At 71.9% G+C, this 55,869-nt stretch carries 55 protein-coding genes, 1 rRNA gene and 1 riboswitch; of the genes, 19 read left to right on the top strand and 37 right to left on the bottom strand.

Annotation, left to right across the window (positions count from 1 at the left end; genetic code table 11):
* Positions 1-946 precede the first annotated feature (946 nt).
* From ACH4DX_RS33850 to ACH4DX_RS33835, 4 genes are all read right to left on the bottom strand, one after another.
* Positions 947-1,315: a peptidase inhibitor family I36 protein gene (locus tag ACH4DX_RS33850; RefSeq protein WP_398157904.1), complete on the bottom strand. Its 369-nt coding sequence runs from the start codon at positions 1,313-1,315 to the stop codon at positions 947-949.
* A 302-nt stretch (positions 1,316-1,617) separates the two neighbouring features.
* Positions 1,618-2,085: a pyridoxamine 5'-phosphate oxidase family protein gene (locus tag ACH4DX_RS33845; protein ID WP_398123705.1), complete on the bottom strand. Its 468-nt coding sequence runs from the start codon at positions 2,083-2,085 to the stop codon at positions 1,618-1,620.
* Positions 2,086-2,180: 95 nt separating this feature from the next.
* Positions 2,181-2,630: a RimK family alpha-L-glutamate ligase gene (locus tag ACH4DX_RS33840; RefSeq protein ID WP_398157903.1), complete on the bottom strand. Its 450-nt coding sequence runs from the start codon at positions 2,628-2,630 to the stop codon at positions 2,181-2,183.
* A gap of 30 nt (positions 2,631-2,660) precedes the next feature.
* Positions 2,661-3,209: a GNAT family N-acetyltransferase gene (locus ACH4DX_RS33835; RefSeq protein WP_398157879.1), complete on the bottom strand. Its 549-nt coding sequence runs from the start codon at positions 3,207-3,209 to the stop codon at positions 2,661-2,663.
* A 176-nt stretch (positions 3,210-3,385) separates the two neighbouring features.
* Between ACH4DX_RS33835 and ACH4DX_RS33830 the strand changes: the two genes are divergently transcribed.
* A complete protein-coding gene (locus ACH4DX_RS33830; RefSeq protein ID WP_398157878.1) occupies positions 3,386-6,223 on the top strand; it encodes a hypothetical protein in 2,838 nt (945 codons plus the stop codon).
* Here the strand turns inward: ACH4DX_RS33830 and ACH4DX_RS33825 are convergent.
* Positions 6,195-6,752, bottom strand: a complete 558-nt coding sequence (locus ACH4DX_RS33825) for a cupin domain-containing protein (RefSeq protein WP_398157877.1) — start codon at positions 6,750-6,752, stop codon at positions 6,195-6,197. The two genes, ACH4DX_RS33830 and ACH4DX_RS33825, sit on opposite strands and share 29 nt — an antisense overlap.
* Before the next feature lie 196 nt (positions 6,753-6,948).
* Between ACH4DX_RS33825 and ACH4DX_RS33820 the strand changes: the two genes are divergently transcribed.
* The 5 genes from ACH4DX_RS33820 to lnt all read left to right on the top strand — a co-directional run bounded on the left by ACH4DX_RS33820 (position 6,949) and on the right by lnt (position 11,262).
* Entirely contained in the window at positions 6,949-7,860 is a 912-nt protein-coding gene (locus ACH4DX_RS33820; protein ID WP_398157876.1) for a LysR family transcriptional regulator, read from the top strand.
* A 106-nt stretch (positions 7,861-7,966) separates the two neighbouring features.
* On the top strand, positions 7,967-8,560 hold the full coding sequence (locus ACH4DX_RS33815; RefSeq protein WP_398123710.1) for a DUF2165 domain-containing protein: 594 nt from the start codon (positions 7,967-7,969) through the stop codon (positions 8,558-8,560).
* 183 nt (positions 8,561-8,743) lie between these two features.
* Entirely contained in the window at positions 8,744-8,923 is a 180-nt protein-coding gene (locus ACH4DX_RS33810; protein WP_398123711.1) for a hypothetical protein, read from the top strand.
* 72 nt (positions 8,924-8,995) lie between these two features.
* Positions 8,996-9,496, top strand: coding sequence for a nuclear transport factor 2 family protein (locus ACH4DX_RS33805; RefSeq protein ID WP_398157875.1), 501 nt, complete (start codon positions 8,996-8,998; stop codon positions 9,494-9,496).
* 104 nt (positions 9,497-9,600) lie between these two features.
* Positions 9,601-11,262: an apolipoprotein N-acyltransferase gene (gene lnt / locus ACH4DX_RS33800; protein ID WP_398157874.1), complete on the top strand. Its 1,662-nt coding sequence runs from the start codon at positions 9,601-9,603 to the stop codon at positions 11,260-11,262.
* Here the strand turns inward: lnt and ACH4DX_RS33795 are convergent.
* Positions 11,186-12,091 (bottom strand): Gfo/Idh/MocA family protein, encoded by a 906-nt coding sequence (locus ACH4DX_RS33795; RefSeq protein ID WP_398157873.1) that lies wholly within the window; start codon positions 12,089-12,091, stop codon positions 11,186-11,188. The two genes, lnt and ACH4DX_RS33795, sit on opposite strands and share 77 nt — an antisense overlap.
* 10 nt (positions 12,092-12,101) lie before the next feature.
* Positions 12,102-13,340 carry an FAD-dependent monooxygenase gene (locus tag ACH4DX_RS33790; protein ID WP_398157902.1) on the bottom strand — a complete coding sequence of 413 codons (1,239 nt, stop codon included), beginning with the start codon at positions 13,338-13,340 and terminating at the stop codon, positions 12,102-12,104.
* Positions 13,341-13,502: 162 nt separating this feature from the next.
* Here ACH4DX_RS33790 and ACH4DX_RS33785 point away from each other — a divergent pair, with 162 nt between their 5' ends.
* A complete protein-coding gene (locus tag ACH4DX_RS33785; RefSeq protein WP_398157872.1) occupies positions 13,503-14,156 on the top strand; it encodes a TetR/AcrR family transcriptional regulator in 654 nt (217 codons plus the stop codon).
* Between the two features lie 362 nt (positions 14,157-14,518).
* Positions 14,519-15,052, top strand: a complete 534-nt coding sequence (locus ACH4DX_RS33780; protein ID WP_398157871.1) for a hypothetical protein — start codon at positions 14,519-14,521, stop codon at positions 15,050-15,052.
* 11 nt (positions 15,053-15,063) lie between these two features.
* Here ACH4DX_RS33780 and ACH4DX_RS33775 read toward each other — a convergent pair whose 3' ends face one another.
* The 7 genes from ACH4DX_RS33775 to ACH4DX_RS33745 all read right to left on the bottom strand — a co-directional run bounded on the left by ACH4DX_RS33775 (position 15,064) and on the right by ACH4DX_RS33745 (position 21,303).
* Positions 15,064-15,561: a hypothetical protein gene (locus tag ACH4DX_RS33775; protein ID WP_030571398.1), complete on the bottom strand. Its 498-nt coding sequence runs from the start codon at positions 15,559-15,561 to the stop codon at positions 15,064-15,066.
* Between the two features lie 244 nt (positions 15,562-15,805).
* Complete coding sequence (gene ung, locus ACH4DX_RS33770) at positions 15,806-16,489, bottom strand: uracil-DNA glycosylase (RefSeq protein ID WP_398157870.1); 684 nt, start codon at positions 16,487-16,489, stop codon at positions 15,806-15,808.
* 89 nt (positions 16,490-16,578) lie between these two features.
* Positions 16,579-18,165 (bottom strand): ABC transporter substrate-binding protein, encoded by a 1,587-nt coding sequence (locus ACH4DX_RS33765; RefSeq protein WP_398157869.1) that lies wholly within the window; start codon positions 18,163-18,165, stop codon positions 16,579-16,581.
* 151 nt (positions 18,166-18,316) lie between these two features.
* Positions 18,317-19,072, bottom strand: a complete 756-nt coding sequence (locus tag ACH4DX_RS33760; RefSeq protein ID WP_398157868.1) for an SDR family oxidoreductase — start codon at positions 19,070-19,072, stop codon at positions 18,317-18,319.
* 49 nt (positions 19,073-19,121) lie between these two features.
* Positions 19,122-19,883, bottom strand: coding sequence for a 3-oxoacyl-ACP reductase FabG (gene fabG, locus ACH4DX_RS33755; protein WP_398157867.1), 762 nt, complete (start codon positions 19,881-19,883; stop codon positions 19,122-19,124).
* Between the two features lie 242 nt (positions 19,884-20,125).
* A complete protein-coding gene (locus ACH4DX_RS33750) occupies positions 20,126-20,530 on the bottom strand; it encodes a DUF3037 domain-containing protein (RefSeq protein ID WP_398123722.1) in 405 nt (134 codons plus the stop codon).
* Positions 20,527-21,303, bottom strand: coding sequence for a HipA family kinase (locus ACH4DX_RS33745; RefSeq protein WP_398157866.1), 777 nt, complete (start codon positions 21,301-21,303; stop codon positions 20,527-20,529). Before ACH4DX_RS33745 ends, ACH4DX_RS33750 begins: the two co-directional genes overlap by 4 nt.
* A gap of 285 nt (positions 21,304-21,588) precedes the next feature.
* Here ACH4DX_RS33745 and ACH4DX_RS33740 point away from each other — a divergent pair, with 285 nt between their 5' ends.
* Positions 21,589-22,017, top strand: coding sequence for a Rieske (2Fe-2S) protein (locus ACH4DX_RS33740; RefSeq protein WP_398157901.1), 429 nt, complete (start codon positions 21,589-21,591; stop codon positions 22,015-22,017).
* A 111-nt stretch (positions 22,018-22,128) separates the two neighbouring features.
* Here ACH4DX_RS33740 and ACH4DX_RS33735 read toward each other — a convergent pair whose 3' ends face one another.
* Positions 22,129-22,773 carry a cysteine hydrolase gene (locus tag ACH4DX_RS33735; protein WP_398157865.1) on the bottom strand — a complete coding sequence of 215 codons (645 nt, stop codon included), beginning with the start codon at positions 22,771-22,773 and terminating at the stop codon, positions 22,129-22,131.
* 138 nt (positions 22,774-22,911) lie between these two features.
* Between ACH4DX_RS33735 and ACH4DX_RS33730 the strand changes: the two genes are divergently transcribed.
* Positions 22,912-23,379: a pyridoxamine 5'-phosphate oxidase family protein gene (locus tag ACH4DX_RS33730; protein WP_398157864.1), complete on the top strand. Its 468-nt coding sequence runs from the start codon at positions 22,912-22,914 to the stop codon at positions 23,377-23,379.
* Positions 23,380-23,562: 183 nt separating this feature from the next.
* Here ACH4DX_RS33730 and ACH4DX_RS33725 read toward each other — a convergent pair whose 3' ends face one another.
* A complete protein-coding gene (locus ACH4DX_RS33725; protein WP_398123726.1) occupies positions 23,563-24,465 on the bottom strand; it encodes a LysR family transcriptional regulator in 903 nt (300 codons plus the stop codon).
* A gap of 74 nt (positions 24,466-24,539) precedes the next feature.
* Between ACH4DX_RS33725 and ACH4DX_RS33720 the strand changes: the two genes are divergently transcribed.
* Positions 24,540-25,589, top strand: a complete 1,050-nt coding sequence (locus tag ACH4DX_RS33720) for a DMT family transporter (protein ID WP_398157863.1) — start codon at positions 24,540-24,542, stop codon at positions 25,587-25,589.
* 22 nt (positions 25,590-25,611) lie between these two features.
* On the opposite strand, the gene ACH4DX_RS33715 is transcribed toward ACH4DX_RS33720, so the two are convergent.
* Positions 25,612-26,943 carry an aminotransferase class I/II-fold pyridoxal phosphate-dependent enzyme gene (locus ACH4DX_RS33715; protein WP_398157862.1) on the bottom strand — a complete coding sequence of 444 codons (1,332 nt, stop codon included), beginning with the start codon at positions 26,941-26,943 and terminating at the stop codon, positions 25,612-25,614.
* 81 nt (positions 26,944-27,024) lie between these two features.
* Here ACH4DX_RS33715 and ACH4DX_RS33710 point away from each other — a divergent pair, with 81 nt between their 5' ends.
* Positions 27,025-27,846 (top strand): pyridoxamine 5'-phosphate oxidase family protein, encoded by an 822-nt coding sequence (locus ACH4DX_RS33710; RefSeq protein ID WP_398123729.1) that lies wholly within the window; start codon positions 27,025-27,027, stop codon positions 27,844-27,846.
* 62 nt (positions 27,847-27,908) lie between these two features.
* Here the strand turns inward: ACH4DX_RS33710 and ACH4DX_RS33705 are convergent, their stop codons facing one another.
* The gene (locus ACH4DX_RS33705; protein WP_398157861.1) at positions 27,909-28,394 is read right to left on the bottom strand and encodes a carboxymuconolactone decarboxylase family protein; all 486 of its coding nucleotides are present in this window, start codon (positions 28,392-28,394) and stop codon (positions 27,909-27,911) included.
* A 177-nt stretch (positions 28,395-28,571) separates the two neighbouring features.
* Here ACH4DX_RS33705 and ACH4DX_RS33700 point away from each other — a divergent pair, with 177 nt between their 5' ends.
* On the top strand, positions 28,572-29,471 hold the full coding sequence (locus ACH4DX_RS33700) for an RNA polymerase sigma-70 factor (RefSeq protein ID WP_398157860.1): 900 nt from the start codon (positions 28,572-28,574) through the stop codon (positions 29,469-29,471).
* A 104-nt stretch (positions 29,472-29,575) separates the two neighbouring features.
* Here the strand turns inward: ACH4DX_RS33700 and ACH4DX_RS33695 are convergent, their stop codons facing one another.
* The 3 genes from ACH4DX_RS33695 to ACH4DX_RS33685 all read right to left on the bottom strand — a co-directional run bounded on the left by ACH4DX_RS33695 (position 29,576) and on the right by ACH4DX_RS33685 (position 32,895).
* Positions 29,576-30,676 (bottom strand): DMT family transporter, encoded by a 1,101-nt coding sequence (locus ACH4DX_RS33695; protein ID WP_398157859.1) that lies wholly within the window; start codon positions 30,674-30,676, stop codon positions 29,576-29,578.
* 344 nt (positions 30,677-31,020) lie between these two features.
* On the bottom strand, positions 31,021-32,040 hold the full coding sequence (locus tag ACH4DX_RS33690; protein ID WP_398157858.1) for an EamA family transporter: 1,020 nt from the start codon (positions 32,038-32,040) through the stop codon (positions 31,021-31,023).
* A gap of 300 nt (positions 32,041-32,340) precedes the next feature.
* Positions 32,341-32,895, bottom strand: coding sequence for a Clp protease N-terminal domain-containing protein (locus tag ACH4DX_RS33685; RefSeq protein ID WP_398157857.1), 555 nt, complete (start codon positions 32,893-32,895; stop codon positions 32,341-32,343).
* 198 nt (positions 32,896-33,093) lie between these two features.
* On the opposite strand from ACH4DX_RS33685, the gene ACH4DX_RS33680 reads away from it, so the two are divergent.
* Positions 33,094-33,282 (top strand): hypothetical protein, encoded by a 189-nt coding sequence (locus ACH4DX_RS33680; RefSeq protein ID WP_398123735.1) that lies wholly within the window; start codon positions 33,094-33,096, stop codon positions 33,280-33,282.
* A 188-nt stretch (positions 33,283-33,470) separates the two neighbouring features.
* Here ACH4DX_RS33680 and ACH4DX_RS33675 read toward each other — a convergent pair whose 3' ends face one another.
* Entirely contained in the window at positions 33,471-34,256 is a 786-nt protein-coding gene (locus tag ACH4DX_RS33675) for a putative protein N(5)-glutamine methyltransferase (RefSeq protein ID WP_398157856.1), read from the bottom strand.
* A 187-nt stretch (positions 34,257-34,443) separates the two neighbouring features.
* Between ACH4DX_RS33675 and ACH4DX_RS33670 the strand changes: the two genes are divergently transcribed.
* Positions 34,444-34,872: an SRPBCC family protein gene (locus ACH4DX_RS33670; protein WP_398157855.1), complete on the top strand. Its 429-nt coding sequence runs from the start codon at positions 34,444-34,446 to the stop codon at positions 34,870-34,872.
* A gap of 172 nt (positions 34,873-35,044) precedes the next feature.
* On the opposite strand, the gene ACH4DX_RS33665 is transcribed toward ACH4DX_RS33670, so the two are convergent.
* Positions 35,045-35,677, bottom strand: a complete 633-nt coding sequence (locus tag ACH4DX_RS33665; RefSeq protein WP_398157900.1) for a PadR family transcriptional regulator — start codon at positions 35,675-35,677, stop codon at positions 35,045-35,047.
* Positions 35,678-35,896: 219 nt separating this feature from the next.
* On the opposite strand from ACH4DX_RS33665, the gene ACH4DX_RS33660 reads away from it, so the two are divergent.
* On the top strand, positions 35,897-36,736 hold the full coding sequence (locus ACH4DX_RS33660) for a PhzF family phenazine biosynthesis protein (RefSeq protein ID WP_398157854.1): 840 nt from the start codon (positions 35,897-35,899) through the stop codon (positions 36,734-36,736).
* 13 nt (positions 36,737-36,749) lie between these two features.
* Here ACH4DX_RS33660 and ACH4DX_RS33655 read toward each other — a convergent pair whose 3' ends face one another.
* The gene (locus ACH4DX_RS33655; RefSeq protein ID WP_398157853.1) at positions 36,750-37,550 is read right to left on the bottom strand and encodes a CPBP family intramembrane glutamic endopeptidase; all 801 of its coding nucleotides are present in this window, start codon (positions 37,548-37,550) and stop codon (positions 36,750-36,752) included.
* A gap of 423 nt (positions 37,551-37,973) precedes the next feature.
* Positions 37,974-39,494 (bottom strand): glutamate--cysteine ligase, encoded by a 1,521-nt coding sequence (locus ACH4DX_RS33650; protein ID WP_398157852.1) that lies wholly within the window; start codon positions 39,492-39,494, stop codon positions 37,974-37,976.
* 497 nt (positions 39,495-39,991) lie between these two features.
* Between ACH4DX_RS33650 and ACH4DX_RS33645 the strand changes: the two genes are divergently transcribed.
* Positions 39,992-40,576: a hypothetical protein gene (locus ACH4DX_RS33645; RefSeq protein ID WP_398157851.1), complete on the top strand. Its 585-nt coding sequence runs from the start codon at positions 39,992-39,994 to the stop codon at positions 40,574-40,576.
* 379 nt (positions 40,577-40,955) lie between these two features.
* The gene (locus ACH4DX_RS33640) at positions 40,956-41,162 is read left to right on the top strand and encodes a DUF5999 family protein (RefSeq protein ID WP_030571484.1); all 207 of its coding nucleotides are present in this window, start codon (positions 40,956-40,958) and stop codon (positions 41,160-41,162) included.
* A 112-nt stretch (positions 41,163-41,274) separates the two neighbouring features.
* Here ACH4DX_RS33640 and gcvP read toward each other — a convergent pair whose 3' ends face one another.
* Positions 41,275-44,163 (bottom strand): aminomethyl-transferring glycine dehydrogenase, encoded by a 2,889-nt coding sequence (gene gcvP / locus ACH4DX_RS33635; protein ID WP_398157850.1) that lies wholly within the window; start codon positions 44,161-44,163, stop codon positions 41,275-41,277.
* A 188-nt stretch (positions 44,164-44,351) separates the two neighbouring features.
* Positions 44,352-44,449: riboswitch (glycine riboswitch) on the bottom strand.
* A gap of 167 nt (positions 44,450-44,616) precedes the next feature.
* On the opposite strand from gcvP, the gene ACH4DX_RS33630 reads away from it, so the two are divergent.
* A complete protein-coding gene (locus ACH4DX_RS33630) occupies positions 44,617-44,991 on the top strand; it encodes a PRC-barrel domain-containing protein (RefSeq protein ID WP_398157849.1) in 375 nt (124 codons plus the stop codon).
* Positions 44,992-45,204: 213 nt separating this feature from the next.
* Here ACH4DX_RS33630 and ACH4DX_RS33625 read toward each other — a convergent pair whose 3' ends face one another.
* The 11 genes from ACH4DX_RS33625 to rrf all read right to left on the bottom strand — a co-directional run.
* A complete protein-coding gene (locus tag ACH4DX_RS33625) occupies positions 45,205-46,719 on the bottom strand; it encodes a DNA polymerase IV (RefSeq protein WP_398157848.1) in 1,515 nt (504 codons plus the stop codon).
* A gap of 226 nt (positions 46,720-46,945) precedes the next feature.
* The gene (locus ACH4DX_RS33620) at positions 46,946-47,578 is read right to left on the bottom strand and encodes a MerR family transcriptional regulator (protein ID WP_398123745.1); all 633 of its coding nucleotides are present in this window, start codon (positions 47,576-47,578) and stop codon (positions 46,946-46,948) included.
* Positions 47,579-47,805: 227 nt separating this feature from the next.
* Positions 47,806-48,279, bottom strand: a complete 474-nt coding sequence (locus ACH4DX_RS33615; RefSeq protein ID WP_005475662.1) for a bifunctional nuclease family protein — start codon at positions 48,277-48,279, stop codon at positions 47,806-47,808.
* Positions 48,280-48,332: 53 nt separating this feature from the next.
* On the bottom strand, positions 48,333-49,076 hold the full coding sequence (locus ACH4DX_RS33610; protein WP_398157847.1) for a MerR family transcriptional regulator: 744 nt from the start codon (positions 49,074-49,076) through the stop codon (positions 48,333-48,335).
* 43 nt (positions 49,077-49,119) lie between these two features.
* Positions 49,120-50,061, bottom strand: a complete 942-nt coding sequence (locus tag ACH4DX_RS33605) for an FHA domain-containing protein (protein WP_398123756.1) — start codon at positions 50,059-50,061, stop codon at positions 49,120-49,122.
* A gap of 82 nt (positions 50,062-50,143) precedes the next feature.
* Positions 50,144-51,025 carry a DUF881 domain-containing protein gene (locus ACH4DX_RS33600; protein ID WP_398157846.1) on the bottom strand — a complete coding sequence of 294 codons (882 nt, stop codon included), beginning with the start codon at positions 51,023-51,025 and terminating at the stop codon, positions 50,144-50,146.
* 14 nt (positions 51,026-51,039) lie between these two features.
* A complete protein-coding gene (locus ACH4DX_RS33595) occupies positions 51,040-51,372 on the bottom strand; it encodes a small basic family protein (RefSeq protein WP_003988855.1) in 333 nt (110 codons plus the stop codon).
* Positions 51,369-52,268, bottom strand: coding sequence for a DUF881 domain-containing protein (locus ACH4DX_RS33590; RefSeq protein WP_398123748.1), 900 nt, complete (start codon positions 52,266-52,268; stop codon positions 51,369-51,371). Before ACH4DX_RS33590 ends, ACH4DX_RS33595 begins: the two co-directional genes overlap by 4 nt.
* Positions 52,269-52,357: 89 nt before the next feature.
* Complete coding sequence (locus tag ACH4DX_RS33585; protein ID WP_398123749.1) at positions 52,358-54,853, bottom strand: sugar phosphate nucleotidyltransferase; 2,496 nt, start codon at positions 54,851-54,853, stop codon at positions 52,358-52,360.
* Positions 54,854-54,963: 110 nt separating this feature from the next.
* A complete protein-coding gene (locus ACH4DX_RS33580; RefSeq protein ID WP_030571517.1) occupies positions 54,964-55,572 on the bottom strand; it encodes a CDP-alcohol phosphatidyltransferase family protein in 609 nt (202 codons plus the stop codon).
* A gap of 204 nt (positions 55,573-55,776) precedes the next feature.
* Positions 55,777-55,869 (bottom strand): 5S ribosomal RNA (gene rrf / locus ACH4DX_RS33575); the annotation flags it as partial.

The following is a 55,869-nucleotide window of genomic DNA, read 5'->3' as shown; positions in this document are numbered from 1 at the left end:
TCTCGCCCCATGTGCCCCTGTGTTACCTACTTTGGCTTTCTCGGTACGTTGTGTAGGCAAGGGTGGAGCTTTTTCCGCCCGACGGGTGCACGCTGGTGAGACGGGCGTACCCCCCGGGCGGTCGCCGCCGTTCGTCGGCGGGGGCGGCGGCCGCAGGTGCGAGGACGTGGCGGCTCCCCCTCCGCCGGGCGTCCTCGCACCGCTGCCCTCTCCTCGGGGGTGGGCGGGAGCCGCTCCCGAGGAGAGAAGAGCCGGGACCGCGGCCTCGCTGCCCTGAAGCGCGATCCCGGCCGTATCTTCAGGCGCCGCCTTCTCGCGGCGCCGTTCTCCGAGGAAGAGGGTGTCCGGTGCGACGTCCGGACCGCGAGCGGTGGTCGCGCGGCGGCACTCCCCCACCTCGTCGGTCGCCACGAGCCAGCGGGGACGGCCGAGCGCCGTGACCGCCCGGACCTCCCGCTGGGCGCGGCCCACGACGCCCGGGGTGGGCCACCGCGAGCCGTCCCGCCCATGCCTTGGCCAGTACCTCACGGCACTCCGCCTGCGTCATACGGCGCATGCTCCGCACGAGCGACCTCCTCATGCCGCCGGCCCGCGTCGGGCGCGGGTGGGCGGGACTCGCACTCCCGGGCAGGGGGCGCGCGCCGGGGTCCGGGGCGTCGGTGCGCCGTCGGTCGACCGGAGCGGGCCGCGACGTCCTACTCGCCCGTCATGGCCGAAAGCACAGTCCCGCGGCCATTCACCCTCCACCGCGCTCTGACATCACCGACATACGCGGTTCCGCGCCGTTCATGCCCTACAGGACCGGCCTATGTCCGACAGCCTCGCGTAACCCGAACAAGCCGCCGCACGAGGCTTCCTGACGCACCATCACGTGAAAGGTTGGCGGCGCGGGAACGCGAACGGGCCCGCCGCCCGCAGGCGGTGGGCCCGTGTCGGGGCGGTCGGCTCAGCAGCCCCTCGCCCAGGTGTGGGAGTCGCCGTCGTCGTTGGCCGCGCCGTTGCCGCCGACCTCCTGGCCCGGCGCGAGGCAGATGGTCATGTGACCGCCCTGGTGGGCGCGCGAGTACACCTTGACGTGGTCCTTGATGCCCGGGCCCGAGATGCCGTGGTTGGCCCACGAGGAGTCCTCGTCGGCGATGTAGCTCTCCCACCAGCCGTCGTCACCGGACCAGTTGGCGCGCTGGCCGCCGAAGCCGGCGTGCTCCCAGGCACAGAAGTGACCCGAGGGACAGTCGGCCGCACCGGCGGGCGGGGCCACGGCCAGGCTGCCGGTCACCAGGAGTGCCGCCGCCGCACCGAGGACGGCCCGCCGCAGGTTTCGCCTCCTCGGTGCGGACGCGGCTTCCCTGTCGGGGGCGGAGGGGGTTCGGGGCACGGCGGAGGTGTGCTTCGTCGTCATGTCGGGATGTGACCTTCCTGGTCGGCGTCCGGATGGACCGTTCGCCAGGCTGCCCATGCGCGGAGTCACACATTCCACCGTTCACTCGAAGGGGGTGCGAACCACAAGGGCGAACCCTTTCTGCCAGGTCAGAGGTGCCGCGCAGCCGCCTGTGCGGGTCTTCCGGCAGAGCAGACCAGACCAGAGCGGGCGGGGCGGGGCGGAGCGGGCCCGGCGCGTCAGTCCCGGCCCACCCACTCCCCCGCACGCAGGACGACCCTGCCCCGGTGCTCCGCCTCGCCGCGCCAGGCGAGCACCTTCGTCGGCAGGACGCGCAGGTACAGATGGGGCGCCTCCTCCCGGCGCGGGTCCCAGCCGAACTTGGCGGCGAACCCGTCCCCCGCCTCCCGCGGCACGTCCTGGACGCCGTGGCACTCCGCGTCGCCGTGCAGCAGGACCACGTCGGCGGTGTCCGGGAGGGCGAGCCGCACCCGGGGCTCCGCCCGCGCGTTGCGCGCGGTCACCGTCCGCTCGGCGGTGCACATCCACACCGCCCTGCCGTCCCACCAGAACCACAGCGGTACCTGGTGCGGGCCGTGCTCGGGGTGCGCGGTCGCCACCCAGATGTCCCGCTCCCCGGCGAGCCGGTCCAGTGTGTCGCGGGTACGGGTGGGGGCGTCGCGCCAGGCGCTGTCCATGGGCTGCATGAGCACCGACGCTAAGGGGAACGCCGCGTACCGCGCCTGCGGCTCCGGGCCGATCCCACCTACTTCGCAAGGCCCACCCGACCAGGCAACGGGTCCTAGGCCGCCTGCGGCGAGGGCCCGCGGAGCCCGTCGCCGTGCCGCGGGCCCCGCGCCGGGCGGTGGCCCCTGCGGCTGTCCGCGGTCCGGTCGAGAGCGTCCAGATGGGCCTGGACGTAGGGCATGGCCACCGTCTCCAGCTCGCCGTCGACGAAGGCCGGCTGGACGTTGACCTCGAAGACGACCCCGCCGTTCTCGATCGCCAGGTCGACCCCGGCGAAGGGCAGCCCCACCGACGCGGTGGCCGCGACGGCCAGGTCGGCAAGGCGGCGCGGCAGGTCGGCCGGTGCGACGGGGACGGCCGTCGCACCCTGACAGGTGTTGCAGGGCGTGTCCGTCGCGGCCTGTATGTGCTCGCGGGCATGGATGACACGTCCGCCGAGGACGAACACGCGGAACTGGTGCCGCTGCCCGTCGGCGGTGACGTTGCCCGCGTCGCGCGAGAGCAGCCAGGCGCTGTCATGGGCCTCACGTGGGCCTCACATGGGGTACGACAGCAAACGCACCTCCCCCAAAGGCCACTCCCGTGCTGCGGCACCCTCCGTGCCGGTCCCCAGTGGCGTCCACATCGTCCGCAGGGGCATCACCACCGGGCCCCGCGGCTGCTGTACGTACACCTCCTGGTCCAGCGTCAGCCAGCCGAGCCGCTCGTAGAGGGCGACGAGGGGCGGGCGGCAGAAGAGGAGGGCCTGGCGGGGGCCCATCGTGCGGGCGTGGGCGAGCGCCGCCGTCAGGACGGTGCGCGCGAGCCCGCGGCCGCGCAGGCCGGGGGCGACGGCCACGCCGCCGACGCCGACCACCTCGGCCTCGGTGCCGCCGACCGACACGGGCACCCGCAACAGGCCCGCGTGCGCCACGAGTCGGCTCCCCGCCCGGACACCGAAGTGCTCCTGCTTCGGCAGCCACGTCAGGCCCGTCTCCGCGACGCCGAAGGGGTCTGCTCCGTCGCCGAGTATCTCGTTCTGGTCGTCCCGGCCGTACGCGGTGAGCCGGACCGCGGTCAGGGGCTCGGAAGGGTGATCATCCATCTCTGCATGATGCGCGGTGCCGGGCGCCCGGGACAAGAGCGGTCCGGCTCGCCCCAGGAGGCAACCCGTGCCCGCCCGTTCACATCTCCAGGTGGGGGACCCGGCGCCCCTTCGGGGGCGGTCCGGGGCGGCCGCCGGACCGGTGGCCGCGGAACAGCACGAACTGGAGGACTGTCTTGATCCATGTCCCGCGCTCGGTGACCGCCGCGGCAGCGGTCCTTGCGCTGGCGGCGGGGGTCCCCGGGCTCGCGCACGCGCAGCCTGGCGACCGAATACCGCCCGCGTCACCGAGACATGCCACACCCGCGCAGTACCCGGCGTCCCCGGGAGTCCCCGCGCCGTCGGGGGACGACAACGAGGACCGCCTCCCCAAGGGCTGGCGGTTCGACGGGTCCGGTGCCGAGAGGCACTTGGTCTGGCAGGCGCCCGAGCGGGTGCCCATGGGGGATGCCCGCGTCGAGTTCTACGCGGGCGACCGGCTGCTCGGCGTCCCTGAGTCGACCGGCGACCAGCGGACGTTCCGGCTGCGTCTGAACGGGGCCGGGATCGGTTCGCCGTCCGGGCTCCAGGCGCAGGCGGGCGGCCGTCGTCTGGACGAGGGCGCGAAGCCCGTCCCGGCGCCCTCCCGGATCGCACCGCCCCCCGCGTCCTCGGCGCCCCTCCCCGCGAACCGGGTCGACCCCGGCGTCCCGGGCGAATACCGCACGGTGAGCGGCGAGTACACCCTGCCGTCGGTGCGCGTTCCCGGCTTCCCTGAGCCGGTCGAGATGCGCGCGACCGTGGTCGGACCGGCCGGCGCCCCCGGGAAGCGGCCCCTCGCCCTTTTCCTGCACGGCCGCCACGCCACCTGCTACAGCGGCGACGAGGTGGACGGCAACTGGCCCTGCACGGGCGGCCAGAAGCCGATACCCAGCTACCGGGGCTATCTGCACGACCAGAAGCTCCTCGCCTCGCAGGGCTATGTGACGGTGTCGATATCCGCCAACGGCATCAACGGCCAGGACGACATACCCGACGGCGGTGCCCAGGCCCGTTCGTCGCTGGTGCGCCGGCACCTCGGCCACTGGGCGGACTGGGCCGCGGGCCAGGGCTCCCCGCCCGCGGCCGTGCGCGCCACCGCGCCCGTCGACCCCTCCCGCGTGCTGCTCGTCGGCCACTCCCGCGGCGGTGAGGGCGTCAATCGCGCCGCCCTCGACAGCCTGTCGCCGCCCCCGGCGGACCAGGACGGCGCGCCGGGTCCGGCCCGGTGGAACATCCGCGGCACCGTGCTCATCGGCCCCACCATCTTCGGCCAGAACCCGGTCCCCGACGTCCCGTCGATGACGATCCTGCCGGGCTGCGACGGCGACGTGTCCGACCTCCAGGGCCAGCTCTTCGCCGACGGCACCCGTGGCGTCAGCCGCGGCACCGCCCTGCACAGCGCGGTCTATGTGGTGGGCGCCAACCACAACTTCTTCAACACCGAGTGGACCCCGGGGCAGGCCGCGGCGCCCGCGTCCGACGACTTCTACTCCGACGGCAGCAGGCCCGACCCGGTGTGCGCGCCGGGCAAGGAGACGCGCCTGAAGGCCAAGCAGCAGCAGAAGGCGGGATCCACGTACATCGCCGCCGCTGCCGGGCTGTTCGTCGGCGGTGACGACCGGGTGCGCCCGCTCCTCGACGGCTCCGGCCGCCGCGCGCCCTCGGCGAACCCGGCGCGGGTGCTCACGCACGCCGTCGGCGGCAACCGCACCCCCGCCTTCGTGCCGAGCACCTCGCTCGACGTGTCCGGCAGCGGCCGGCTGTGCGCACAGGTGGACAACCGGGCCTCCCGGGCCTGCCTCTCCCCCCGTACGAAGGGCTCGTCACCGCACTTCGCCACCTGGGTGACCTCGCCGGAACCCGGCCGCCACGCGGTGGCGATGCACTGGACGCAGTCCGGCGCCACGACGAAGGTACGGCCTAAGAAGCCCGTGTCCCTCGCGGGCTCCACGTCCCTCGCGCTGCGCGTGATCGTGCCGCCCAACTCCACGGGCACCCGGCTCGACATCGCGGCCACCGACGCCTCCGGGCACCGGTCCGCGCTGGGTGAGGTCCGGGTCGACGGTCTGCCCGGCACCGAGATGACGTCCTCGTACTGGGGACGCGAGGTCCGGGTGCCGCTGGCCGCGGCGGCCCGCGCCGGACTCGACCTCACCCGGGTGACCTCCCTGGAGCTCACCCCCCGCACCCGGTCCGGGCGCGCCTGGCTGGTGGACGCGTGGGGCTGGCGCCCCGGCACCCCGGACGCCGGGACGGCCGGTCTCGCGCGGGTCGACATCGGCCGACTGGAGGTCAAGGAGGGTGACTCCGGGGTCCGCGAGTACCGGGTGCCCGTGCGGGTCTCCGGGCACGGCAGCGGCAAGATCCGGCTGTTCGTGACCGACCCGGTCACGCAGAAGACCACGTCCCGCGTGCTCACGGTGCGTCCGGGCGGCGATCCCGTCGAGGTGCCGGTCACGGTGCGCGGCAACAAGCGCTACGGCCCGGACGAGTCCCACGAGGTGCTGGCCAAGGCGGTCAGCGGCGCGGTGGTCGGTTCGTACAACGGCGGCGTGACCGTGCGCAACGATGACGCGATGCCGAAGGTCACCGTGCAGCCCGTCGCGGACCGCGTCACCGAGGGCAAGCCCCTGAAGTGGCGCGTCTCGCTGTCCGCGGCGGCCGACGTCGCGATCGAGGGCGTGTTCGACATCCGGCCGGTCCGCGGCGGCGGCAAGGAGCTGTCCACCAAGGACGTCGACAAGCGCTGGCTGAAGGAGGTCTTCGACCGGTCGCCGAACCCGCAGCGCCCGCTGTCGAAGGTGTCGGACTCCGCGTACATGACGGCGACCGTCCAGGCGGGCGAGCGCGGCGTCGTGGTGAGCGTGCCCACCGTCAAGGACCGGGTGCGGGAGCCGAAGGAGACCCTGCGGCTCCGGTTCTTCACCTACGACCAGTCGTGGAACCCGCGCTGGGGCCCGACGCTCACCGGGACGGTGCGCGACCCGTCCTAGCGCGGGCGGACTCCCAGTCCGCTGCGACCGCGCCCCCGAGGAAGTGCACGTCGTACCGGTCCTGTTCGGGCAGGAGGCTGTCGAACGTGTCCAGGCCGCGCTGGATGCGGCCCAGGGCACGGAAGTAGCCGAACCGGTCGACACCCGGTGTGAGGGCCGCCAGGAGATCGGCGGTGGCACCGGCCGCCGCGCCGAACGCGTGCGGCGTTCCCGGCGGGACGACGACGAGTCCGCCCCGTGCGACCGACGTCGTCCCGCCTCCCACGAAGAACTCCACCACACCGTCGAGTACGTAGAACAACTCCGTCGACCGGGCGTGCTGGTGGGGTCTGGCGCCGTCGGCGCCCTCACCGAGCGTCAGCCTGTTGACGCCGAGGGCGCCGCCGGTGTCCCCCGCGTCGGCGAGCAGCTCGAAGCCGCCGCCGTGCGGCAGCGGTACGTGTTCGGCCGTGCCGGGCCGCACGATGTACGCGGCTGCGCCGATCGCTTCCTGTGCTTGTGCCTGTGCCTGTATCTCTTGCGTCGTCATCCCTCTCGGCTCCCTCTCCGTGCTCTTTGCGCTTCAAGTTCTCTTCGTACTTTTCGTGCTCACTGTGAACGGCTTGCGCCCCCTTCGGGCCGGGACCCATTCGACCCGGGGAAGAACCCGCGCACCACCGGCAGTTGTCGCTTGCAGTGATCACCGGTCGTGATGGATCGGTGCGCCGGTGCTGTGGGAGGTACCCGTGGAACTGCGCCAGCTCGAGTACTTCGCCGCCGTCGCCGACGAAGGCGGGTTCGGCCGTGCCGCCGGACGCCTCGGCATCGTGCAGTCGGCGGTCAGCCAGCAGATCCGCCGCCTGGAGCGCGAACTCGGCGTCACCCTGTTCGACCGGTCGACCCGTCACGTCCGGCTCTCCGGCGCGGGCGAGCGCCTGCTCCCCGAGGCGCGGGCCGTCCTCGAGGCGGCGCGCCGCACCCGGCGGATCGCGGCGGACCTCGCCACGGGCGCCGAGGGAGTGCTGCGTCTCGGCACCGTCCAGGGTCCTGGCGAGCGTACGTACCGCCTCCTGGAGGCATTGCGGCGAACGGCACCGCACCTGCGGGTGCGCCTGCTGCGGCTCCCTCCGGCCGAACGCCTCGCGGCGGTGCGCTCCGGCGAACTGGACGCGGCGCTGGTGCGGGCCGCGACGAGAGCGCGGGGCCTCGAACTCCTCCCGGTGTGGGAGGACCCGCTGTACGTGGCCCTGCCCGCGGAGCATCCGGCCGCGGCCCCGCCCGCGGGCGAGGGGCCGGCCCACGCCCCGCTGCGCCTGGCGGAGTTGTCGGGCCTGCCGCTGCGCCTCGCCCCGCACCGGCACAACCCGCCGTTCCACGACCTGGTGACGGGAGCCCTGCGCGCGGCGGGCGTCGAACGCGTGCCCGGTCCGCCGTTCACCACGCTCCAGGAGACCCTCACCGCCCTGGCGGACGAGCGTGCCGATGCGCCGTCCTGGACGGTGTTCTACGAGGTGGCGGGGTTGCCGCCGGTCCCGGGGGTCGCGGTGCGGCGCCTCGCCGCACCGACGCTCGCCACGTCGCTCGCCGTGCCCCCGGGCCCACCGGCGCCACCGCTGCGGCAGTTGCTCCAGGCCCTGCGCGAGACACCGGGCTCCTGAGGCCCGACGGGGGGAGTGCGGCCGCGCGCAACAGTCGCACTCCCCTGCGCGCCCCGTGCGCCCCCTGAGATCATGAGCCCTCACTCGCGCACACAGGGAGCACGGCATGCGCCTCGTACCAGCAAACCGCAAGCAGCCTCACGACCGGGGCACCGCCCTGGGGGCACCGGCCGTGGCCGCCGCCGTGCTGACCGGTGTCGTCGCCCTCTACATCGCGCTCGTGGCGTTCGGCAACATCACCGACTTCGGCACCAACCAGCAGTTCGTACGGCATGTCCTGGCCATGGACACCACCTTCAAGGACGACGACCTGATGTGGCGCGCGGTCGAGTCGCGCGCGTGGCAGGACGCCGCGTACGTCGCCATCATCGCCTGGGAGAGCCTCGCCGCCCTGGTCCTCGTCACCGCGACGGTGCGGTGGGCTCTCGCGGTCCGCCGCGGCGACGGCTCCCAGGACCGCGCCCGGCGCCTGAGCACGGTGGGCCTGCTCATGCTGATGCTGCTGTTCGGCGGCGGCTTCATCGGCATCGGCGGTGAGTGGTTCGCCATGTGGCAGTCCAAGAGCTGGAACGGACTCGACGCCGCCACCCGGGTGTTCACCCTCTCCGGCATCGTCCTCCTGTTCATCCACCTGCCCTGCACAGGACGCGGCCGCCCCGAGGCCCCGGACGGCGTTCCGGATCGTGCCGTCCGTCACTGACGACGGCCCCCGGATCGCACCCCGCTCCGTCCCAGGAGCCCCCCCACACCCCACTGACCAGCGCACGAGGAGCAACTCGCGCGGGGCGCGCGCCTCTTGTGGCGCCTGCGCCCCGATCACTTGCCGCAGGTGTGCGGTAGCTGACAGTTCCGATTGTCGGAGCCATCCCCTAGGCTTGACGCCATGCCCTCTACCCCCCAACCCCGTGGTTCCGTGCGGTCGTCGGCCGAGTTGAACGAGCGGATCCGAGGCCTGTGGCTGCGTGCCGGAGGCCGTCTCTCCGTCGAGCAGCGGCGCGAGTACGAGCAGTTGGTGACCGAGTGGGCCGAGGCGGTGCGCGCCGAGATCGTCCAGGCCGCGTAGACGGCCGCCGTCGGGACGACGCCTTTCGCCCCGCCCCTTGGCGCCGCACCCCCGGTACCCAAGACTGATCCGATGACGCAGCGCGTGGAACTCGCCGCAGTCCTTGACCGCTTGGCCATCGACACCCTCATCACCGACTACGCCATCGCCGTCGACGACGGCGACTGGGACGGCTACCGCCGGCTGTTCGCACCGGGCGGACGGGCCGACTACCGGTCGGCCGGCGGCATCGAAGCACCCGTCGCCGAGGTCTCCGACTGGCTGGCGAAGAGCCTGCGTGTCTTCGAGGTGCGCCAGCACCTCGTCGTCAACCGCAGGATCCGCTTCGGCCTCCGTGAGCAGGACGTCGGCGACACCGCGCGGATACAGGCGGACTACACCAACCCCATGCGGTTCGCCGCCGCGCGGCAGGCCGGGCAGGCCGACGCCCCGCCGCCCGACACCGCACCGGACTTCGAGTGCGGCGGCCGCTACGACTTCACCGCCGTGCGCACCCCCAGCGGCTGGCGGCTGCGCCAGGTCGTCGTACAGGAGAAGTGGCGCAGGCGGCACGGGCGCGCCGGGCAGGTCTGACCCCGCGCGGTGCGGCACATCGGGCGCCCCCTGTCGTAGATCGTCCCGGGCGCGCACACTGGAGGGCACGGCGGGGGCGGAGCCGGGGCAGGGAGGCGCGCTGCATGGACGTACTCGACGGCATCCGGCGGCACCGGGGGGAGGCGTCGGGGAAGGTGACGGCGCCGTGGTGGCGGCGCCCGGGACCCGTTCTCGACCCGGTGCGCGGGCGTGCGCTCCTCGCGTCGCCGCGGTGGCGCGGCGCCCTGGCCGCGCTGTGCGGTGCGCTGCCCGCCCTGGCGTTCCCCGCGCCGTCGTGGTGGTGGTTCGCCCACGTCGCACTCGTGCCGTGGCTGCTGCTCGCCCGTTCGGCGCCGACAGGGCGACGCGCGGCCCTCGACGGCTGGCTCGGCGGGCTCGGCTTCATGGTCGCGGTGCACCATTGGCTGCTGCCGAGCCTGCATGTGTTCACGCTGGTCCTCGCGGCGCTCCTCGGACTCCTGTGGGCGCCGTGGGGCTGGCTCGTACGCCACCTCCTGGGCGGCGCGCCCTCGCCGGGCCGCGCCGCCGCCGCGCTGCTCGTGCTGCCGTCCGGCTGGCTGACGGTGGAACTGGTGCGGTCCTGGGAGGGGCTCGGCGGCCCCTGGGGGCTGCTCGGCTCCAGTCAGTGGCAGGTGGAGCCCGCCCTGCGGCTCGCGTCGGTCGGCGGTGTGTGGCTGGTCAGCGCCCTCGTGGTCGCCGTGAACACGAGCGTCGCCGTGCTCGCCGCCCACCGTGCCGCCCGCGTTCCCGCGCTCGCCGGCCTGGTCGCCGCGGCGGCCGTCTGCGCCGCGGTCTGGGTCTGGTCCCCGCGCCCGGAAGCCGCGGGCAGCGTCCGTGTCGCCGTCGTACAGCCCGGCGTCGTGAACGGCGTCGACGGCCCCGAGAAGCGCTTCGCCCGCGAGGAGGAGCTGACCCGGGCGCTCGCGGGCCGCGATCTTGACCTCGTGGTGTGGGGCGAGAGCAGCGTCGGGCACGACCTGGCCGACAGGACCGACCTCGCCGACAGGATCACCGCGCTGTCCCGGCAGGTCGGCGCGGACATCCTCGTGAACGTCGACGCCCGCCGCTCGGACCGCCCCGGCATATTCAAGAGCTCGGTCCTCGTGGGTCCCCGGGGGCCGACCGGTGACCGCTACGACAAGATGCGCCTCGTCCCCTTCGGTGAGTACGTGCCGGCCCGCTCGCTGCTCGGCTGGGCGACCTCCGTCGGCAAGGCCGCGGGCGAGGACCGCAGGCGGGGTGGGCGGACCGTCGTGATGGACGTCGGGCACGGGCTGCGGGTGGGACCGCTCGTGTGCTTCGAGTCGGCGTTCCCCGACATGAGCCGCCATCTGACCCGCGAGGGCGCGGAGCTGCTCCTTGCCCAGTCCTCCACGTCGACGTTCCAGCGCAGCTGGGCGCCCGAACAGCACGCCTCGCTGGCCGCGGTGCGGGCCGCCGAGACCGGGCGCCCCATGGTGCACGCCACGCTCACCGGCGTCTCGGCGGCCTACGGCCCGAGCGGTGAGCGCCTCGGCCCCTGGCTCGGCACGTCCACTTCGGGCACAGCGGAGTACGAGATACCGCTGGCCACGGGCACCACTCCCTACGTGCGGTTCGGCGACTGGCCGGTGCACGGGGCGCTCGGCGTCCTCGCCCTCCTCGGTGCGGTGGAGGGCGCGAGGGCGTTCAGGAGGCCTGTTCCCGGACGGCCCGTACCACCCGCTCACACAGCTCATGGGTCGCCAGCGCGTCCCGGGCGCTGACCAGCTTGCCCGCGCGCACGGCGTCCAGGAAGGCGAGCACGACCTGCTCGATGCCGCGCTGCCGCGCCACCGGCACCCAGTCGCCGCGCCGCCGCACGGTCGGCTGGCCCTTGTGGTCCACGACCTCGGCGAGGTTGAGGACCTGCCGCTTGGTGTCCTGACCCGACACCTCCAGGATCTCCTCCGTGGACCCGCTCAACCGGTTCATCACGCCGATCGCGGTGAACCCGTCGCCCGCGAGCTGGAGCACCACGTGCTCCAGGAGGCCGCCGTCCGTCCGGCCGCGCACGCTCACGTGGTCGACCGGGCCCGGCACCAGGAACCGCAGCGTGTCCACCACGTGGATGAAGTCGTCGAGGATCATCGTGCGCGGTTCCTCCGGGAGGCCCACGCGGTTCTTCTGCATCAGGATCAGGTCGCGCGGGTGCTCGGCGCACTGGGCGTAGCCGGGGGCGAAGCGGCGGTTGAAGCCGACGGTGAGGCTCGTGCCGCGCTCCTCCGCCAGGCGCACGAGGCGTTCGGAGTCCGCGAGTTCGTACGCGATCGGCTTGTCCACGTACGTCGCCACGCCCGCGTCGAGCAGGCGCGTGACGATCTCCGGGTGGGCGGCGGTCGGCGCGTGCACGAACGCCGCGTCCAGGTCCTGGGCGAGCAGCGAGTCCAGGTCGGTGTGGCAGCGCGCCGCGGGGATCGCGTGGGCGGCGGCGACGCGCTCCAGGGTGGCGGGCGTACGGGTCTGTAGGTGCAGCTCGACGCCCGGCTGCGTGGTCAGCACCGGGAGGTACGCCTTCGTCGCGATGTCACCGAGTCCGATGCAGCCGACCTTCACCACTGTCTCCCTACCGTCGTGCGGATGCACGCTCCTGCGCCCCCGCGTCCGTTCCCGCAGCATACGGGGGGCCCGGCGGCCGCCAGTCGGCGATGGCGGCGAAGCCCCGCATGATCATGTTCGGGCCGATCCGGCAGGCGGTCCGCAGCAGGGTGTCGCGTACGGCGATGAGCGTGCCGTCGGTGAGGTGGTTCAGGCGTGCGGTGCGCGCGGACTGCCGGACGATCGCGGTGGTCCGGGGCACGCGGGCCGCGCTGTAGGCGGCGAGTCCCGCGAACAGGTCGGTGTCCGGCGCCAGATGGTGGGCGAGGACCACGGCGTCCTCGATGGCCTGGTTGCCGCCCTGGCCGAGGGTGGGGGCCATGGCGTGCGCGGCGTCGCCTAGGAGGGCGGTGCGGCCGCGGTGGTAGGCGGGCAGCGGCTCGATCAGGTGGCGTACGTCGTTGCGCAGGACGTCCTCGGGCCTCGCACCGGCGATGATCTCGGGGATCGGGTCGTGCCAGCGCGCGAACCGGCGCTCCAGTTCGGCCTTCTCGCTGTCGGGCGCCCGGCCGCCCTGCGGCACGAGGGCGGTGGCGTACGCGTACACCCGGCCGTCCTTGAGCGGGTGCGTGCCCCAGACGCCGCCGCGGCCCCAGGTCTCGTGCGGCTCGAAGGGGTCTTCGGGTGCGGGTACGACGAGTCGCCAGGCGGTGAAGCCTGCGTACCGGGGCCCGGGGTGGGCGGGGAAGAGGGCCGAGCGGACGCGGGAGTCGATGCCGTCGGCGCCGACGACGAGGTCGGCTTCGATGTCGCCGTCGCCGGTCGCGACGACGGCCGTGCGGCCGGGGCCGCCGGGGTCGACGAGGCGGGCCTCGGTCCCGAGGCGCAGGCAGTCGGCGGGCAGGGCCCCGACGAGCAGGTCGACGAGGGTGGCGCGGTGCAGGCTGACGAGCCCGCCGCCGAACTCCCGCTCCGTCGCCGCGGTGCTGGTGCGCACGAGCCAGCGGCCGTTCCCGGCCCGTACGCCGCCCGCCCCCTGCCAGGCAGAGAGCCCGCGCACCCGGTCCCCGAGGCCGAGGACGTCCAGGGCGCGCTGGGAGTTGGGCGCGAGCCCGATGCCCGCCCCCACCGGTTCCAGGGACCCGGCGCGTTCGAGGACGGTGACGCGCCAGCCTGTCCTGTGCAGGGCGATGGCGGCGGTCAGACCGCCGATACCACCGCCCGCCACCACGGCGTGCGGCACCTGACGCCTCGCTGTTCCCGCCATGATCTCTCCCTCGTCGGCACTCGCCCCCGTCGCCGGTTCGACGAGTTCTGGCTGCATGTGCAGTTCCGACCGCGTATACGGCGTATACAGGTTCGACTACATATGTAGTTCCGATTGGACACGAAGATACTACATACGTAGTGACGGCGGTAGGGTGGGATCATGCCTGCACGCGTCACGGGCTCGGCCCGCACCGAACTCATCGCCGACACCGCTCTGGCCCTGCTCGCCCGGCGCGGAATGCGTGGCCTCACGCACCGGGCCGTCGACGAGGCCGCGGGCCTTCCGCTGGGGTCGACGTCGAACCACGCCCGTACCCGGCTCGCCCTCCTGGAGGCCGCCGTGCGCCGCCAGGCCGAGCGCGAGAGCGAGGTCCTCACCCCGGCCGAACTCCCCGACGCGGCCGGCAGCCGTGACTCCCTGGCCGACGGCCTCGCCCTGACCCTGCACCGCTACCTCAGCGGCGACGACCACCGCGATCTGCTCGTCTCCCGCTACGAACTGGCCCTGGAGGCGACCCGACGCCCCGAGCTCCGGGCCTACTACGACGCGGCGGGCGCCCAGTTCCGCGAGCCACTGACCCGCATGATGGCGGCGGCGGGCTCCACCGACCCCGCCCGCCACACCCTGTCCCTGGTCGCATGGAGCGACGGCCTGCTGTTCTCGTGCGCCGCGGGTTCGTACCACGCGACGACACCGACATGGGACGAACTACGAGCGGGTTTCAGGGAGTTGCTCCACGGGATGCTCGACGGGGGCGCCGCGGCGAGCGGCACGGAGAGCGGTGCGCGGGGTGGAGGGCATCGGGAGATGTGAGGTGGAGTGGTTGGCCGCGGCCTGGCTTCGGCGTGCCGGGGCCTACGGCGCCGCGGTCGCGCCGAGACTTACGGCGCCGCGGCCGTACCGGGGCGTGCGGCCCCGCATCCGTGCCGAGGCATATGCGCCCCCGTAGCCGTACGGGAGGCATGCGTTCCAGGATCGTGCCGTAATACATGCGCCCCGGGGCCGTACCGGGACCGCGATGCACACCCCCGCGATCGTGCCGGGAGGTCGCGCAGCCCGGCACCGCGCCGGAAGACGTACAGCCCCGCGTCGTCGCATGGCGCCGCGTCACCCGTATGGAGTACGCCAAGGCGTTCGGCCCGCGGGGCCGTGCCGGGGGCAGCAGAGTGGCGCGGGTGCAGCGAACGACGATCACCGCGGTGGTTCTGGTGCCCACGGCCGTGCTGGCGCTCTCCGGCTGTACGGAGGTGGAGCGGCCCGCCGGGCAGAGTGCCACGGCGACCGGAACGGGCGCGTCGGCGGGGCCGGCCGCGACCGCCGACGCCCCGCCGAGCCGAGCGCCCCGCGCGGTGCAGGCCCCGGCCCATGACACGCTGCAACGCATGGGCCCCGCGGTGCCGCCGCGCAGCGCACCCCCGCTTGCCACGAGCACCCCCCGCCGCCCGCCGACGCCGGCACCGCCGCCCGGCCCGCCCGCCGCCGGGCCGAAGCCCACCACCGGTCACGACCGCCCCGCGCACCGCGAACCGCCGAGGCAGCCCGCGCACGGCGGTGACCACGGCGCTCCCCCGCGCACCTCGACGGCGGCGCCCCCGCACCCTTGGCCCACCCGTCCCGACGTCGACCTCTGCGCGCTCGGCAGGGTCCACGCGGGCTGGAAACCGGACAGCCCGGAGGCGGTCATCTGCCGCGAGGCGTACGGGCGGTGAGCCGGCGGTGCCTACTCCCCGACGGCCCCCTCCCCCACCTGTGCCTCCAGGCGGTCCAGGGCGGCTCGGATGCCGTCGCCGTAGCCGTCGTCGCCCAGAGCGCCCACCGCGCCGCGGGCGAGTCGCAGGTGGCTGCGGGCCGCGGCGGGGCGGGAGAGCTTCACGTAGTCGGCGGCCAGGTTCAGATGCAGCGAGGGGTAGAAACCGCGCACCGCCAAGGACTTGTCGTGGGCGCTGACCCGCTCGTCGGTCAGTTCGTGCGCGGCCGACAACGCCCGCAGGTCCCAGGCCAGTTCGTCCGCCGGGTCGTCCTGCGTATCGGCCATGTAGTGCGCGAGGGTGCAGCGGTGCAGGGGGTCGCCGCCCTCGCCGATCTCCGCCCAGAGGGCGAGGAACCGGGTCCTCGCCTCCTCGCGGTCGCCCGCGTGCTGCAACATGACCGCTTGCCCGATCCGGGTCATCACGGCGCCCTCGCCGTCCGCCGCCGTCTGTTCCTGCCGCTCCGTCACCGCGTCGCCCTCCGCGTCCGCCGGACGGACCGCGGGCCTTGGCCGGCCCACGGAACGTCCCTCGCCAGTCCGTCGGCGGCTGCCGGTCGCCAGCCGCCGTTCGTCCGTCGTCCGCGACAGCCGGGCCGCCGCCGGCCCGCGGTCCCACGGACGCCTCCGACGCTAGCGGCCACCACTGACAATCCCGGTCAGGCGCGGTGCGGAGCGAGGCGCGCCCGCCTGCCCGGCCCAGGGAAGGGCCCGCTCAGCCGAGGTCGGGGATGCGCCAGTCGATGGGCTCGTGGCCCTGGGCGGCCACCGCCGCGTCGATCTGCGTGAAGGGGCGGGAACCGAAGAACTTCTTCGCGGACAGCGGCGAGGGGTGCGCGCCCTTCACGACGACGTGCCGTTCGGTGTCGATCAGGGGCAGCTTCTTCTGGGCGTAATTGCCCCACAGGACGAAGACCGCCGGGTCGGGGCGGGCCGCCACGGCGCGGATCACCGCGTCGGTGAACTTCTCCCAGCCCTTGCCCTTGTGGGAGTTGGCCTCGCCCGAGCGGACCGTCAGGACGGCGTTCAGGAGCAGGACGCCCTGCTGGGCCCAGGGCATCAGATAGCCGTTGTCCGGCACGGGGTGGCCGAGCTCCTCCTTCACCTCCTTGTAGATGTTCCGGAGCGAGGGCGGCGTGCGCACTCCGGGGCGGACCGAGAAGCACAGGCCGTGGCCCTGCCCCGGACCGTGATAGGGGTCCTGGCCGAGGACGAGGACCTTCACCCGGTCGTACGGCGTCGCCTCCAGGGCGGCGAAGACCTCCTCGCGCGGCGGGAAGACCGGCCCCTTCGCCCGCTCCTCCTCGACGAACTCGGTGAGCTCCTTGAAGTAGGGCTTCTGCAACTCTTCGCCGAGGACTCCGCGCCAGGACGCGGGCAGCATGGCGATGTCGGTCACGTCAACAACCTCCGGGGTGCGTTCAGTTCTGCACCACAGAACCTACCGGCGCCCACTGACAATCCGACCGGCACCGCCGTCCCGGCGGCCTACCAGCTCGTCTTCCGCCCGAGCTGCCACATCATCATGATCGCCGACGGGTCCATGGCCCGCTCCGCGCCGGAGATCTCCTCGCTCGCCATGACGTACTGCTTGCCCTGCCACAGCGGCAGCAGCCGTACGTCGTCGACCAGGATGCGCTGCGCCTCCTGGAACTGGTCCACGACATTGCTGCGCTCCGCCTCGCGGCGGGAGCGCGGCAACACCTCGTCCGTGATCCGCGGCACCTCGTAGGGGATGTTCAGGCTGTTGTCGCGGCCTACGAAGGGGGCGATGAAGTTGTCCGCGTCGGGGAAGTCGGGGAACCAGCCGCGCCCGAAGACCGGGTACTCGCCGCTCTTGTAGCCCTTGTCGAACTCCTGCCACGGCCGGCCCTCTATCGTGATCCTGAACAGGCCCGAGTCCTCCAGTTGCCGCTTGATCTCGGCGAACTCCGGACCCGTCGCGGAGCCGTAGCGGTCGGTGGTGTACCAGAGCGTGAGCGGGACGCGCTCGGTGATGCCCGCCGCCTGGAGTATCCGCCTTGCCTTGGCCGCGCTCGGGTTGCCGTACCGGTCGAAGAAGGCCGTGCCGTGCCCCGTGACCCCGCGTGGGACCATCGAGTACAGCGGCTCCACGGTGTCCTTGTAGATCTTGTGGGCGATGGCGCCGCGGTCGATCACCTGGGCGAAGGCCTTGCGCACCGCGGGTCTGCGCGCCCACGGGTCCTCGGGGTTGAACACCAGGTAGCGGATCTCGGTGCCCGCGCCCTCGACGAGCCGGATCCGGCTCTCCTTGCCCGCGCCCTGCTGCGCCACCACGTCCCGGGCGGCGAGTCCGCGGAAGGTCAGGTCGATCTCCTTGGCGCGCAGGGCGTCGACCATGGCGTCGGAGTCGCGGAAGTAGCGGATGGTCACGGCGTCGTTCCTGCGGTCGGCCACGCCTTCGTAGTGGTCGTTCCCGACGAGTTCGGCGCGGTCGCCGACGCGGTAGGTCTTCAGCGTGTACGGTCCCGAGCCGCTGATCTCCGTGCCCTCGCGCGGCTTGTCCGCCGGGTACTCGCCGGGGTCGACGATCGACATGGCGGGCGTGGTGAGCACGAAGGGGAAGGTGGCGTCGGGCTTGCGAAGCCGGAAGACCACGTTCCGCTCACCCCGCGTCGCGACCTCGCGCAGGGAGCCGAGCAGCCCGGCGGGGCCGCCCTCGACGGCTATGCGGCGCATCCGGTCGAAGGAGAACTTCACCGCCCTCGCGTCCAGCTCGTGACCGTCGGAGAACTTCAGCCCCGCCCGCAACGTACACGTGTAGACCATGCTGGAGCCGTCCGTGAACCGACATCGCTCGGCGGCGTCGGGCTGGGGTTCGGTGGCGCCTTCGGGGAAGCTCAGGAGCGTCTGGAAGACGTTGCGGTACAGCTCCCAGGAACCGTCGTAGGCGACCGCGGGATCGAGCGTGCTCGGCGCGCTCGTCGTGCCGACGGTGATGACGTCGTCGTCGTCCGATCCCCCGGAGGACAGCAGTCCGCATCCCGCGACCAGGGACACGGACGCCAGCAGCGCGACCGGCCGCAGGCACCGCAGGTCAACTCTTCTGAACACGCGCACGCTCCTCGGTCTGCCGTGCCATGGATCGGCAGACCATACCGCAGTGCCCCGCCGTACCAACTCCGTTGCGCGGCGGGGCACTTCATGCGCGGAAACATCACTTACGGACGACAGACCGGCCTTTGCCGCAGTTCGCCCCGATCCGTCACCCGACGCCCGCGTTGAGGAACATGCCCCCGTCGACCTGGAGCGTCTGGCCGGTGATCCAGTCGGACTGCGCCGAGGTCAGGAACGCCGCCGCACCCCCGATGTCGGACGGCACACCGAGGCGGCCGAGCGGGTAGGCGGCCGCGGCCTCCTCCTCGCGGCCCTCGTACAGCGCCTGCGCGAACTTGGTCTTGACCACGGCCGGGGCGATCGCGTTGACCCGCACCCTCGGCGCGAACTCGTGCGCCAGCTGGAGGGTCAGGTTGACCATGGCCGCCTTGCTGATGCCGTAGGCCCCGATGAACGGCGACGGCGCCACCCCGGCGATGGAGGCGATGTTCACGATCGCGCCGCCGTGCTCGCCCTGCCAGGTCTTCCACGTCAGCTGGGCGAAGCCGAGCGCGGAGATCACATTGGTCTCGAAGACCTTGCGGGCCACGTTCAGGTCCAGGTCGGCCATCGGGCCGAACACCGGGTTCGTACCGGCGTTGTTGATCAGGAAGTCGACGCGGCCGAACGCCTCCATGGCGCGCTCCACGGCGACCGCCTGGTGCGCCTCGTCGTGGGCCTTGCCCGCGACGCCGATGACGCGGTCGGCACCGAGCCGTTCCACGGCCTCCTTGAGGGCGTCCTCGTTGCGTCCGGTGATGCATACTCGGTCGCCGCGGGCGACGAGGGCCTCCGCGATGCCGTAGCCGATGCCGCGGCTGGCGCCGGTGATCAGGGCCGCCTTGCCGCTGTCCTGCACTGCCATCTGTGCCGTCCTTTGCGAGGGAGCTGGTCCTTGGTGGGCGGGCGGAGCCCTAGTCGAGCGGGCCGCCGGCCACGTACATGACCTGGCCGGAGACGAAGCCCGCCGCGTCGCCGGTGAAGAAGGCGATGGCGTTGGCGATGTCCTCCGGCGTGCCCACGCGCTGCACCGGGATCTGCGTGGCGGCGGCGGCCTTGAAGTCCTCGAAGCCCATGCCGACGCGCTCCGCGGTGGCCTTGGTCATCTCGGTCGCGATGAATCCGGGCGCCACGGAGTTGGCGGTGATGCCGAACTTGCCCAGCTCCTTGGCGAGGGTCTTGGTGAAGCCCTGCATGCCCGCCTTGGCCGCCGCGTAGTTCACCTGGCCGCGGTTGCCGAGGGCGGAGGAGCTGGAGAGGTTGACGACACGGCCGAAGCCCGCGTCCACCATGTGCTTCTGACAGGCGCGGGACATCAGGAAGGCGCCGCGCAGATGCACGTTCATGACCGTGTCCCAGTCGTTCGCGCTCATCTTGAACAGCAGGTTGTCGCGCAGCACGCCCGCGTTGTTCACCAGGATCGTGGGCGCGCCGAGCTCCGCCGCGACGCGGGCGACGGCGGCCTCGACCTGGGCCTCGTCGGACACGTCGCAGCCGATGGCGAGGGCCTTGCCACCGGCGGCGGTGATCTGCTCGACGGTGTCCTTGCACGCGGCCTCGTCGAGGTCGAGCACGGCGACGGCACGGCCTTCGGCGGCGAGCCTGACGGCGGTCGCCGCACCGATGCCTCGCGCTGCTCCGGTCACGACCGCGACGCGCTGCTCTGTGGTGGACATGCTGACTCTCCTCGCCCTCGGGATGCGGTCCGCCACCCGGTGAGCGACCGCTTAGTACCTTCAGCAGACGAGACGCTAGAAGCCCTGGCACGCGGTGTCAACGGGCCACAGCCGCACTGTGACTCATTAGGTGTCGAGGTCGCCCTGAACCCGCCCGTCCCCGGCACCCCGGGGATCCCGGGTACCCCGAGGGTCTCGGTCGCCACAGGCACCTCCGAGTGCCCGGGCAGCCGCCGGTCGGCTCAGCGCACCAGGAGCCCCACGAGTCGCTCGACCTCCGCCGCGGGGTCCGCGGTGAGGCCGGTGTGCACCGGGCCCGGCTGTACGACGGTGGAGCGCGGCGCGATCAGCCAGCGGAAGCGCCGCCCCGCGTCGTCCGTCGCCGCCTGCCCGGCCGCCTCACCGCCCGCGCAGACCCCCTCGACGGCCCGCAGCGCCGCGCGCACGCCCGCCACGTCGGCGTCGGGGTCGAGGGCCCGCAGCCGGGCCTCGTCGAGGTGGGTGCGGGCCGCCACGTAGGAACGGGCGCGGCAGTAGAGCAGGACGCCCGCGTTGATCTGTTCGCCGCGCTCGATCCGCGGCACCACGCGCAGCAGCGCGTACTCGAAGACATGCCGGGTGGGCTCGTGGGCGATCGTGTCGTTCACTTCTCCGCGCCTTCCAGGGTGATCCGTCCGTGGATGCTCTCCGCGCGCGGGAGCAGCACGTCCGCGTACGCCTGCCGCACCGCGTCCGCGTCGTCGAAGCCGGGCTCGTCGGCCAGCCAGGCGTCGGGCACGTCGGCCGTGACCTCGGCGAGCAGCTTCTCGGTGACCTGTGGGGCGAGTTCCGCGGCGGCCGCGGCGACGTCCGGCCGGAAGGGGGTGAGCACGTGGTCAGTGGCGTCGTACGGGCGCGCGGCCGCGGTCGGTGCGGTGGGCCAGTTGTGGTGCCAGATCATGCTCGCGCCGTGGTCGATGAGCCAGACGTCGCCGTGCCGGACCAGGAGGTTCGGGTTGCGCCAGGAGCGGTCGACGTTGTTGATCAGCGCGTCGAACCAGACGATGCGCCCCGCCTCGACCGGGTCCACCGCGAAGGCCAGCGGGTCGAAGCCGAGAGCTCCCGACAGATACGCCATGCCCAGGTTGAGGCCGCCGCTCGACTTCAGGAGCTGCTGCACCTCCTGGTCGGGCTCCCCGAGGCCGAGGACCGGGTCGAGCCGGATCCCGGTGAGCTGCGGCACGCGCAGGCCGAGGCGGCGCGCGAGCTGCCCGCAGATCACTTCGGCGACGAGCGTCTTGCGACCCTGGCCCGCGCCGGCGAACTTCAGGACGTACGTCTCGTACGTCCCCCGGCCGTCGTCGGTCTCGACGAGCCCGGGCAGCGATCCGCCCTCGCGCAGGGGCGTCACATAGCGGACGGCGGTGACTTCGGTGAGCATCGCCCCAGGTTACTGCCGTGGTCCGGCGCCACCGCCCGCTGCTCCCCGGCGTCGGGGCGGGCTCCGCGGTACGGCCGATCAGCTGAACCCGGAGCCCGGCTTCGCGAGAAAGTCCTTGAACGGATGAACAACTCGGCGCCGCCGCCCGTATCATCCGGCATGACTGCTTCCAGGGAAGAGCAGGACGCATCACTCCTGCGCACGGTCGACTGCCCCTTCGCACTCCCCTCGGCCGACCCGGCCGCCCGCGTCGGCCCCGCCGAACCCACCCGATCCGCCGCGCCCGTGGCGTCCCGCCCCGACCCCACGCGCCGCACGGTCGTCACGGCGGTGGGCGCCGCGGGCCTGGCCGCCGCGCTCGCCGCCTGCGGGTCGGACGACGACCCCGCGGACGAGGCCTCCGAGAAGGAGGAGGGCGGGGGCGGGGGCGCCGTGCTCGCCACGACGGCGGACATTCCCGTGGGCGGCGGCAAGATCTTCAAGGACGAGGGCGTGGTGGTCACCCAGCCGACGAAGGGCCAGTTCAAGGCCTTCTCCCACCTCTGTACGCACAAACAGTGCCCGGTGACAAGTGTCGAGGGCGGCACCATCAACTGCCCCTGCCACGGCAGCAAGTTTGACATCAACGACGGCAGCGTGAAGCAGAAACCGGCGCCGAAGCCGCTGTCCGCCAAGGAGATCACCGTCGAGGGCGACTCGATCAAACTGGCCTGACGCGCCGCGCAAGCCTGCCTGACGCAGCGCGCCGTCCCTGCGTGTGCTCAGCGCGCGTCGGTCCGGGGTCCGTCCCGTGACAGGCCCCGGGGCCGCGTCGCACCGGGAGGTTCACCCAGTGCGGCGCAACCTTTTCCACGCGCCGAGGACGTCCTGCGTCGTCGTGACCGTGGCGACCAGGGCGAGGGTGTGGCGCACCAGGGCGGGGGTGTAGTCGGCGGGTACGCCCGCGATGGCGTCGGCGGGCACGACTGCGGTGTAGCCGAGGTTCACCGCGTCGAAGACGGCGTTCGGAATCGCCACGTTGGCGGAGACCCCGGTCACCAGCAGAGTGCGGCAGCCCAGATTGCGCAGCAGCGGGTCCACCCCGGTGCCCGCGAGCGGTGAGAGGCCGTGCAGTCGGCGTACGACGAAGTCCTCCTCGGCGACCTCGATCGGCGCCGCGATCCGCACGGCGGTGGTCCCGGACAGCTGCTGCACGGGCAGCCGCTCGGCAGCCCGGAAGAGCCGGGCGTTGCGGTTGGCGCCGCGGCCGTCGGGGCGCCGCTCGGCCACGGCGTGCAGGACCTGGACACCGGCGAGGTGCGCGGCAGCCACGAGCCTCGCGACGTTGACGAGCGCACCGGACGCGCGTGCCTCCTCGGCCAGTTCGGGCAGCGCGCTCTCGGTGCCGACGACGCCCTGCTGGCACTCGACGGTCAGCAGCACGCTCGTCGCGGGATCGAGCATCTCCCGGAGCTGTTCGAAGGACGGCATGGCTCCCCCCTGGGTGGCGGTGCGCGGGAGGCTAACCGGCATTGCCTCGCGACGGAAGACACTCCATGCTTTCCTGACGTTTGGTCAATTACGGCGGACAGTGCGCAGGTTCCCGTACGAGCAAGGAGAGGACGACACATGGCCGAGACGCAGCGGCGCGGTCGCCGGATCATGATGACGCCGGGCGAGGTGGACGCCTTTCTCACCACCGAGCGCACCTGCCGGGTCGCGACGGTGTCCGCCGACGGCGCGCCGCACGTCAGCGCGTTGTGGTTCGCGTGGGACGGCACATCACTGTGGCTGTACTCGATCACACGAAGCAGGAGGTGGGCCGATTGGCGCCGGGACCCGCGGCTCGCCGTGGTCGTCGACACGGGTGAGGCGTACGAGGAACTGCGCGGCGTGGAGCTGACGGGCACCGCCGAGTCCGTCGGCGAGGTGCCGCGCACCGGTGCGCCGTGCCCGGAACTCGACGTGCCGGAGAGGCTCTTCGCCCGCAAGAACTTCGGCCTGGACGAGATGGTCCACGACGGTCGGCACGCATGGCTGCGGCTCACGCCGGAGGCGATCGTCTCCTGGGACTTCCGCAAGTTGGGGCGGCCGTAGGGCCATAGGGCTGTAGCAACGCAGGGGCGTGGGCCCGCGCAGCAGTGGCTCCGCGCAGCCGTGGCCCCGCAGGGCTTTAGCAACGCAGGGCCGCAGCCCCGCGCAGCGGTAGGGCCGCAGGTCCGTAGCCACAGGCTCAAGGCCCGCGGACTTGTCGCGCCGCCGCCCCTGCCCCCGGCGGCCTCAGCCAAGACCGGCCCCCGCCACCCTCAGCGCCTCCACCGCCGCCCGGATCGACGGGCGGCGGTCGGCGTCCGCGCGCCACACCACGTACACATGACGCCGCACCCGGTGCCGCACCGGCACCGTCCGCACGCCCGTCGGCATCGGGTCGCGCCCGAGGCGCGGCGCCACGCACACCCCGAGCCCCGCCGCGACGAGGGCGAGCTGTGTGTGATGCTCCTCCGCGCGGTGGGCGATGCGCGGCTCGAAGCCCTTGGCGCGGAGCGTGAACATCAGCCACTCGTGGCAGAACTCGCCCTCCGCCCAGGTGATCCACTCGTCCTCGGCGAAGTCGTCCAGATCGACTTCGGGGCGGTCGGCCATCGGATGGGCCGCGGGCATCGCGACATCCGCGGGGTCGTCGAGGAGCGGTGCCTTCATGAGACCTTCGGGCACGGGCAGCGGCTTGTTGTACCAGTCGAGGACCACCGCCACGTCCAGGTCGCCGCGCACCACACCGCTGACGCCCTGCTGCGGCTCCAGCTCCTGAGCGCTGACGCGCAGGCCCGGGTGCCCGACGCGCAGGGACGAAAGGGCCGCGGGCAGCAGGCCGCGCATCGCGGTCGGGAACGCGGCCATCCGCAGCTCCCCCACCGCCTTGCCGCGCTGCTGCTCCAGGTCGGACTGGGCCAGCTCGACCTGGGAGAGGATGCGCGCGGCGTGGTCGGCGAGCAGGCGGCCCGCGTCGGTGAGGCGCACGCCTCTGCCGTTCTTCGCGAGCAGCTGCTGGCCCACCTCCCGCTCCAGCTTGGTCATCTGCTGCGACACGGCGGACGTCGTCACATGCAGTCCCGCCGCGGCACCGCTCACCGATCCGTGCCGGGCGAGGGCGTCGAGGGTCCGCAGGCGCTCCAAGTTCAACATATAAGCAATGCTACGCGATAGCTGGCAAAAAATTTCGCTTGTACTAAGATGTGGGATGCCTCATCGTGGTGGACATGAGCACCCCTGCGGCCCCTTCCACCCCGGCCACCACCTCGGCCACCGCACCGGACACCGCACCGGCAACGACACCGACCACCGCCGCGCCCGGTATGCCCGCCCCCGCTCCCCCGCCGCCCCCGGCCCCCGCGGGACGGCACACCCTCGACTGGCGGGTCCGCTTCGCCGCCCTGTCCCTGATCTGGGGATTCAGCTTCCTCCTGATCAAGGTCGGGACCCAGGGGTACGCACCGTTCCAGGTGACGCTCGGCCGACTGTTCTTCGGCACGGCGGTGGTCGCGGCGTTCCTGGTCGCCAAGCGCGAGCGACTGCCGCGCTCCCCGCGCGTGTGGGCGCATCTCGCGGTGGCCGCCCTGCTCCTCAACGCGCTGCCGTTCTCCCTCTTCGCCTACGCGGAGCTGACCATTCCGTCGACCCTGGCCGGGATCTGCAACGCGACGTCACCGCTGTGGGGCATGCTTCTGGCCCTGGTCGCACTCTCCGAGGACCGGCCGACGCGGCGCCGGGTCGCGGGACTCGTACTCGGCTTCGTCGGCGTCCTCACGGTGCTCGGCGTCTGGCAGGGCTTCAGCGACCTGGAGCCCCGGGGCACGGCCATGGCGCTGCTCGCCTCACTGAGCTATCCGATCGGCTGGATCTACATACGGCGTACGCTGGCGGGCTCGGGACACTCGAACCTCTCCCTCACGGGCGCGCAGCTGCTTATGGCGACGATCGAACTGGCGGTGGTGACGCCGCTGTTCACGTCGGTGCCGACGCACCTCCCGCTGGGCCCGCTGTTCGCGGTCGTGGCCCTCGGCGCGCTCGGCACGGGCATCGCGCTCCTGACCCAGTACGGCATCGTCGCCGAGGTCGGCCCCACCACGGCCCAGATGGTCACGTACTTCATCCCCGTCATCGCGACGGCGGCGGGCGTCGCCGTGCTCGGCGAGTCGCTGACCTGGACCACGCCGGTCGGCGCTGCCGTCGTCCTCGCCGGGGCCGCGCTCACCCAGTCCAAACCGCGCCCCGGGAGACCCCGGGCGCCCCGGCGACCTCACCCCTAGTACCCCTCACTCGTGGTACCGCTCACCCGTAGCGCCGCGCGGGCGCGGGCCCCACCGCCGCGGCCACCGCGTCCGCCACCTCCTCGATGTCGTCACCGGACAGCGCGGACACGGTGATCCGGATGCCGGGCGGCGCACCGAGCCGGTACCGCGCCCCCGGCGCCACCGCCCAGCCCGCGTGCAGCAACCGGGCGACCACGCCGGTCTCGTCCGGCACCGGAACCCACACGTTCATGCCGCTGCGGCCGTACGCGAGGACCCCCCGCAGGTCGAGCGCGGAGATGAGCGCGTCGCGTCTGCGCCCGTACGCCCCCGCGACCTCCCGCGCGTCGACGGCGCCGCTCTCCCACAGGCTCAGGACGGCCCGCTGCAACACCTTGCTGACCCACCCGGGCCCGAACCTGATCCGGCCCTGCACATGGTCGACGGTCTCCGGGTCGCCGGTGAGGACAGCGAGCCGCAGGTCGGGCCCGTACGCCTTCGCGGTGGAGCGGACGAAGGCCCACGCGTGCGTGACGCCCGACAGCGTGTGCAGCGGCAGGTCGACGATGCCGTGACCGTGGTCGTCCTCGACGACCAGCGTCTCCTTGTGCCCGGCCAGCACCCGGCGCACGGCACGCGCGCGTGCGGCACCGATGGCGGCGCCGGTCGGGTTCTGCGCGCGACTGGTGACGACGAGGGCCCGCGCACCGGACCTCAGGGCCCGCTCCACCTCGTCGGGCAGTGGCCCTTCGTCGTCCATGCGGACCGGAACGGCCCGCAGGCCGAGCCCGGACACGAGGTCGAGCAGACTGCCCCAGCCGGGATCCTCGACGGCCACGGCGTCCCCCACCTTGAGGCGCACGGCAAGGACCCGCTCGATGGCGTCGAGGGCCCCGGAGGTGACGGCGAGCGGGCCGTCCGGCACCCCGTCCCGGTCGAGGGCGGCACGCGCGTACCGCCCGAGCTCCGGGACCACGGGAGCCTCGCCGTACAGCGCCGGGCTCCGGTCGGCCTGAGCCGCCGCCGCCGCGAACGCGTCGGCCAGCGGGGGCAGCAGGGCCACGTCCGGGTTGCCGCTGGCGACGTCGCGCACTCCCGGCGGCACGTCGAGGCGGCTGTACTCACGGGCCGTCGTGGCCGGCTTGCTGCGCACGCGGCTGCCGCGCCGCCCCGCCGTCTCGATCACCCCGCGCTCCCGCAGGGTGCGGTACGCCGCCGCGACCGTATTGGGGTTCACGCCGAGACGACCCGCCAACTCCCGCATGGGAGGGAGCAACTGCTCCGGCTCCAGCTCGCCGCGGCCCACCGCGCGCTCCACACTCGCCGCGATCTCGGCTGCGCGGCGGCCTTCGATCCGATACTCTCCTAGCACAATACACATTATGCACTAGTGCAATGATGACGCCAACCGGAGCGCCCGCGCAGAGCGCCCCGTGAACTGAGGGAGAAGGCCATGGAGACGACGACGCAGCCGGCCACGCCGGGGAGCGCCTCCTACGCACCGACCGACCGCACCGTCCCCACCCGCTCCCGCGACCGCGCCACGTACGACCGCGCGGCGGTGCACGCGATACTCGACGCGTCCTACGTCTGCCACCTCGGCTTCGTACGCGACGGCGCGCCCGTCGTGCTGCCGACGCTGTACGCCCGGGTCGGCGAGCGGCTGTACGTGCACGGGTCGACGGGCTCGCGACCCCTGCGGATGGCGGGTGCCGCGCCCGAGGGCACGTCTTCGGAGGACGCCACTTCGAGGAGTGGGTCTACGGAGGACACGGTTTCGGAAGGCGGGTCTACGGAGGAGACGGCTTCGGAGAGTCGGCCTACGGAGGACACAGCTTCGGGGAGCGCGTCGGATCCGGGCCTTCCGGTGTGTCTGACCGTCACGCACGTCGACGGGCTCGTCCTGGCACGCTCGGCCTTCCACCACTCCATCAACTACCGCTCGGTGATGGTGCACGGCATCGCCCGGCAGGTCACGGACCCCGACGAGAAGCGCGCCGCCCTCGACGCCCTCGTCGACCACGTCGTGCCGGGCAGGTCCGCCGACTCCCGCCGCGCCAACGCCAAGGAGCTCGCCGCCACCGCTGTGCTCAGCCTCGACCTCGACGAGGTGTCGGCGAAGACGCGCACGGGCGGCCCGAACGACGAGCCGGAGGACATGGACCTCCCCTACTGGTCCGGCGTCGTCCCCCTGCGCAAGGGCTACGACCCCCTCATCCCTTCGGCCGACCTCGCCCCGGGCATCGAGGTCCCCGACTATCTGACCGAGATCTGACGCGGCGATGCTCGCCCACCGAGACCGGCCCCGTTCCTTGCATCGGGGCCGGTCTCGGTGCGTCAACCGGCGATGGTGGCCAGGTTGCCGGGCGTGTAGGAGCCTCCCTGGTTGTTGAGGATCACGCCGAGCCGGTTGGTCGCGTTGATCATGGCGACGAGGGAGACGAGGGCGATGGCCTGCTCCTCGTCGTAGTGCTTGCGCACCCGGGCCCAGGTCTCGTCAGTGACACCCTTGTATGCGTCGATGATGCGGGTGCCTTCTTCGGTGAGGGCCAGCGCGGCTCGCTCGGCGTCGGTGAACACGGAGGAATGCCGCCAGGTGGCGATGAGGCCGAGCCGGGCCGCGTCCTCGCCGGCTGCGGCGGCGTCCTTGCCGTGAATGTCGACGCAGAAGCCGCAGCCGTTTATCTGGCTCGCTCGCAGCTGCACCAGCTCCTGGGTGGACCTGGGCAGCGGCGACTCCTGGATGACCTGGCTGACGGCGTAGATCCGCTTGCCGACCTTCTTGCCGAGTTCGGTGTCGAACAGGTTCATACGGATTTCCATCGGGCTTCCTCACTCAGGGAATCGTGTGGCTGATGCCCATGAGGCGCCGGTCGCCGCGCTCCTGTGACACGGGGCGGATGTGACATGGGTTACGGGGCACGGCTGTCACACGACCGAGGCCGGCGGCGTCCCGTGTACGACACGCACCACACGTAGCGAGACAGAAGTCGGGAACTGATGATGGTGGACAGGGATGCCGGTATCGACGCGGGGGCGACCACGGCCACGGACAGCTTCGTTTCCCACCGCGATCTGCTGTTCACGGTGGCCTACGAGATGCTGGGCTCGGCGGCCGACGCCGAGGACGTCCTCCAGGAGACGTGGCTGCGCTGGTCGGGCGTCGAGCACGCCACGGTCCGCGACCCGCGCGCCTTCCTGGTCCGCATCACCACCCGCCAGTCCCTGACCCGCCTTCGCACACTCCGCCGCCGCAAGGAGTCCTACGTCGGCCCGTGGCTGCCCGAGCCGCTGCTCGTCGCGCCCGACGTGGCCGAGGACGTCGAGCTGGCGGACAGCGTCTCCATGGCGATGCTCCTCGTGCTGGAGACCCTCGCGCCGACCGAGCGTGCCGTGTTCGTGCTGCGGGACGTCTTCGCCCTGGGCTACGACGAGATCGCGCGGGCCGTCGACAAGACCCCGCCCGCCGTCCGCCAGATCGCGCACCGGGCCCGCGCCCACGTCGCCGCGCGCCGCCCTCGCGAGACGGTCTCCCCGTCCCAGACCCGCGACGCACTCGCCGCCTTCAAACAAGCGGTGGAAACCGGCGACTTGACGGGGTTCCTCAACATGATCGCCCCGGACGTCGTCCTCCTGACGGATGGCGGCGGAGTCGTCCGGGCCGCCGTGGAACCGGTGGTGGGCGTGGCCGACGTGACGGAGGTCCTGGCCAGGCTCAGCGGATCCCTGCTGCAACCGACCCTGGTCAACGGCCACCCGGCCCTGATCCTCCGTCGCGACGGCCGGATCGACACGATCGTGGCCCTCCGTCTGGACGCCGGCCTCATCACCGGCCTCTACGCCGTCCGCAATCCCGAGAAGCTGTCCCGCATGAACCGCGAGACGGCGATGGGCCGCTGACGCCGGGACCGCCGCCCGGGCCTGCGGCGCACCGGGCGTGCCACTACGGGACCGGAAGTGTCCGTACCGCCTCCCGTCACTGAGGTCCTACGTAACCCACGTACCTACCGGCAGGGCGACACCGTGCACACCTCCGTATCCGCGCCGGTACCCGCACACCGCTCCCGCCGCTCCCGCCGTTCCCGAGCGGCCCCCCGCGCCTCGGCCGCCGCGAGCCCCGTGACCGCCGCGAGCAGCAGGCACGTCCCCGCGACGGGCGCCGCGTTCAGCTCCTCGCCGAGCAGGGTGACGGCGATGACGGCCGCGCTCACCGGCTCCAGAAGCATGATCACGGAGACGGTCGCGGAGCGGACGACCGCCGCCCCTGCGAAGTACAGCGCGTACGCGATCGCGGTCGGCACGGCCGCGATGTAGAGCAGCTGTCCCAGGACGCGCACGGGTTCGGCGGTGTGCGGCACGAGCCCTTCGACCGCGGCGAGGGGCAGCAGGCACAGCGACACCACCGCGAGGGACCACACCGTCGTGTCCGAGGAGTCCGTCCCGCCGTCGCGCCCCCACCACCGGGTCAGCAGCGTCATGGCGGCGTAGCCGGCGGCCGAGAGCAGCGCGGACGCGACGCCCCACGGACGGATCGCGGCGTCCCCGCCGCCCAGGAACAGCACCCCGAGTCCGGCGAGTGCGCCGACTACCGCACACGCCCCGCCGGCCCCGAGCCGCTCCCCCAGGGCGAGGCGGGCGCCGAGCGCGATGAGGACGGGGCCCGCGCCCAGGGTGACGACAGTGCCGACAGCAAGCCCCGTGGCCTGCACGGCGGCGAAGTAGGCGGTCTGGAAGACCGCAAGGGTCACGCCGATGACGACGATCCGCAGCACCTTGCTCCGCCGCGGCACGCATTCGCCCGGGCCCGGACGCCCGGAGGCCACGACCTGCCCTGTGCCCTCGGCCTGCCCCGTGCCCTCGGCCTGTCCGGAGCCCACGACCTGCCCGAAGCGCCCGGCGCGACCAACGCGCCCCGCACGCCGCCGTCGCGCCGCTCGCGCCAGCCGCACCGCGAGCAGCAGCACGAACCCGCCCGCGCAGCGCCAGAAGGAGAGGGCGACGGGCCCCATGTCGCTGTCCGAGAAGACCAGCGACGCGGCAGCCCCCGCGGTGCCCCAGGCGACACCGGCGACGGCGAGGAAGAAGAGACCGCGCCCGACGGACAACGGGGCGGGACGGTGCGTACTCGAGGACGCACCCGACGACACACTTGACGCACTCGACGCACTTGACACGCTCGACACGCTCGACACGTGGATTCTCCGCAGAAGTTCAGGAAGGAGACCGCGTCACGGGCGCGCGAACGTGCGCGTGCGTGTGCACATCCGTACGGCGTACGTACGGGGTGTGGGGACACGAGCGGGCGCGGGGCCCGGTGACGCCGGTCCTGGAAGGACGTCTGCGGGCAGCACCGTTCCGCCCGGCCGGTGGCCGGACGTGATCCGTGGGAGGCCCGCGCTAGGCGGCCGGGGGCGGAAGAACGAGTGCGCGTGCGTTCATGATCGCCACCCTAGGCGGCACCGCCGCTGCGGGACAACTCCCCTTCGAAGTCCGGGACGGGGTCCGCCGGGGGCTGCGGCTTCACCGGTGTCGACGACTGGGCGATGAACGCGCCCGCCAGGACGACGGCGCCGCCGACGAGTTGCGGCGCCGACAGGCGTTCGCCGAGCAGCACCCAGGCCAGGACGGTCGCTATGACCGCTTCGAGGCACGCCACGACACCTGCCACCGGCGGCGACAGCCTGCGGACGGCCACCACGCCGGTGACGTAGGCGACGACGGTCGCGAGGAGCACGATCCAGCAGATGAGGAGCCAGGCGGGAACCATCGTGCCGTCCATGGCCGCACTGCCCCCGAGCACCCCCCAGTCCATGCCCCAGGGGCGCACGATCAGCGTGAGTACGACGGTGCCGACGAGCAGTCCGTACGCGATGACCCCGAGCGGGTCCGGCGCCTCGTCCCCCGCGTCGCTGCCCTGGTCGGACAGGACGAAGTAGCCGACCTGGCAGCAGGCGGCGCCGAGCGCGAGCAGCAGGCCGACCGCGTCGAAGCCGAGGCCCGACCACACCTCGACGACGCAGGCGAGACCGGCCACGGCGAGGACCACGCCGAGGGCCGCGGCCCTGGTGACGGGCCTGCGCTGGACGAACCGCACCCAGCCGAGCACAAGGGCCGGAGCGAGGTACTCGACGAGCAGGGCGACGCCGACGGGGATGCGCGAGATCGCGGCGAAGTAGCAGGCCTGCACACCGGCGACGGCGAGCAGGCCGAAGCCCGCGAGCAGTGCGGGCCGCCGCCTGACGAGCGCGCGGTGGCGCCAGGCGACCGGCAGCATCACCAGGGCGGCGCCCGCCACCCGCAGCCACACCACGTGCAGCGGGTCGAGGCCCGCCTCGATCAGCGGTTTCGCCGCGACACCCGAGCCGCCGAACGCGACCGCCGACAGCAGGGCGAGGCCGAGGCCGAGCCCTCTGCCGCGCTCCACCTCGCCGGGCGCACCGCCCTGTGACTTCTTCCGAGACCCGAGCATCGGCACATGATGACAGCCGACGTCATGACCGTCACGCTGGATGACCCCTGTCTCAACGGGCGGACGCCGTCGGCCCCATCGGACGGTCCGAGCCCGACGCAGGAGCCCAGCGGCGGAGATCAGCACCGGAGCCCAGCGGCCAGGCGCACCGACCCGGACCCAGCGGCCAACCTTGCCCCGAGCTCACCGACCCGTGCCCACCGCCCGGGCCCACCGCCCCGGACCCAGCGGCCGAGCGCACCGAATTGGGCCCCGCGGCCGGGGGCACCGACCCGTGCCCACCGACCGCCCCCCACCGACTCACACCCGGAGACCCGCCCCGGAATCGCGCCCGCACGCGTCCTCCGCGTCGATCCGCCGCAGCAGTACCGGTACGTCGACCCCGGCGCGACGCAGCACCTCGACCGCGCGGCACTCGGTGTCGGAGGCCAGGGCCACGAGCAGGTCGACCCCGTCGGCCTGCGGCTCGCCGCGCAGCAGGGCACGCTCGAGCGCGGCTTCCATGGCTCCCGCCGCCGCGGGCGAGAGAAACGTTTCTTTGGCCGCGGCGACCAGGGGCACGGCGCCCGAGTCCTCCACGGTGCCCTGCCACTGCAACCCGTACCCGATGCTGCGCTGGACGAGATAGCCGAGCAGGCGCGCGATCTGCGCCCCGCCGTCGAAGACGGACCGTACCCGTGGTTCGTACTCGAGGAGCGAGTGCAGCAGGTGAGCCGTGTCGACCTGCCGGTCCCCGTCCCGCAGCGCACGCCGGCGCGCGCCCGCCGTCACCGAGGTCAACGCCGCGCTCAGGCCGGATTCGATGTCTGCGGGGGTCGAGCCGGGTTCGGCGCCCTGGGAGGTACGGCTTTGCACACCCCCCACCCCATCAGTCCTACGGCGCACCGGGCATCGGCGGCGGGAAGCATTTCGCCGTCCGACACAGGGTGGGCACGGGCGACCGGGTTGTCCTCCTTACGGATGACATCTCACCCTTCCCCCAGGTGGGGCGCGCGCCGTCTTGCTTCGCGCCGGGATCGCAACCGCCGCGCACCGGCGCTCGTCGTGACACACATGGACAGCAGGTGTTGGCTGGTCACCCTGCCGGCAGTGGACGGCAGGTTGTATGTGTACCGGGTGTACGCCCCCTCGGACGCACTGCCCGCGGACCTGTTCTGGGAAGCCTGGCACTGCCATGACGAGGGACCGTTCCCCCGCGCCCTGGACCTGTTCGACGCCGCGGTGATACAGCACGTCGGGTGAGTGACGGCACCGCACGTCGGTTGAGCGACGGCACCGCACGCCAGGTGAGCGATGGCACCGCACGCCAGGTAGGTGCACGCCAGGTAAGTGATGTCACCGCACGCCAGGTCGATGGTGACACAGCACGCCGGGTGCGCGAGACGTCAGTCGCCGCGCCCCGGCCGACGGCGAACCTCCGGCGACGGTCCCTACCCCCCGACCCCGGCGGCGGTCCCCACCACGACCGTCGCGTACAGCTCCTCGTCCGTCACGACCCGCGCCGCAAGCCCGGCCGCCCGCACCGCCGTGACCGCCGCAGGCACCTGGCGCTCGCTGGTCTCGAAAAGCAGCCGTCCGCCCGGCGCCAGCCACCGCGGCGCGTCCACGGTCACCCGGCGCAGCACGTCGAGCCCGTCCGAGCCACCGTCGAGGGCCACCCGCGCCTCGTGCTCCCTGGCCTCCGACGGCAGCAGCGCCACCTCGTGCGACGGAACGTAGGGAACGTTCGCGAGCAGCACGTCGACGCGGCCCGCGAGCCCTCCGGGCAGCGCCGCGTAGAGGTCGCCCTCGTGGACGCGGCCCGCGGACCCGACATTGCGGCGCGCGCACGCCACCGCGGCCGGGTCGACGTCCGCCGCGTGCAGTTCGACCCGCCCGAGCGCGGCGGCGAGCGCGGCTCCGAGCGCGCCCGAACCGCAGCACAGATCGACCACCACGGCACCGGGTCCGGCGAGCGACGCGGCCTCACGGACGAGGAACTCCGTACGGCGGCGCGGCACGAAGACGCCGGGGTCGACGGCGATCCGCAGTCCCCCGAACTCGGCCCACCCCACCACGTGTTCCAGCGGCAGCCCGCTCACCCGGCGCGCCACCATGGCGTCGAGGTCACCGGCGTCCGACGCCGCAGCGAGCAGCACGTCCGCCTCGTCCTCGGCGAACACGCAGCCTGCCGCGCGCAGCCGCTGGACGACGGTGGAGTGGACGGTCAGGGGCATCGGGGGCCTTCCCACGTTCCGGGCGGAGCAGCCGACGGCGATCGAGCCCCCACCGGCAAAGAGACCAACCCTACCGGCCCACCAGAACTGACGGTTCATCAGTATTGAATGTTCCAGGCACCCCGGCTACGTTCCGCGACACCGTGACTGCGCCTGCCGCAGCACCCGACGAGAAGAGGTGGTCGCCTTGGCCGAAGTCAGCGCGGAAGCACGCATCGAGGCACCGGCGGAGAAGGTCTGGGCGCAGCTCATCGACTTCCCCTCGTACGGGCGGTGGAACACCACCCACACCAGCTTCCCGAAGGGCGGCCCCACGACGCTCGCGGTGGGCGGCACCTTCGCGGAGAACCTGAAGTTGATGGGCTTTCCCGCCGAGGTGAACTGGACGATCGAGGACCTTCGGACCGCCCGCACCCTCGCGATCACGGGCAAGGGCCCGATGGGTGTCGACGTCGGCACCCGCTACACGCTCGTCCCGGACGGCGACGCGACGACCGTCCGCATCGATGGCCGGTTCACCGGCGCCGCGGTGTCGCTGATGGCGGGCAGACTCAAGGACTCGGCGACGGCCGCGCTGAACGAATCACTGCGGAAGCTGGGCGGCCTCGTGAGCTGAGGACACCCCGGCGTTCCGGTGCCCCGACCGGCCCGTCGACCTGTCGACCCATCGACTCGGCGACTGGGCGACAGGGCGACAGCGAGGCACCCCACGCGATCCGCGCAGGGTGCCTCGTACAGCAGGGTGCCCCGGTACAGCAGGACGCCTCCGTACAGCGAGGCGCTTCGCCTCAGTCCTCATCGGCAAGGATCAGATACATCTTCTTGCGGGCGTCGTTGACAACGGCGAGCGCCTTCTCGCACTGCTCCTTGGAGCCGCTCTTCCAGACCTGGCCGAACGCTTCCATCAGGCCGAAGCCCGCCTGCCGGATCTCGGTCAGGGCCTCCCAGTCGACGCCGCGCCCGGCCTCTTCCCAGGGCGCGTCCGGACCTTCGGCGGCCGCTTCGCGCCCGGCGTCGGTGAGTGCGAAGAGCTTCTTGCCGCCCTCGCTCTCGCTGGCGATCAGGCCCTCGTCCTCCAGGAGCTGGAGGGTCGGGTAGACGGAGCCCGGGCTGGGCTTCCACGCCCCGCCGCTGCGTTCGGCGATCTCCTGGATCATCTCGTAACCGTGCATCGGACGGTCCTTCAGGAGGGCCAGGATCGAGGCGCGTACGTCACCGCGCCGCGCCCTGCCCCGAGGTCCGCCCCGGCCGCCGCGACCGCCGCCCCAGGGGCCGCCACCGAAGCCGGGCCCGAACGGGCCGAACGCCGCGCGCCGCCCTTCGAAGCCTTCCCCGTCCTCGCGGCCGGGTCCGTACGGGCCACGCCCGCGTCCGTGTCCATGTCCGTGCCGGTGCTCGTGCTCAAAACCGTGGGAACGCATGTCGATCATCCCTTTCGTCGTTCCGTGCTGGAGATTCTTTGATCAGTCGCGATGTCTCAACGATATATCGGGACTGTTCTTACGACAACCCCCCACCGAGCATCACCTCCGATTGCGCCTCGCACACATGGCCAAATCGACGCCGCCACGCCCCAACCAAGGCCAGTTGGCCGCGATTGGCCTTGGCCGTGCTCCTGGTCGGCCCCTTAGCGTCGCCTCATGACTGCTGCGACCCCCCGTACCGCACCGACCCGGATCCGCGTCGTGGACGCCTTCGCCGACCGCCCCTTCACCGGTAATCCCGCCGGTGTCGTACTCCTCGACGCCTTCCCCGACGACTCCTGGCTCCAGCAGGTGGCCGCGGAGGTCAATCACGCCGAGACCGCGTACGCGCACCGGCTCCCGGCGGGCGGCGCGGCCGACTGGGCGCTGCGCTGGTTCACGCCCGCCACCGAGGTCGACCTGTGCGGCCACGCCACGCTGGCCACCGCGCACGTCCTGCACACCACGGGCGCCGCCACCGGCCCCGTGCGCTTCGCCACCCGGGCCGGCGTCCTCCTGGCCACGGCGCACGCCGACGGCACGATCACGCTCGACTTCCCGACCGCGCCCCTCACCCCGGCCACGCTCCCGGACCAGGCCGTCGAGGCCCTCGGCGCCGAGCCGCTCTCCGTGCACGACACGGGACCGCACCTCGGTGACCTGCTGGTCGAGCTGGCCGACGAGAAGACGGTCCGCGCGCTCAGGCCCGACCACCGGGCCCTCGCCCGGTACTCCCGGCGCGGAGTCATCGCGACCGCGCTCGCCGCGGACCCCTCCCGGGGCTACGACTTCGTCTCACGCGGCTTCTTCCCGAACGTCGGCATCGACGAGGACCCGGTGACGGGCAGCGCGCACACCGCGCTCGCCCCGTTCTGGAGCGCCCGCCTGGGCCGCAGCGACCTGCGGGGACTCCAGGCCTCGGCTCGCTCCGGGCTCGTCGGCACCGCCGTACGCGGCGACCGCACCCTGCTGACCGGCACCGCGGTCACGGTCATCGAGGGTGATCTGCTGGCGTGACCCGGTCGCGGTGTCAGGCCGTCGGCAGCCACCCCACCTTGCCCGCGAGCAGGGCGTAGCCCACGAACGCCCCGATGTCGAGCAGGGAGTGGGCCACCACGAGCGGCCCGACCCGGCCCCACCGCCGGTACAGGAGCACGAACACCACCCCCATGGCCATGTTCCCGACGAACCCGCCGATGCCCTGGTACAGGTGGTACGAGCCGCGCAGCACCGAACTCCCGACCAGCGCCGCCGTCGGCGTCCAGCCCAACTGGTCGAGGCGCCGCAGCAGATACCCGACGACGATCACCTCCTCCAGGACGGAGTTCTGGAGCGCGGAGAGCACGAGCACGGGGTACTTCCACCAGACGTCCGGCAGGTCCTCGGGCACCACCGTGAGGTTGAAGCCGAGGCCGCGGGCCGCCAGGTAGAAGGCGATGCCGGTGGAGCCGATGACCGCGGCCACCACGGTGCCCCGGCCGAGGTCGGGCCAGGGCCTGCTCCGGTCGAAGCCGATGGACCGCAGCCCCGAGCCCTCGCGCAGCAGGAGGTGCGCGACCAGCGCCACCGGCACGAGCGCGGTGGTGATGCCGAACAGCTGCCAGGCGAGGTCGAGCCAGGGGCGACCGGGGGCGGCCGAGGAGTTGAGGGTCGCCGCCTGGTCCTTGAGACCCCCGGGCCGTGTGACCGAGCCGATGAAGCTGATCAGCGCGGACACTCCGCTCGCGCCCAGCGAGAGCGCCAGGACGAGCAGCGTCTCGTCCCGGAGGAACCGCCGCGAGGGCCCCGTCTCGGTAAAAGAACCGGCCATGGGCCCCGGCTCCGCTTGCACCCCTGCCTCCAGTTGAGTAATCCCGCCGCATCCCCGCACCGCGCCACAGCACCCGGGAGGGCAGCACCGCCGTGGGATGTCACAGCTTGCCCGATGGACGCGGGAAGGAAGCAGCCGACCCACGCCCACGCGGCCGGTGGCACTCCGTGCCCCACCGCGACGACGGTCACCGCGCGGGACGTACGAGGTCTTGGGCGAGCTGCACCACGACGCGTCCGAGCCCGCGTACGACGTGTGGGTCCCCGCCTCCACGCGCCAGGGTCCAGCGTGCCCGACCCGGCGTGCCGGACGCGGCAACCAACCCCGCGTACCCGCCCCGGCACCCCCGACCCGGCGACGGCATACGCGCCGACCCGGCGACGACGCACGCGCCTGCGCGGCGGCAGCCGAACCGCCAAGACGAGCCGAGCCGCCCAACCGCCCTCAGCGCCCCGGCAGCGCCGGTTCCGGCAGCCCCACCGGCCAGGTGTGCACCGGTTCACCCCCGTGCATCAGCTCGCAGTAGCGCCGCGTGGTGGCCGCGAGCGCGGCGTCCCGCTCCATGCCGCGCTCCAGGGCCCGGTGATAGGTCGCCGTCTGCCAGGCGGCCCCGTTGACCCGCCTGCGGCACCGTTCATCGATCACGCCGAGATAGAGGTCCCGGTCGGCGGGTTCCACGCCCCACGCGTCCAGACCCGCCGCGGCCAGCGGAAGCAGCTCGTCCCGTACGAGATCGACGGCGGCCACCTGTGTCGTCCCGCCGTACCGCCCGCGCCGCGGCCACTCCAGACTCGCTTCGACGCCGTGGCGGCAAGCGCTCTCGAAGTTGCGGGCCGCGGCCTCGAACGGCAGTCGTGACCACACCGGCCGCGTCTCCTCGGCGAGCGCCCTGACCACTCCGTAGTAGAAGGCGGCGTTGGCGATCACATCGGTGACCGTGGGCCCGGCGGGCAGCACCCGGTTCTCCACCCGCAGATGCGGCACGCCGTCCGCGATGCCGTACACCGGCCGGTTCCAGCGGTACACCGTGCCGTTGTGCAGCACCAGCTCGCTCAGCCGCGGCACGCCACCCGCGTCGAGGACGGCCAGCGGGTCCTCGTCCTCGCACAGCGGGATCAGGGCCGGGAAGTAGCGCAGGTTCTCCTCGAACAGCTCGTAGGCGCTGGTGATCCAGCGCTCGCCGAACCAGGAGCGCGGCCGCACCCCCTGTGCCTGGAGTTCGGGCGGCCGGGTGTCCGTGGACTGGAGGAACAGCGGCGGCCTCGACTCGCACCACAGTTCGCGTCCGAACAGGAACGGCGCGTTGGCGCCGACCGCGACCTGTGCCGCGGCCACGGCCTGCGCGGCGTTCCACACGGCGGCGAACTTGCCGGGCGTGACCTGGAGGTGCAGCTGCACCGACGTACAGGCCGCCTCGGGCGCGATCGACGCGAAGGTGCACGTCAACCGCTCCACGCCCTCGATGTCCAGCGAGAAGCTCTCACCGCGCGCGGCCACGATCTGATCGTTGAGCAGGGTGTAGCGGTCGGCGTCGGAGAGGTTCGCGGAGACCAGGTCGTGACGCGAGAGCGTCGGCAGAATGCCGATCATCACGATCCCGGCGTCCACCTCGATCGCTTTCCTGTGGGCATAGCCGAGACCCGTGCGCAGCTCTTCGGCGAGGCGGTCGAGAACGCGTCCACCCAACCGGTGCGGGGCGATGTTCACTTCCAGATTGAACATTCCGAGCTCCGTCTGGAAATCACGACTCGCGATGCGCTCGAGAACTTCAGCATTCATCATTCTCGGCATCCCGTCGGGACCCGCCAGATTCAGCTCTATCTCCAGACCCATCAGATTCTTGGGCCGGTCGAACCGCTGCTCCTCAAGGAGTCGTCCAAGTCCGGTCAAGCACCGCTGGAGCTTGATCCGGTACTGGTGGCGATCGGACAGGTCGAACGTTTCTGCCGCGACCTTCTCCCCCATCGAAGCGTCCCTCCTCGGATGGGCTGCCGGCGACCCGGCCGCTGCTGTGTACGGGGGATGATGCCCATCCGATGTGATCCGTAACGCCCCACGCGGGGCCATGACCCCCTATGGTGGAGTGAGTTTCCACACGGCACATTCACGGGGCATGAAGAGGCTTGCGGTTTTCGACCTTCCGGTTGTGGTGAAAAAAACCGATGAGAACCAGCCGACCGCACCCCCAGAGAATACCGAGGTCACGACCGGCAGCCGGGATCCGGAACCGGGAGAAACACCCCAGACGCGCGACCGGATAGCGACTTGCAGACGCTGTCCACAACGGCTAGTGGAAACAATGCCTGAACATATGTCGTATAAACTCCGCGCTTGAGGCAGAGAGTTTGGCGCCGCGGTCCCCCTGCCCCGCCCCGCCCCTCTGGCCCAGAGCTGACAGCGTCGTCCGCACCCGCACCCGCCCCCGCTCCACCGTGCCTGTCGAACGAGAGAGGCGACCCACCATGCCCCTGTACGTCCCCCCGGCTCCCGCACCCGCCCTGCGCAGCGTCCTCACGGCACTCGGCTCCCCGACCGCCGTCCGCGAAGCCCGCACCCCGTCCCTGCGTGCCGCCAAGGGCCCCACGAGTGCCGAACTGCCCCTGCCCGTGCACGAGCTGGAGCGCGCCACGGCGGCCGGCGCCTCCCCGACGAAGCTCACCGGCTGGCGCTTCCTGATCCGCAGCGGTGAACGCACGGTGGCCGCCGCGGACACCATGCTCACGCCGGACGGCTGGGCGTTCTCGCACTTCTGCGAAGGCCCGTACATCGCGTCGGCCGAGCGGGCACTGCACCACGCCGAGGCGATACCCAAGGCCTACCAGCCCCGGCTGCTCTCCATGCCGGAGCTCTACATGCTCGTGCTGTGGCTGCACGCCGACTGCACGGACGACGGCGCCGAGGGGCCCCTCGCGCCCACCGACCTCCTGGTACCGCTCGCCCCCGCGCCCCCGGGCATCGCGGCCCACCGCCCGCACCGCGCCGCCGACCTGCTGCCCGTGCTCACCCACCGGCTCACCCCGGCCCCGCTTTTGGGCTCCCCCGCCTGACTCCGGCGGCCCCCGGCCGCGCCACCGCCAACACGCGCTCCAGGTCTCGGCGAGCAGGGCTCGAGTCGCATGCCTTGCCGAGCCCTGTCGAGTGCTGCACTGTGCTGCCCTGGAAGCCTGTTGAACCCTGCTGCCCAACCGGACTAGCCCACTTCGGCTACGGCGAACCACCCAAAGGGACAGGGAAGTTGGGCTGAACCGTCCGGGCGGGTGATACGTCCTTGAGCAAGAGGAACCCGCTACAGCAAAATCCCTGCGGAATCACGCGCGTAGGGCAACACTGGATCGGACCGAAGAAAACGGGGGAACGACCATGAACACCTCAGCGAGCCGTGGGACAGACGTCCCCACCATCACGACCCAGCGAAAGAACCCTTCCATGTGCCAGCACCAGCCACCCTGCCCGACAGCCGAATCCGCCGACCGGGAGGCCGCGCTCCTCGCGGCGCACCACCCCGAGCAGGGCTGGAGTCTGCTGTGCAACGGCGTCCTGCTCTTCGAGGACACCGGTGAGCTGCTGCCGAACGGCGAGATCATCGCCCCGCACCGACCGCTGGGCACCAGCCAGGTGATGACGGCCGCCTGAGCCGTCCACCACGCACACCAAGGGCCGGCCCGGACTTCCGTCCGAACCGGCCCTGACTCATGTCCGCCGCCACCGCACGACAGATGCCGCCGTCACGGGTGCTGCCGCGGCATCAGTCCTCGTACGCATCCAGGGGCGGGCACGAGCAGACCAGGTTCCGGTCGCCGTACGCCTGGTCGATGCGGCGCACCGGCGGCCAGTACTTGTCCGCCACCACCACTCCGGCCGGGAAGACCGCCTCCTCGCGGGTGTAGCCGTGCTCCCAGTCGCCGCCGAGCGCGGCGGCCGTGTGGGGGGCGTTGCGCAGCGGGTTGTCGTCGGCGGGCCAGGCGCCGCTCGCGACCTTCTCGACCTCCCCGCGGATGGCGATCATCGCCTCGCAGAACCGGTCGAGCTCGACCAGGTCCTCGCTCTCCGTCGGCTCGATCATCAGTGTGCCCGCGACCGGGAAGGACATGGTCGGCGCGTGGAAGCCGTAGTCGATGAGGCGCTTGGCGATGTCGTCGACACTGACGCCCGTGGCCTTGCTGAGCGGACGCAGATCGATGATGCACTCGTGCGCGACGAGGCCGCCGGGACCGGTGTAGAGCACCGGGTAGTGCGGCTCGAGGCGCTTGGCGATGTAGTTCGCGGACAGCACCGCGACCTGCGTGGCGCGCTTGAGGCCCTCGCCGCCCATGAGGCGTACGTACGCCCAGGAGATCGGCAGGATTCCGGCCGAGCCCCACGGGGCGGCGGAGATCGGGCCGATGCCCGTCTCGGGCCCCGCGGCGGGCTGGAGCGGGTGGTTGGGCAGGTACGGGGCGAGGTGTCCGCGCACGGCCACGGGGCCGACGCCGGGACCGCCGCCGCCGTGCGGGATGCAGAACGTCTTGTGCAGGTTCAGGTGCGAGACGTCGCCGCCGAAGTGACCGGGCTTGGCGAGGCCAACCAGGGCGTTGAGGTTGGCGCCGTCGACGTACACCTGGCCGCCCGCGTCGTGCACGGCCGCGCAGATGTCGGCGACGTGCTCCTCGAAGACGCCGTGCGTGGACGGGTAGGTGATCATCAGGACGGCGAGCTGGTCGCGGTACTGCTCGATCTTGGCGCGCAGGTCCTCGACGTCGATCTCACCGTCGTCCGCGGTCTTCACCACGACGACCTTCATGCCTGCCATCACGGCGCTGGCGGCGTTGGTGCCGTGCGCGGAGGACGGGATCAGGCACACGGTCCGCTGGTCGTCGCCATTGGCGCGGTGGTATCCGCGCACCGCGAGCAGTCCGGCGAGCTCGCCCTGTGAGCCGGCGTTGGGCTGGAGCGACACCTTGTCGTACCCGGTGACCTCGGCGAGCCGCTCCTCCAGCTCACGGATCAGCGTCAGATAGCCCTGCGCCTGCTCGGCGGGCGCGAAGGGGTGCAGCTGGCCGAACTCCGGCCAGGTCACGGGCTCCATCTCCGTGGTCGCGTTGAGCTTCATGGTGCAGGAGCCCAGCGGGATCATGCCGCGGTCGAGCGCGTAGTCGCGGTCGGCGAGGCGGCGCAGGTAGCGCAGCATCGCGGTCTCGGAGCGGTACTGGTGGAACACCGGGTGGGTCAGGTATTCGTCGGTGCGCAGGAGACCTGCGGGCAGCGAGTCGGCCGCCGCGGCGTCGAGCGCCTCCACGTCGGCGTCGACGCCGAACGCCGTCCAGACCGCGGCCAGCTGCGCCCGCGTCGTGGTCTCGTCGCACGCGAACGACACCTGGTCGGCGTCCACGAGGTGGAGGTTGACGCCGCCCTCTCGGGCCGCGCTCACGACGTCGGCGGCGCGCCCCGGGACCCGGACCGTCAGGGTGTCGAAGTACGCCTGGTGCACGACGTCGACGCCACCGGCCTTGAGGCCCTCGGCGAGGATCGTCGCGTACCGGTGGGTGCGCCGGGCGATTGTCCGCAGGCCCTCGGGGCCGTGGTAGACGGCGTACATGCCGGCCATGACGGCGAGCAGCACCTGCGCGGTACAGATGTTGCTGGTCGCCTTCTCGCGGCGGATGTGCTGCTCGCGGGTCTGCAACGCGAGCCGGTAGGCCTTGTTGCCGTCGGCGTCGACGGACACGCCCACGAGCCGTCCCGGCAGGCTGCGGGCGAACTTCTCGCGCACCGCCATGTAGCCGGCGTGCGGGCCGCCGAAGCCCATCGGCACGCCGAAGCGCTGGGTGGTGCCCACGGCGATGTCCGCGCCGAGCTCGCCGGGCGAGGTGAGCAGCGTGAGCGCCAGCAGATCGGCGGCCACGGAGACGACCGCCCCCAGCTCGTGCGCCCGGTCGATGAGCGGCTTGATGTCCCGTACGGCTCCGGAGGCGCCCGGGTACTGGAGGAGGACGCCCACCACACCGCGCTCGGCGACGTCGGCCGGGATCCCCTCGCCCAGGTCCGCGACGACGACCTCGACACCGGTCGGCTCGGCCCGGGTCCTGATCACGGCGACGGTCTGCGGCAGCACGTCGGCGTCGACGAGGAAGACACCGTTCTTGACCTTGCCCAGGCGCCGGGAGAGCGCCATGGCCTCGGCCGCTGCGGTGCCCTCGTCGAGCAGCGAGGCGCCGGAGGTGGGCAGCCCGGTCAGCTCGGCGACGACGGTCTGGAAGTTGAGCAGCGCCTCCAGGCGGCCCTGCGATATCTCCGGCTGGTACGGCGTGTAGGCCGTGTACCAGGCGGGGTTCTCCATCACGTTCCGCAGGATCACCGGCGGCGTGAACGTGCCGTAGTAACCGAGCCCGATCATGGAGTCGAGCACCTGGTTGCGGTCCGCGAGCGAGCGCAGCTCGGCGAGCACCTCGGCCTCGGTACGCGCGCCGGGCAGCTCCAGGGCCTCGGCGTTCTTGATCACGTCCGGTACCGCGGCTGCCGTGAGTTCGTCGAGCGAGCCGTAGCCGACCTGGGCGAGCATCTTGGCACGGGCTTCGGCGTCGGGGCCGATGTGCCGCTGCTCGAAGGGGATTCCCTGTTCGAGCTGCGAAAGCGGCGTACGAGGGGTGGCGGTCATTGCGGAGGCCTCCTGGTCTGACGCGACCTGCGAGGGGCACCACGGCGCGGGTACCCGGACGGCCTCCCCCTCTGTCATCTCAACCTGAGAGCTTCACAGCGCCGCCGCGAGGAGGCACTGCTTTCACCGTCGGTGAGGGAGGGTTTCGGACGTGCCCGCCCGACGCCCGCCCTGCTTTCCAGAGTGACCTCGTCCGTGCGGTACATGGGCCTGAGAGATTCCGGGGAGGAGTTGCTCCTTCGGCGCCTCCGGTGCTGCCACCGAAGAGCTCTCCCGCACGGGGTCAACAGCCGTCTGCCAGCCTACCAGCGAGGCCCGCGGCCGGTCCCTCGAGTGGCCGTCCGCCCCGAAGTGCTCTTTCGTAGTCATTACGAACAAAATCCGACCGTACTCCGAGCGAGGTTTGGGCCAGTACGCACGAGTATGAGCGCATTGCGAACCGTTGGAGGGACCGTGCAGACCGAAATCGATCCGCGCAACCTGATCGGCCGCAAGGCGTTCGACCGCGACGGAGCAAAGATCGGCACGATCGACGAGGTCTACCTCGACGACGCCACCGGTGCCCCGGAGTGGGCAGCCATACGAACGGGCCTGTTCAGCAGGGACGCCTTCGTGCCCCTGGAGCCCAGCGAACTGGTCAAGGACGGCACCCTGCGCATCCCCTTCGAGCGCGCCCTCATCAAGGACGCCCCCGACTTCGGCGTCGGCCGCCACCTGTCCCCCGAACAGGAACTCCAGCTCTACCGCCACTACGGCCTCGACCTGGCCCCGCCTCCTCCTCCACCGGACGTGGACTTCGGCCACACGGCGAACGCCGGCGGCTCCTGAGCGCGCTGTGCCTGGCGGGGGCGCCTACTGGGAGGCTGTGCCGCTCCGTGAGCGGCTGCGCCCGCCCCGTGAGGGATCTGTGCCGCCCCGCGAGCGGCCGTGCTGTCCCGCGAGGCACTCCCCTTCTGGACGACTCCGCTCCCTGAACGGCCCAGGCCGCCTCGTCCCGCCGGACAGGACCACCTTCCAGGCGCCTTCCAGACACCCGCGCGGTCACGAGCCACGACCGCCCGGGGTACGCGAGCCCGTACCGGACACGGGCAGCCCCGCCCCCGGACCTCCAGCCACCCCCTCCTCCCGACCGGAGGCCACGACGAGCGGGAGCGGATCCGACGGTTCCAGTTCCGGGTCGTCCGTGCGGAACGTACGCACCCGCCCCGGCACCGACTGCGGTGTCTCGAACCGCACCGTCACCCGCCCCAGGCCACTCCCCTGGACCCACCCGGCCCCGTGCACGGCATGCCGTACGTCGTGTCCCGAGGGCCACCGGCGCTCCGCGGGAGGCACCGGCTCGACCCCGCCGGACTCGGCCGGGCCCGGCTCGACCCCGCCGACGCTCCCGCCCCCCTCGGCGAGCAGCCCGCCGCCGTCCCCCTGCGCGGCCCCGGAGTCACCGTCCACCCCGGCGGCCTCCGCGGCCTCCGCCTCCGCCTTCGCCTGGGCCTGTGCGAACAGGTCCTCCTGTGTGTAGTCGGCGAGCCCGCTGACGCCGACGCCGAGCAGCCGCACACCCCCCGTGGTGTCCACGGACTCGAGGAGCCGCGCGGCGGCCTCCCGCACCACTCCGGGATCGTCCGTGGGTCCCCGCAGCGTCTCGGACCGCGTCAGCGTCGAGAAGTCGAACCGCCGGACCTTCAGCACGATCGTCCGCCCGGAGTGCCCCGCGGCCCGCAACCGCTGCACACACCGTTCGGCCAGGCGGGCCACCTCCGTGCGCACCCGCACCCGGTCGTGGATGTCCACGTCGTACGTGTCCTCGACGCTGACCGACTTGGTGTCCCGCTCGGCCACCACGGGCCGCTCGTCGCGTGCCAGCGCCATCGCGTACAGCGCACCGCCGTGCGCCTTGCCCAAGAGCCGCACCAGCTCGTCCTCGCCCGCCTCTGCCAGCTCCCCGACGGTCGTGATCCCGGCTCTTCGCAGATGGTCCCCGGTCGCGGGACCGACACCCGGCAGGATCCGCACGGACATGGGCTCGAGCAGCTCTTGCTCCGTCCCGGCAGGTATGAGCACCAGGCCGTCCGGCTTGGCCTGCTCGGAGCCGATCTTCGCCAGCATCTTGCACACGGCGAGCCCCACCGAACCGGTCAGACCCGTCACCCGCAGGATGTCCGCCCGCAGCCGCTCCCCCACGGCCCGCGCCGACGCCTCGTCCGAGGCCACACCGCCCGCCTCCAGGTCCACGAAGGCCTCGTCCAGGCTCAGCGGCTCCACGAGCGGCGACAGCTCCCGCAGCAACCGCATGACCTGCTCGCTGATGTCGCGGTAGAACGAGAACCGCGGCACGAGATACGCGGCGTTCGGAGCGAGCCGGCGCGCCTGCCCCATGGGCATCGCCGAGTGCACCCCGAACCGGCGCGCCTCGTAGGAGGCGGTGGCGACGACTCCGCGCGGGCCGAGACCGCCCACGACGACGGCCTTGCCGCGCAGGCTCGGCTTGGCCGCCTGCTCGGCGGACGCGTAAAAGGCATCCATGTCGAGATGCAGAATCGTCGGCGCGCTTCTCACATCTCCGATGCTGCCCTACGCCACTGACAATCCCGGTGCTCCACCGGTACCGGTTCACCGACGCCACGCCAGTACACCGACCACCGGTGCACCCGCACCCGTACACCGGCACCGGGCGGCCCGCCCTCGACCGGCCCGGCGGACCGCCTCGGACGGCCCGGTGAGCGAACCGCCTGAGACGGCCCGGCGAGCGAACCATCTCAGACCGCCCGGTGAGCGAACCGCCTCAGACCGCCCGGTTCCGCCGTCTGGCGAGCTCGTCCGCGGGATGGTGCCCCACCAGGGTCTCCCCCGTGTCGACCCGCTCCCCGTGCAGCTGCGAGAGCGCGGCCTCCACATCGCGCCACACCACACCCACGGCGATCCCGAAGACACCCTGCCCGCCCTGGAGGAGGTCGTGGACCTCGCTCGGCGACGTGCACTCGTAGACCGTCGCGCCGTCGCTCATCAGCGTGGTGCGCTCCAGGTCGCGGAAGCCGCTGTCCCGCAGGTGCTGCACCGTGGTGCGGATGTTCTGGAGCGAGACACCGGTGTCGAGGAACCGTTTCACGATCTTCAGGACGACCACGTCGCGGAAGCTGTAGAGCCGCTGTGTCCCGGATCCGCCCGCCGCGCGCACGCTGGGCTCGACGAGCCCGGTCCGCGCCCAGTAGTCCAACTGGCGGTAGGTGATGCCCGCGGCGGCACACGCCGTGGGACCTCGATAACCGACCTGCTCCCGCTCGGGGTCCACAGCCTGACTTTCCGTTCCGGAGGTGCCCTCGGGCACTGCCACCGGGCGCTTCGGAGAGTGCTCGACCGAACCGCTGTGCAGCGGATACGGACCACCTACCGCTGTGCCGTCGCCGCTGCTACTCACGCCGACCTCCGTCCTTGACCTGCCCCCTCGAAGGTAGGCAGTCACCAGGGGCTCGTCAACGAACGCCACACTCGGCACGCCGAGTGATAATCACCCTACGAGTGGTTTCCCGTCATGTGCCGCGGGGAAAGGCTAGCCGAATGCTCCGGCAGCGGCCTCCTGAGAGGGGCCGACCGGGCGACGGACGGCGGCGGCACTCGGGCCCGGACCCGCCGTCCGGCCGCGGCTCACTGACTGTTGGTGCCGAAGTCCTCGGGCGAGATCTGGTCGAGGAACTCGCGGAACTTCTCCACCTCGTCCTCCTGCTCGTCCGGAATGGCGATGCCCGCGTCGTCGAGGACACCGTCGCTCCCGAAGATGGGCGTCCCGGTGCGCAGCGCCAGCGCTATGGCGTCCGAGGGACGCGCGCTGACCTCGACACCGCTCGCGAAGACCAGCTCGGCGTAGAACACGCCTTCTCGCAGGTCGGTGATGCGCACTTCGGTGAGCTCCTGGCCGACAGCCTCCAGCACGTCCTTGAACAGGTCGTGGGTCAGCGGCCGTGCGGGCGCCATGCCCTGCTGTGCGAAGGCGATGGCGGTCGCCTCCCCTGGTCCGATCCAGATGGGGAGGTACCGGTCGCCTCCCACTTCACGCAGGAGCACGATCGGTTGGTTGGAGGGCATTTCCACCCGGACACCTACGACGTCGAGCTCGTTCACACAGCAACCCTAGGACGTGCCCGGCAGGTTTGGGTAGTCGGGCACCCGTCGAGTCAGCGCACCCGGACGCCGAGCGCACTGTGCACGAGTGCTGAGTGCAGCCTTCCGATGAGCCCCGCGAGCTCCTTCGTACGGGCTTCCGCATGGGCTCTGGTCTGCGGATTGCGGTGCCGCAGCAGCGGCGCGACGACCTGGTCGACGAGCCCCGCCTCCCGGTCGGCGGCACCCTTCATGGCCCGCAGATGGCGGGGTTCGATACCGAATCGGCCGAGTTCGGCCACGAGAGCGGCGACCGTTGCGGCATCCGCGTCGTAGCTGCCGTCGGGCAGAGGCGCGATCAGGCCGTACGTCTCCCAGTCGGCGAGCTGCTGCTCGTCGGCCTCGGCGGCCGCGAGCAGGGCGTCCCGGCTCAGCCGCGCCACCGTGCGCTCCTCGTCGGCCTCCAGGAGGTCGCTGCCGCCCGGCTCCGCCGACGGCCCCTGCGCGGGCAGGGCGGAGCCCTCACCTCGCTCGGAGGCGTCCAGATGGTCGCGGATGACCTTGAGCGGCAGATAGTGGTCCCGCTGCATCCGCAGGACCTGCCCGAGCCGCTCCACGTCCTCGGGGCTGAACTTGCGGTATCCGGACGGTGTGCGCTGCGGCTCGATCAGGCCCTCGGACTCCAAGAACCTGATCTTGGAGATCGTGACCTCGGGAAATTCGTCGCGCAGCGTGTTCAGCACGGTGCCGATGCTCATCAGCCGATGGTCCGCAGCGGCGGTGCCGTTTCCGGCACCGCCCCTCGGTGTCTCCAGCATGGGCCTTCCTGGGGGTACCCCCGGACGGGGTCCGGGGGGTGGGTCAGATGCCCCGCTGGCTCGCGTAGAAGACCAGCCGGTACTTGCCGATCTGCACCTCGTCGCCGTTGGACAGCGCGACGGAGTCGATCCGCTCCCGGTTCACATACGTGCCGTTGAGGCTGCCCACGTCGGCGACGGTGAAGGAACCGTCCGCGAGACGACGGAACTCCACGTGGCGGCGCGACACGGTCACGTCGTCCAGGAAGATGTCGCTCTGCGGGTGCCGGCCCGCCGTGGTCAGCTCGCCGTCGAGCAGGAAGCGGCTGCCCGAGTTCGGACCGCGGCGCACGACGAGCAGGGCCGAGCCGAGCGGCAGCGCGTCGACGGCCGCCTGCGCCTCGGGCGAGAGCGCCGGAGACGGCGTCTGCCCCGTGACCTCGGCGTCGTACGCCTCAAGACCGGAGATGGAGATCGTCGAAGTGGTCTCGGACGGACGCTCGGCGACCGCTCCGGCCCGCAGCGGCGCACCGCAGTTGGAGCAGAACCGGCTCGCCTGCGCGTTGCGGTTCCCGCACCTCGTACACACCAGGGCCGACATGGACGGATCCTCCTGCCGCGGCTGCCCCCCGGGGGCATGGGACGCGTACGGATCGGGGCTGTACCCCGCACCCGCACCTGAGGGCGACGGTTCCCCGAAACCTATGCGTCCGGAACTGGCAGGGTCAACAGATGACGCGCCCTGTCCGCCCGAAATGTCTCCGCCCACCTGGTCCCGGAACAGGGGGCGCTCGCCCACCTGTGTCTCCGGCACGTCTCCAGCGCGCGGCGCACGGTGACGGGCGTCCTCACGTGCGCTCTTGCCGAACAACTTCGCAAACAACTTCACGGGCGATTCCCCTTGACCGAAACAGACCCGCCCGTGGGGCAGGACGAACCCTGACTGCACACACCGTCGTACCGCGGCACCACGGACATCCTCACAACGTCCGTAACCGCCAAACAGTTTCCACCACGCACCCCGTCTACGGTGCGCCGACCCCCCGCAACCTCATGCCCTGGACCGACGGCCCCCATGCCCCCGCCCCTCACTGGGAGGACGACCGAGCGTAGTCAGGCCGCTTCGCCGGTCGCAAGGCATCCACGACGATCTTCTCCGTACGTGCGACGGTGACCGTGGCCTGCTCCTTCTCCAGAGTCTGCACCACCCCGCCGGGGATGTTCAGCGCCGGCTCCAGGTCCTGCGGCTTGCCGATGACCTTGAAGCGGTAGGGCGCGGCGACCTTCCGGCCGTCCACCCGCACTCCGTCACCTGTCGCATCCGACAGATGGGTACTGGCCACCACCCTGACGTCATTGACCTGGATGGCCTCCGCACCGGCGGCACGGAGCTCCTGGATGGCGTCGAGCAGCATGTCGGCCTCCACCGTCCCCTTCTTGTCGTGGATCGTCAGCGTGATGCCAGGGCCCTGCGCGGCCACGGTGCCCGCCAGAATGCCGAGTTGCCGTTCCCTCTCGACCGTCTGTCTGCGGGCCTCCTCGGCCTGGTCCGAGCTGTTCTCCAGACCGGTGCGCTGATCCTCCAGTCTGCGCTTCTCATCTTCCAGACGCTGAGTACGGTCATCCAGTTCATCGAGAATGCGTACGAGATCTTCCTGACGTGCTCCGCGCAGCGCGCTGCTGTCGTTGGTGGACCGCACCTGGATGGCGAGACCCAGGCCGAGCACGAAGAGGAGCAGGGCCACGATGAGTTGCGCACGGGTCAGGCGCGGCGGCCACAACCCCTTCACCAGGCGCTGACGGCCGGTCAGAGAAGAGGCCCCGTGCCGCGCGGTGCCCGCACCCGCCCGTCCGGCCGCCGTACCGCCGTGGGACACCCGGGGCGGCACCGGCACCTCGGCGGGCAGTTCCCTGCGCCTACCGCCTCCGGCAGGGTCGTCCCCGTTGTTCATGGGGTCCTCGGGGTTCATGGAGCTCATCGGCGTCACGCCCGGAAGACGTGCCGGCGGATCGCCGCGGCGTTGGAGAAGATGCGGATGCCGAGGACGACGACGACACCCGTGGACAGCTGCGCGCCCACGCCCAGCTTGTCGCCGAGGAACACGATCAGCGCCGCCACCACCACGTTCGACAGGAACGACACCACGAAGACCTTGTCGTCGAAGATGCCGTCGAGCATCGCGCGCAGGCCGCCGAACACCGCGTCGAGCGCGGCCACCACGGCGATCGGGAGATACGGCTCGACCACCGCCGGTACCTCGGGCCTAACCAGCAGTCCGGCCACGACTCCCACGACGAGGCCAAGTACGGCGATCACGATGTGCCCTTTCCTGCCTTCGGCTCTGCTGTACGTACGGTCACACTGGGCGCGGCCGGAAGCCGGACGTCGTCGACCGCTGAGATGCTGGTCCGAATGCCGAAGTTCTCCTGTAGGGAGTGCAGATACTGACCGTCGCGGCTGTTCTGGAACCTGGTGCTCAACTTCTGTCCTTCACCCACCGCGAGCACCGTATACGGCGGCACCAGCGGCCTGTTGTCGACCAGTATCGCGTCACCGGCCGCTCTGATGGCCGACAGTGCGGTCAGCCGCTGGTCATTGATCGCGATTGCCTCGGCACCCGACTCCCACATGCCGTTGACGACCCGTTGCAGGTCGCGGTCGCGCACCCGGCCGGTGTCGGAGAAGCCCGCGCTCTCCCGGGGGCCGCCGCCGCCCTGGTCGGCCTTCTTCTTGTCGTCGACCACGAGCTTCACGCCGGGACCGTGCACTTCCGTCGCCCCGGACAGGAGCGAGACCAACTCGGCCCGGCTTCCACCGTGTTCCTCGAGCACCGCCCGCTGGCGTGCGCTGACGTCGCCGCGCAGGTCGTCGACCTCGTCCTCCAGATCGTCGGCGTCCGCGGTGGCCGACTCGACCCGGTCGATCAGCTCCGAGCGCTCCTTGGCGAGCACCGGGGCCTCGACCCGCGCCTGCGCCGCGCCCACGGTCACCACGAGCGCGGCGAGCACCAGGCCTGCCGCGAGTCCGAGCTTGGCCCGCAGCGGCTTGGGCACGCCTGCGGTGCCGGTTTCGTTCTTGCGCGCGGCGGCTTCCGCGTACCCCTCGTCGAGGCTGTGGTCCATGACGGTGGTGAGCAGCGACATGGAGGCGTCAGGGCGCCTGGGGCGCGAGACGGCGCTCCGTGCGGGGGGCTGCTGCGGCATGCCGCACATCGTCGCACGTCGCGGGCGCTACCTCCGAATGGCCCCACCGATGTGCCGGACAGCACCACTTACGGGTGCTGTCCGGCACACCTGCGCCATCAGTCCCCGGCGCTGTCCACCACGGCGGCCCACTCGTCGAGCAGGGCCTGGGCCGAGGCCTCGTCGGGCCCCTCCGCCCACAGATGGGTGACGGCCTCGGCGGGGTCGGGGAGCACGAGCACCCACCGGCCGTCGGCCTCGACGACGCGTACGCCGTCGGTCGTGTCCACGGATCGCTCGCCCGCGGCCTCCACGACGCGCCGCATCACGAGCCCCTTGACGGCCCACGGCGTGGCCAGGTCACGCCGCTGTACGTGGGCGCGCGGGATCCGCGCGTCGATCTGGCTCAGCGTGAGCTGGGTCCGCGCCACCAGGCCGATCAGCCGTACGAAGGCGGCCGTGCCGTCGAAGACGCTGCTGAACTCGGGCACGATGAAGCCGCCGCGCCCGTCACCACCGAAGATCGTCGAGTCGCCGCGCCCGGCCCGCGTCAGATCGTCCGGCGACGTCGTCGTCCAGTCCACCTGCGTGCCGTGGTACGCCGCCACCTGCTCGGCGATGCGCGTCGTCGTGACCGGCAGCGCGACGCGTCCGCTGCGTCGCTCGGCGGCCACCAGGTCCAGCATGACGAGCAGCGCCCGGTCGTCCTCGACGATGCGGCCCTTCTCGTCGACGAGCGAGAGCCGCTCGCCCACGGGGTCGAAGCGCACGCCGAAGGCGGCTCGCGCCGATGCCACGATCTCGCCGAGCCGCACGAGCCCGGACCTGCGCGCGTCCGCCGACTCGGTGGGACGCGACTCGTCGAGGCCGGGGTTGATCGTCAGCGCGTCGACGCCCAGCTTCCCGAGGAGGCTCGGCAGGACGAGCCCGGCACTGCCGTTGGAGGCGTCCACGACGACCTTGAGCTCCGACTCGGCGATGCCCGTCGTGTCGACGTTGCGCAGCAGCGAGCCCGTGTAGGAGTCGTAGACGCTGGAGGGGAAGTGCAGGTCACCGATCTCGCCGGGGAAGGCACGGCGGTACTCCTGGCGCGCGTACACCCGGTCGAGCTTGCGCTGGCTGCCCTGGGAGAGGTCCGCCCCGTTCCCGTCGAAGAACATGATGTCGACGGAGTCCGGCACCCCCGTCGTTGTACGGATCATGATGCCGCCGGCGCTGCCGCGCGCCGTCTGCTGCCGTGCGACGGGCAGCGGGACGTTCTCCAGGTCGCGTACGTCGATGGCGCTGGCCTGGAGCGCGGAGATCACCGCTCTCTTCAGTGCCCGGGCGCCGCGGGAGTGGTCGCGCGCCGTGGTGACGGTGGAGCCCTTCTTCAGCGTCGTCGCGTACGCACCGGCGAGGCGCACCGCGAGTTCCGGGGTGATCTCGACATTCAGGATGCCGGAGACACCGCGGGCGCCGAAGAGGTGTGCCTGTCCCCGGGACTCCCAGATGACCGAGGTGTTGACGAACGCGCCTGCCTCGATCGTCTTGAAGGGATAGACCCGCACATTGCCCTGGACAATCGATTCTTCGCCGACGAGGCATTCATCGCCGATGACGGCGCCGTCCTCGATGCGTGCAGCGCGCATGATGTCGGTGTTCTTGCCGACCACGCAGCCGCGCAGGTTGCTGTGCTGCCCGATGTAGACGTTGTCGTGGAGGACGGCCTTGTGCAGGAAGGCCCCGCTCTTCACGACCACGTTCGAGCCGACCACGGTGTGTTCGCGGATTTCGGCGTCGGCTTCGACCTTGGCGTAGTCACCGACGAACAGGGGGCCGCGGAGAACGGCGTCGGGGTGTACTTCGGCGCCTTCGGCCACCCATACTCCGGGGGAGATCTCGAAGCCGTCGAGTTCGACGTCGACCTTGCCTTCGAGCACGTCGGCCTGGGCTTTCACATAGCTTTCGTGCGTGCCGACGTCCTCCCAGTAGCCCTCGGCGACGTACCCGTAGATGGGCTTGCCTTCCTTCATGAGCTGGGGGAAGACGTCACCCGACCAGTCCACGGGTACGTCGGCCTCGACGTAGTCGAAGACTTCGGGCTCCATGACGTAGATGCCGGTGTTGACCGTGTCGGAGAAGACCTGTCCCCAGGTCGGCTTCTCGAGGAAGCGCTCGACCTTGCCTTCTTCGTCGACGATGGTGATGCCGAATTCCAGCGGATTGGGAACGCGGGTCAGGCAGACGGTGACCAGTGCGCCCTTTTCCTTGTGGAAGCGGATCAGGTCGGTGAGGTCGAAGTCGGTCAGAGCGTCACCGGAGATGACGAGGAAGGCGTCGTCCTTCAGCGCTTCCTCGGCGTTCTTCACGCTGCCGGCGGTGCCGAGTGGCTTCTCCTCATTGGCATACGTGAGCTCCATCCCGAGCTCTTCACCGTCGCCGAAGTAGTTCTTGACGAGTGACGCCAGAAACTGAACGGTCACTACGGTCTCGGTGAGCCCATGCCTTTTCAGCAGGCGCAGCACATGCTCCATGATCGGCCGGTTGACGACCGGCAGGAGTGGCTTGGGCATGCTTGAGGTCATGGGGCGCAGGCGGGTGCCTTCGCCCCCGGCCATCACGACGGCCTTCATGTCGGTAACGTCCTCCTTGATAGACGACGGTCTGTCCGACTCGGCCCACCGGTTTGGCCCGTTCAACCAGTCACGGGCCTGTGAGTCCGGTGGCCGTCATATCGGCAGACTCAATCGGCCATGGCATCCGCCTTGACAAGTCGGCGGACTTGAACCACATACAGGATCCCTGCCCACCAATACAGAGTTGTACCCCATCCGGCGAACGCCCATCCGAAAATAGCAGCGAGTGAGTGGATCCAGCCACTTCCGTCACTGAGCAGAAGTAGCGGAAAAGCGTACATCAGGTTGAAGGTGGCTGCCTTGCCGAGGAAGTTCACCTGCGGCGGCGGATAGCCGTGGCGTCGGAGGATCCCGACCATGACGAGGAGTACCAGCTCGCGCAGGAGCAGTGCCGCGGTGAGCCAGAGCGGGAGGATCTCCCGCCAGGTGAGGCCTACCAGGGTGGAGAGGATGTACAGCCGGTCGGCGGCGGGGTCGAGGAGCCGGCCGAGGCTGCTGATCTGGTTCCAGCGCCGGGCGAGCTTGCCGTCGAGGTAGTCGCTGACTCCGCTCAGTGCGAGCACGAGCAGCGCCCAGCCGTCGCTCTTGGGCCCACCGAACTCGGGCCTGAGGATCAGCCACAGGAAGAGGGGTACGCCTACCAGGCGCGCCATGCTGAGGATGTTCGGGATGGTGAGGACCCGGTCCGTCTGGACACGCGTCTCCTGGACCTCCACCCGGGGGCCTCCTGTGGGGAACGAGCCAATGATGCCTCCTGACCTTACCGTCAGTTGTCGGACAGCTGTGCAGAGGGGGTGCGCGGCTTCCGGCGCCAAATAGGTCCGCGTGGTCGAGGTGGCTGAGGTGGCTGTTTGGGGTGGAACGCAAAAAAGCCGTACCCCCGAGTCGGAACTCGGGGGTACGGCTTCTTATCAAAAATAGTTCGGCGGCGTCCTACTCTCCCACAGGGTCCCCCCTGCAGTACCATCGGCGCTGTGAGGCTTAGCTTCCGGGTTCGGAATGTAACCGGGCGT

Source organism: Streptomyces sp. NPDC017940 (assembly GCF_044328435.1).
GTDB lineage: Bacteria > Actinomycetota > Actinomycetes > Streptomycetales > Streptomycetaceae > Streptomyces.
Note: the sequence above shows the minus strand (reverse complement) of the source record. Positions and strands in the feature narration are given on the sequence as shown.

What these genes read in the sequence shown, in the direction of transcription:
- ACH4DX_RS33710 (WP_398123729.1), top strand. Translation starts at nt 27,025, where the DNA reads ATGGAGACGACGACGCAGCCGGCCACGCCGGGGAGCGCCTCCTACGCA.
- ACH4DX_RS33825 (WP_398157877.1), bottom strand. Translation starts at nt 6,752, where the DNA reads ATGACGACGCAAGAGATACAGGCACAGGCACAAGCACAGGAAGCGATC.
- ACH4DX_RS33705 (WP_398157861.1), bottom strand. Translation starts at nt 28,394, where the DNA reads ATGGAAATCCGTATGAACCTGTTCGACACCGAACTCGGCAAGAAGGTC.
- lnt (WP_398157874.1), top strand. Translation starts at nt 9,601, where the DNA reads ATGGACGTACTCGACGGCATCCGGCGGCACCGGGGGGAGGCGTCGGGG.
- ACH4DX_RS33660 (WP_398157854.1), top strand. Translation starts at nt 35,897, where the DNA reads ATGACTGCTGCGACCCCCCGTACCGCACCGACCCGGATCCGCGTCGTG.
- ACH4DX_RS33610 (WP_398157847.1), bottom strand. Translation starts at nt 49,076, where the DNA reads ATGCTGGAGACACCGAGGGGCGGTGCCGGAAACGGCACCGCCGCTGCG.
- ACH4DX_RS33675 (WP_398157856.1), bottom strand. Translation starts at nt 34,256, where the DNA reads ATGCCCCTGACCGTCCACTCCACCGTCGTCCAGCGGCTGCGCGCGGCA.
- ACH4DX_RS33805 (WP_398157875.1), top strand. Translation starts at nt 8,996, where the DNA reads ATGACGCAGCGCGTGGAACTCGCCGCAGTCCTTGACCGCTTGGCCATC.
- ACH4DX_RS33725 (WP_398123726.1), bottom strand. Translation starts at nt 24,465, where the DNA reads ATGTTGAACTTGGAGCGCCTGCGGACCCTCGACGCCCTCGCCCGGCAC.
- ACH4DX_RS33835 (WP_398157879.1), bottom strand. Translation starts at nt 3,209, where the DNA reads ATGGATGATCACCCTTCCGAGCCCCTGACCGCGGTCCGGCTCACCGCG.
- fabG (WP_398157867.1), bottom strand. Translation starts at nt 19,883, where the DNA reads ATGTCCACCACAGAGCAGCGCGTCGCGGTCGTGACCGGAGCAGCGCGA.
- ACH4DX_RS33645 (WP_398157851.1), top strand. Translation starts at nt 39,992, where the DNA reads ATGCCCCTGTACGTCCCCCCGGCTCCCGCACCCGCCCTGCGCAGCGTC.
- ACH4DX_RS33720 (WP_398157863.1), top strand. Translation starts at nt 24,540, where the DNA reads ATGAGCACCCCTGCGGCCCCTTCCACCCCGGCCACCACCTCGGCCACC.
- ACH4DX_RS33745 (WP_398157866.1), bottom strand. Translation starts at nt 21,303, where the DNA reads ATGCTCACCGAAGTCACCGCCGTCCGCTATGTGACGCCCCTGCGCGAG.
- ACH4DX_RS33790 (WP_398157902.1), bottom strand. Translation starts at nt 13,340, where the DNA reads ATGGCGGGAACAGCGAGGCGTCAGGTGCCGCACGCCGTGGTGGCGGGC.
- ACH4DX_RS33690 (WP_398157858.1), bottom strand. Translation starts at nt 32,040, where the DNA reads ATGCTCGGGTCTCGGAAGAAGTCACAGGGCGGTGCGCCCGGCGAGGTG.
- ACH4DX_RS33590 (WP_398123748.1), bottom strand. Translation starts at nt 52,268, where the DNA reads ATGTGCGGCATGCCGCAGCAGCCCCCCGCACGGAGCGCCGTCTCGCGC.
- ACH4DX_RS33735 (WP_398157865.1), bottom strand. Translation starts at nt 22,773, where the DNA reads ATGCCGTCCTTCGAACAGCTCCGGGAGATGCTCGATCCCGCGACGAGC.
- ACH4DX_RS33815 (WP_398123710.1), top strand. Translation starts at nt 7,967, where the DNA reads ATGCGCCTCGTACCAGCAAACCGCAAGCAGCCTCACGACCGGGGCACC.
- ACH4DX_RS33810 (WP_398123711.1), top strand. Translation starts at nt 8,744, where the DNA reads ATGCCCTCTACCCCCCAACCCCGTGGTTCCGTGCGGTCGTCGGCCGAG.
- ACH4DX_RS33650 (WP_398157852.1), bottom strand. Translation starts at nt 39,494, where the DNA reads ATGGGGGAGAAGGTCGCGGCAGAAACGTTCGACCTGTCCGATCGCCAC.
- ACH4DX_RS33845 (WP_398123705.1), bottom strand. Translation starts at nt 2,085, where the DNA reads ATGCAGCCCATGGACAGCGCCTGGCGCGACGCCCCCACCCGTACCCGC.
- ACH4DX_RS33585 (WP_398123749.1), bottom strand. Translation starts at nt 54,853, where the DNA reads ATGAAGGCCGTCGTGATGGCCGGGGGCGAAGGCACCCGCCTGCGCCCC.
- ACH4DX_RS33600 (WP_398157846.1), bottom strand. Translation starts at nt 51,025, where the DNA reads ATGAACCCCGAGGACCCCATGAACAACGGGGACGACCCTGCCGGAGGC.
- ACH4DX_RS33785 (WP_398157872.1), top strand. Translation starts at nt 13,503, where the DNA reads ATGCCTGCACGCGTCACGGGCTCGGCCCGCACCGAACTCATCGCCGAC.
- ACH4DX_RS33760 (WP_398157868.1), bottom strand. Translation starts at nt 19,072, where the DNA reads ATGGCAGTGCAGGACAGCGGCAAGGCGGCCCTGATCACCGGCGCCAGC.
- ACH4DX_RS33680 (WP_398123735.1), top strand. Translation starts at nt 33,094, where the DNA reads ATGGACAGCAGGTGTTGGCTGGTCACCCTGCCGGCAGTGGACGGCAGG.
- ACH4DX_RS33700 (WP_398157860.1), top strand. Translation starts at nt 28,572, where the DNA reads ATGATGGTGGACAGGGATGCCGGTATCGACGCGGGGGCGACCACGGCC.
- ACH4DX_RS33640 (WP_030571484.1), top strand. Translation starts at nt 40,956, where the DNA reads ATGTGCCAGCACCAGCCACCCTGCCCGACAGCCGAATCCGCCGACCGG.
- ACH4DX_RS33665 (WP_398157900.1), bottom strand. Translation starts at nt 35,677, where the DNA reads ATGCGTTCCCACGGTTTTGAGCACGAGCACCGGCACGGACATGGACAC.
- ACH4DX_RS33730 (WP_398157864.1), top strand. Translation starts at nt 22,912, where the DNA reads ATGGCCGAGACGCAGCGGCGCGGTCGCCGGATCATGATGACGCCGGGC.
- gcvP (WP_398157850.1), bottom strand. Translation starts at nt 44,163, where the DNA reads ATGACCGCCACCCCTCGTACGCCGCTTTCGCAGCTCGAACAGGGAATC.